We start from the raw sequence: 56,235 nt of genomic DNA, 5'->3' as shown, positions 1-56,235 counted from the left end.
GGCCGCTTGAAGTCGATATTCAGCAGGGCTTCTATCTTGCGCAGCCGCTGGTAGAGCGTATTGATGTGGATATGCAGCTCGTTTGCGGTCTCTTGCGCGGACTGGCTGCATTGGATGTAGACGAGCAAGGTTTTTTCCAACTCCGCGTATTTTGCCCGATTCTCCCAAAACGGACGAAACACATCTCTCACGAAGGCAGCCATGTCTTCTGCAGTCTGATTGATCATGAGCTGATTGACGCCCAGTTCTCCATATCGCACGACCCCGAAGCGGTTCCGGTTGTTAAGATACTGGACCGCTTTTTTTGCTTCCTCAAAGCTTTTGGCGATCTGCTCCAGCCCGCTGTAGGCACCCCCGACTCCGATGGCGATCTGGCAGTCCTCCTGTTGATTCCATTCGCGTGCGAAATCTCCCAGCTTCTCTGCGCAGGAACGCGGATGGGCATGGCTGGCTGCCTCGATCAACATCGTCAGCTGATTGTGAAATCCGTAGGTAATCACTTCCCATCCGTTGAAAAGCTGCTTCCATCGATGGACGATCCGGTGGATATGTGCCTCTTGCTTGGCGAGGTCGTAGCAGCGGAGCAGCATGGCATGGACACAGAGATACGTGGCACCGGGCATAAGACCGATGGATTGCGCTTGATGGGACAGTTCGGCTCCTTTTGCGGTGAGGAGGTGCTGGAAAAGATCGTGGGATCGTTTGTAGAAGACAGAGCTGAGCGATTGTTTCTTCACCAGATCGAGAGCCAATATCGCAATTCCCTGCTCGATCGTGATCCGCTCCAGATCGGATAGCGTGCACGAATCGGCGCGGATCAGCAGACAGCCGAGGAAGACGGAGCCGTTTGCCAGCGGGTAGATATATACGGAAAAGGGCTGTTCCGGCCATCCATCGGCAGTTTTGTCGGAGACGCTGATCCAGCGAGGGTGGAGGCGGCTGCTGACAAGCAGCGTGAGCTCGTCCCAGCTGAACAGCTCCCGCAGCTCGGAGTGAGGCGGGTAGTGGCGCTGTTCCAGCCAGTCGATCAAGAGGAGCGGCTTGCCCACCATGTTGCCCAGAGCAGATGCGATGGCTTCCGTCCCATTATTGCGGAGTGAGAGCCGTTTGAGCGTTTCATGGATCTGCGTCCGTTTCACCAGATCGTCGTGTTTGGCTTTGAGCTCCTCGGTCAATTTGGCGGTTTGCTCCAGCGCCGCTTTGGTATCGGCGTAGAGACGGGCATTTTCCAGGGCGACCGCAGTCAGATCGGCCACGTCCTGCAGGATGCGCAGATCGCTTTCCAAAAAGACGTTCTCCTGATGGAACTGGTGAATGACCAGTACGCCGATGCGCTGCACCCCGCGCGAAATCGGGACGCACATCAGTCCGTGCAGATGGCGCAGCTCTTTGGCGTCATCCAGATGCTGATAGTTTTCGATGGACAGGTCAGCCATCGCGGCCTGGATTTCTTTGTGCGTGTGAAAGATGCGCGGCTTGCCGTCCAGATAGACTTTGCCCGCGATGGATTCGCCCACCCGCAGGCGGAAGCGGTGAATCACACTCTCGCGGAAGCCGACAGCCGCTTTGGGCACGAGCCGCTCCAGCTCGGGATCGTACAGATGGAGCAGCCCGGCATCAGCTGCGGGGATGACCGTGAGAGTATTGCGGATGAGATCGTGGATGACGCTCTCGATATCCAGCGAGGAGGCGATGGAGCGCGTGCTTTCGATCAGCTTGGTCAACACCTTGTCCTTCGCCTCGATCGTCTCTTCCGCCTCCAAAAGGCAGAGGTACAAGCCGAGGGTATGCAGCGGGCCGTCCGTGAGCGCAAGCGGCTGATCAGGCTCGCTCGGCCGGAATCGCACCAGCGCGGAGCTGTCCGTCGACAGGACATACCGGATGTAGGTATCGGGCGGCTTTTCAAACACGTCATAGCGGGCGGCAGGGAGGCTGGACGATGACGACGGAGCGGACGGTAGTGACGGAAAAAAGGCAGGCATATAATCGTCCGGCCTGCCTGAAAGACCGTCATCCGCACTGATCAGCAGCCGCATGTGCCGGTCTCTCCTTGTTTTCACCCAGACGGCAAATTCCACACCGCACCATGTCTGTTGCAAGTAAGCTTGCAGCATCTGCAGCGTACGCATGGAATCCTCCTCTCGAGTGGGAAATTCTACATAGGTCTAGCCGTAACCTTGGATATTTACACATTGTACCAACTATTATGAATTTATACAATTGTCTCATAATACTTGGGAGGTGGAGCAAATGGCGCAAACTTATGCCAACTACATCAACGGAGAGTGGGTGCCCAGCCAGACGGGAGAAGTATTTCCCAGCATCAATCCTGCCCGGACACAGGAAGTGCTTGGCTATTTCCAGAAATCAAATGCAGCCGATACACGCCATGCCATCGAAGCGGCTGCGGAGTCATTTATCTCTTGGTCCCGCGTCGCGGCCCCGCTGCGCGGCGAATTTTTGTACAAGCTCATCACACTCCTGGAGGAGAAGCGGGAGGAATTAGCGGAGACGATCACTCGCGAGGTCGGCAAAACCCTGAAGGAAGCGAGAGGGGAAGTGAACAAGACGATCGCCTCCATGAAGCAGTTGACGGGAGAGGTTACGCGATTGAGCGGCCAGACGCTTCCGTCCTTTGATGAACAGGTCTTTGCCTATACGGTCCGGGAGCCGATTGGCGTTTTTGCCATCATCGCTCCGTGGAATTTTCCTTTGGGAATCGGACTGTGGAAAATCGTTCCGGCGATCCTTGCAGGGAATACGGTCGTCTTTAAGCCGGCCAGCAACACCTCGCTGATCAGCGTCAAGCTCGTCGAGTTGCTGGTGGAGGCGGGTGTGCCCGCAGGCGTCGTCAATCTGGTTACCGGTCCGGGAGCGGTCATCGGGGAAGAGCTGACCCGCAATCCGCTGATCAAAGGCATCTCGTTTACCGGCTCATCCGAAGTGGGACTTGCTTTGGGGAAAGCGGTCGGCGCCCGTGGCGGAAAAATCCAGGCGGAGATGGGCGGCAAAAACCCGGCGATCATCATGCCGGACGCAGATATCGATCTGGCGATTGACTGCATCGTCACGAGCGGATTTTTGGATAACGGCCAGCGCTGTACCGGAACCAGCCGCGTAATCGTCCTGCCGGAAGTGGCCGCAGAGGTGAAGGCAAAGCTGATCGCGCGGGCGGAGGCGATCCGCGTAGGCGACGGCTTCGATCCAAACAGCGTCAACGGTCCGCTGGCGGACGAGCATCAGCTGAGAACCTATCTGCACTACGTCCAAAAAGGGATTGAGGAAGGGGCGAAGCTGGAGTGCGGAGGCAAGCGGCTCCAAGGCGGAGGTCTGGAAGACGGATACTTCGTGGCTCCTACCGTCTTTACGGGCGTGACACCGCAGATGACGATCGCCCAAGAGGAAATTTTCGGACCCGTGATCGCCGTGATCGATGCGGGCAGCTTCGAAGAGGCGATGGAGGTGGCCAATCAGGTAGAATTTGGCCTGTCCTCGACGATCTTTACCAACGACCTGAAGAAAGCCTTCCAGTTCGTCAAGGGGATACAGTCCGGCGTCACGCATGTCAACATGCCATCCACACATTTTGAATCGCATTACCCGTTCGGCGGGAAGAAAATATCCGGCCTCGGGCCGCGTGAGCAGGGAGAATCCGCACTGGATTTCTACGTGGAGTTGAAGACGGTCTATATTCGCCCATAAGGGAGGTGCAGTTCATGAAGAATGTCGGTTTTATCGGGATCGGGGTCATGGGCAAAGGAATGATCGCCAATCTGCTGCAAAAAGGATACCGGGTCTATGCGCACGATGCGTTTCCGGGAGCGATGGAATGGGCGAGAGAGCGGGGAGCCGAGACGGTATCATCCCCGGCCGAGGTGGGTGAGAAGGCGCAAATCGTATTTACGTCTCTGCCTGGACCGGAAACCGTCCGGGAGGTCATGCTGGGGGATCGCGGTTTGTTTGCGACCCTGCAGCCAGGAAGCATGGTGTTTGACACCAGCACAATCGATCCGAATACAGCCCGCAAACTGTTCGAAGAGGCCAAAGCGCGCGGCTTTCAATTTTTTGACTGTCCCGTAAGCGGCGGACCGGCAGGAGCAGAGGCCGGCACGCTCACGATCATGGTCGGCGGGGAGTCCGAGCAGCTAGAAGCAGCGATGCCGTTTCTGAAAGCCATCGGCAAGGAGATCATCCACATCGGCGACGCGGGCGCGGGGCAGGTAGCCAAGCTGTGCCATAATTCGGTCGTCGCCAGCATCACCGCCGCATTGGGGGAGGCGCTCCTGGTCGCGCGCAAAGCGGGAGTCGATCCGCAAAAGGTAGCCTCCGTAATCGACAGAGGATCCGCCCACAATCGCGTCCTGGCCATCTTTGGCCCCAATATTTTGTACGGGACGTACAGCGAAACCATCTTTTCGCTTGATCATATGCACAAGGACTTGCAGCTGTACGAAAATACCGCCCGCAAACACCAGGTGCCGTCCATGGTTGGTTCTACGGTGTTGCAGCTGTACGAGGCTGCCAAGGCACAGGGGAAAGGGAGGTGGGATTCTTCGGCAGTATGCACGGTCATCGAACAACTGGGACAAGACAGCATCGCGCGTTAATCGGGTTCGTGTTTCCCCCGGGGAACACGCTTTTCCCGTTTCCAGGGATTTGCCAGTTCTACCACTAACAGTTCGAGGTGATCGCAATGAGAGAGAGTGTGCGCGATTGGAAGCTGCATGGCATCGTCCTGCTGCTGGTGATCGTCGGGGAGCTGATCGGGTCCCGGAAGATCGATTTGGGTTTTGGCGTTCTGGCCCTCTTCCCCATGCTGTACGTCTTGATACTCGGGGGTGTCATCAGCTGGCCGTCATTTCGCTGGCTGACCGAAGGCCAGATGAAAAAAGCGGCTACGATTTTGGGCATAGCGTTTATGCTGTTCGTCGCCAAGCTGGGGACGATGCTGGGTCCTTCTCTGCTGAAAATCTTTGACGCCGGCTGGTCGCTCGCCTTTCAAGAGGTCGGCCATTTTATCGGCACGATCATTCTGGGCTTGCCTATCGCTCTATGGCTGGGCATGGGCAGAGAATCGATCGGGGCGACGTTTTCGATCGACCGGGAGCCGAACCTGGCGATCATCTCCGAGAAATACGGCGCTGACTCACCCGAAGGCAGAGGAGCGCTGGGGGTCTATGTATGCGGAACGCTGTTCGGGGCGATATACCTGGCGCTCTTGGCCGGTTTTCTCGGGAGCATGGGCTTTTTGCATCCGATCTCCTTGGCGATGGGAGCAGGCGTCGGCTCAGGCAGCATGATGGCAGCCGCTTCCGGGGCGCTCGCCGTCGTTTTCCCCGACTACGAGAAGGATATCGCGGTCTTTGCCGGTGCGGCCAACCTGCTGACGACGATACTGGGCACGTACATCTGCATCTTTTTCTCCCTGCCTGTCACCGTCAAGCTGTATAAATGGCTCGCGCCGATCATCGGGAAAAATCCGCCTGCGGCAAAAGAGGAGGAGAGAAGCGCATGAAAGACAGACTGCTCATTATCTCGCTCATCGGATTGATCGCGGTCATCGGCAACTGGATCGGTTTCAAGGTTTCCCCTATCGAGGCACTTCCCGGCATCATCGTCATTATTGCCATTACGCTGGCCGGCTGGGGAATTGCGGCGATCCTGCCGTTTAAAAGTCCGGCGGTCGTCTGGATATCGCTGGTCGCCCTGATCGTGACGAGTCCGATTTTTCCCGGGAACGCCTGGCTCGCCGAGGTCACCGGCAAATTAAACTTCATGGCTTTGGCGACGCCGATTCTCGCCTATGCCGGTTTATCGCTGGGAAAAGACATCGAGAGCTTCAAGCGGCTCAGCTGGCGGATTGTGGTCGTCTCGCTTGTCGTCTACACCGGCACTTTTCTCTTTGCGGCTCTTTTTGCCGAGATGGTCTTCCGTATCCAAGGCAAGTTCTGATACGCTAGCGAGGTACGGATAGACGACTCGCAGAGAAACGGAGTATGACAGGTGGAAGAATTGAGCAGAACCTCGATCGCAAATATACTCGACCCCGCCAGCAGCGGCAAAGCAGCTGTCTTTATCTATACGCCCCTGTGCGGTACATGCAAGCTCGCGGCCAGGATGCTGGAGATCGTCGAACAGATGCTCCCCGGACTGCCTTTGTATCAGGTGAATATCAATGCCATGCCAGAGCTTGCTGAAAAATGGCAAGTGACCAGCGTACCCGGACTGTATCTCGTGGAGCGCGGCGTTATCGCCGAAAAACATTTCGCTCTTCATTCGGTCGACTTTCTCTACCAGCAACTGAAAAGCTTCTTCTAGACATACACCTATTTCCTTCGCGTTGAATACACCTGAGAGAGAGACAAAACGCGAAGGAGGAGAAGCATGCAAATCCACGTTGTAGAGCGAGGCCAGACCCTGAACGCCATCGCCGAGCGATACAATACCACGGCCATCGCCATCGCCCAGGCGAACCAGATCCCTGAGCCGGATCGCCTTGTCGTCGGACAGGCGCTCGTCATTCCCATTGTCGGGAGCTACTACTGGGTGAGGCCCGGGGATACACTTTACATGATCGGGCAGCGTTTTGGGATCAGCGCGGCAGAGCTGGCCCGGGTCAACCGCATATCCCTGTATCGGCCGATTCAGGTGGGGCTTCGTCTGTACATCCCGCCTCGCCCGCGCCGCGCTGCCGATTTTAACGCCTACGCGGAACCGCGGACGAGGGTGACGCCCGCCCTGGAAGAAGATGTGCGGAACGCGGCCCCCCGGCTTACCTATCTGGCGCCGTTCAGCTTTCGGATCAACCGGGACGGGACGCTTACTCCGCCGCCGCTGGGCGATCTGCCAGCCATCGCCGAGAGTAACAACGTCGTCCTGATGATGGTCATTACCAACCTGGAGGGGAATCAGTTCAGTACCGAGCTAGGCAGTCTGGTGCTGAATGACATGGCGGTGCAAAATCGGCTGCTGGACAACATTTTCAGCACGGCCCAGCGCCTGGGCTTTGGCGATATTCACTTTGACATGGAGGCGCTTCCGGCCACAGACCGCGACGCTTACGCCCGCTTCCTACGCCGTGCCCGCGAACGGGCCAGGGCGAACGGGCTGATGATGTCCGTGGCCGTCGCTCCGAAGACCAGAGCGGATCAGCCGGGAAAATGGTATCCGGCCCACGATTATCGAGCCATCGGGGAGATCGCCGACTTTGTCGTGATCATGACCTATGAGTGGGGGTACAGCGGCGGACCGCCGATGCCCGTATCACCGATCGGTCCTGTGCGGCGTGTGCTCCAGTATGCGCTGACGGAAATGCCGGCCAGCAAAATCATGATGGGGCAGAATCTGTACGGGTACGATTGGACGCTGCCTTATGAAGCAGGAACGACGGCCCGCGCGCTCAGTCCGCGGGCAGCGACAGCGCTGGCGCAGCAGAGGCAGGTGCCCATTCAGTATGACAGCGAGGCCCAGGCCCCGTTTTTTGAGTATACGGACGACCGGGGGAGGCGTCATCGCGTCTGGTTTGAAGACGCCCGATCGATCCAGGCCAAATTTAATCTGGTCAAAGAGTTGGGGCTGCGCGGCGTCAGCTACTGGAAGCTGGGATTGCCTTTTCCACAAAACTGGCTGCTGATCGAGGAGAACTTCCGTGTGAGGAAGCGCAGATGAAACACCGATATACGTAAGAAAAGCGTACATTCCGAGAGGGTTGTACGCTTTTTTTCCTGCGCCTGAACATGGTATGATGGTGGCAAAAGCAGGAGGTGGGAGATCATGGGAGAGTGCAGACTGAATCACAGTACGGAGGATGTCCTCGGCAAACTCGCGGAACAGACCCCTTATTTGCCAGCACAGCTTGGTGAGCGGCTGCGCAGCATGCTGGAGAAGCCGCAGTCGCAAGAGCGGCTGAACGAGCTGTTTCACCTGTTGAAAAAATACGACCTGGCATCGGCTGAAGAACGGAGCGCGCGCGAAGCCAAAATGGCCGAGCTCGTCGAGGCAGCAGGCTAGAAACGAGGGGCGGCTGGCCAGAACCGGAGACAGCGGGCTAGAAACGAGGGCGACTGGCCAGAACCGGAGGCAGCAGGCTAGAAACGAGGGCGGCTGGCCAGAACCGTAGGCAGCATGCCAGAACCGGAGGCGCAGGCCAGTACGGAGGCAGCAAGCGATAACCAGAGGGCGACAGCCGCTCCGGCCGGCCCCCCTACTCCAGCGGCTTGCGTCCGGAAAAGCCATCCGTCAGGCCGTGATAGTGCGTGATCCGGGGTTCTCCCGCCTTCCAGCAGAGGAGAACCTCTTCGCCGTCAATCAGCGCAGGGAAGTCGAACAGACCGATGTCGATATCTTTGACCTGAATCCCTTTATCCATGAGCTGGCGGATATGCATTTGTGCCTCCAGCTCCATAAACTCCAGCTGGCACTCCATGGTAAAAATAGCGTGCTCATCGGATGGCTGCTGCTTTTTTATCTGCTGCAATTCCTGGTACATGCGGGTAAAGCGGCGCTTGGTCTCCTGCAAAAAGGAGAGTTCTTCGCGTACATACGGGAGTAGGAGATCAGCTTCATCGATAGTAAAATATTTTTTGCTCATACCTAACACCTCCACTATCCATTATACAGGGAAGCATGGGAGGGAGGAAATGGAAGAATGGTGCGCCGGGTGCGGCGATGCTGAGGAAGGAGACACAATGAACGACAGATTATACTATCAGGACGCGTATCTGACTACCTTTGAAGCGGCCATACTGCGGTGCGGCACCGAAGAGGACGGCACCGCGTATGTCGTGCTGGACCATACCGCCTTTTACCCCACCGGAGGCGGGCAGCCCTGCGATACGGGTACGCTGGGAGATTGCCGCGTGATCGATGTGGAGGAAGTAGCAGGGGAGATTCGGCATCGCCTGGATCGTCCGCTCACCGGCGGAAGCGGAAAGGTCACGGGCCGCATCGATTGGCAGCGACGGTTTGATGCGATGCAGCAGCATGCGGGTCAACATATCCTGTCCGCTTCTTTTATCAAGATCGCGGACGCCCAGACGGTGGCCTTCCATCTGGGGCGGGAGCATGTCACGATCGATGTGCAGCTCGACTCCCTGTCGGCTGAGCTGGCGGAACAGGTAGAGCGGCAGGCCAATCAAATCGTGCTGGAAAATCGGCAGATTGAGGCGCGATTTGTCACAGAGGAAGAGCTGGCTTCGCTGCCGCTCACCAAACCGCCTGCTGTCACGGAGAATGTTCGGGTGGTAATCATCCCCGATTTTGACTACAACCCATGCGGCGGCACGCATCCGCGCTCGACGGGAGAAGTCGGGCCAATCAAGATCATCGGCTGGGAGCGTCATCGCGGCAATATCCGCGTCCAGTTCGTCTGCGGCTGGAGAGCGCTGGCCGATCACGCCCGCAAGCAAATGCTGCTGCAGAAAGTAACGGGATTGCTTGCAACGAGCGAGCAAGAGCTGGCCGATGTGCTGGAGCGTGTCCTCGCGGAGAAAGAATCGCTGAAGGAGAGCTTGCAGCAGAGAGAGGCGGAATTGCTCGCCGCCGAGGCTGAGCGCGCCCTCCAGTCTGCGGAGCGTTTGGCTGGCGGCGAATGGCTGATGCAGGCCTCGTTTGCCGGACGCAGTATGCAGGAGCTGCAGCAACTGGCGAGACAGATCGTTTCTCGCGAAGAGCAAGCCATCGTGCTGCTGGCGACGACAGGAGAAAAGCTGCAGCTGGTCTTTGCCAGAGGGACAGCCGTCCAAGCGGAGATGAATCAACTGCTGAAAGAGACGCTGCCGCTCATCGATGGCAAAGGCGGAGGAAGTGCGGCGATGGCTCAAGGCGGTGGGGCGCCGACATTGCCTGCGGAAGATTTGCTCGCCCACGCCCGCCAGCTGCTGGTAAGCAGAGCAAACGCCTGACGCAGCGTAGCTGCCCTGACGACGGATGAATACGACACTGGAGGGAAGAACAGATGATGACCTGGAACCCGGGAGATATCGTGCGGGTAAGTCACAAGACCGGCGAGTACCTGACAGAGGTCTTGGAGAACCACGGTGAAAAGCTGCTGGTAAAAGTCATGGCGGTCACCAAATATCCGACACAGGGAGATCTGCACAATCCGTTGGAAGTTGATGTCCCGCTCTTTCACCAGAGACCCGCGCTCTCGTACATGGAAAAAATCATGGTGCCGGCGCAAAGCGTCATCCGCTATAACGGAGCTTTGCCCGACTACAAGGAATCCGCGAAGGCTGCTCTGGAGCGGGAAATGGAGAAACTTCGCAAGACCGTCCGATGGGCGGAGCGCTGCCTGGTGGAGCTGGAGCAAATGTACAAGGAAACCTTTACAAACGGCCAATAGCATGATAGTGTAGGAAGCGAATTGAATAGTGTCACGCAATACCAAACGGGGGCCGGGCAAAATCGGCTGAGATTGTAACGAATGCGTTACTGACCGTTGAACCTGACCTGGGTCATGCCAGCGGAGGAAGAGGTATCAGCTATCAGCGATCACGTCGTTGTCGGCGCCTGTACATGGGCCCGGCGTTCGGCATAGGCAGATGAGCAACCAAAACCATCCGGGGCGGATGGTTTTTTTTATCCGCCTCGGGTGTACCGTATACACGGCTTCTTCCTTCTGTTTGCGTCATGGCGCAGGAGGAGAAGCCTTTTTTCGTCCCCGCATGACGGATTTGTGAAGAGAAGGAGGGGGATTATGCTTGTTCAACTGAACGGCAAGGGCGTGGAGCTGGCCGCGGCGATCACGAATATTCGCGAGCTCCTCGCTTCCTATCAATTGCAGGAAAAGATCGTGATCGTCGAGCGAAACGGAGAGATTATCGACCGTACCCGCTACGAGGAGACGCCTGTTGCGGCGGGCGACCGGATTGAGATTGTACATTTTGTCGGTGGAGGATGATCAGGATGGACACATGGAAAATCGGACCATATGAATTTCGCTCCCGCTTGCTGCTCGGGACGGGAAAATTCTCCGATCTGGAGATTCAAAGCAAAGCGGTGGAGGTCTCCGAAGCGGAGATTTTGACCTTTGCGATTCGCCGCTTGAATCTGGAAAATCCGCATGAACCGAATTTTCTGGAACAGCTGGACTTGAAAAAGTTCACATTGCTGCCCAATACCGCGGGCGCCTACACGGCCGAAGAGGCAGTGCGCATTGCCCGCCTGGCCAAAGCTTCCGGCCTGTGCGACATGATCAAGGTGGAGGTGATTGGCGATCCCAAGACCCTCTTGCCCGATCCGATCGGTACGCTGGAAGCCTCCCGCATATTGGTCGAAGAAGGCTTTATCGTGCTGACCTACACCAATGACGACCCGATTCTCGCCCGCCGTCTCCAAGAAGTCGGTGTTCATGCGGTCATGCCGGGTGCCTCGCCGATCGGTTCCGGTCAAGGGATTCTCAATGAAAACTATCTGCGCTTCATCATCGAGGAAGCCAAAGTGCCTGTCATTATCGACGCCGGCATCGGCTCTCCGGCAGATTGCGCCAAGGCGTTGGAGCTGGGCGCCGACGGGGTCTTGCTCAATACCGCCGTCGCACAGGCCGATGACCCGGTGCTGATGGCCGAAGCGATGAAGCTGGGAGTCGAGGCAGGGCGCAAGGGCTTTCTGGCCGGCCGCATCCCGAAAAAACGCTATGCCTCCGCGAGCAGTCCGCTGGAAGGCATGATTGAATAGCCTGCGGCAGGGACGTCTATTCAATTTTTAGCAAGTCCAAGGAAAAAGGAGTGTGTGAATTGTCAACATTTACGCAGCGTCTGTTGGAAAAAGTGGGGCCTCTCTGGGAACGCAAATACCAGCATCCATTTGTCAGGGGCCTGGGGGATGGCAGTCTGCCGATCGAGTCCTTCCGCTTTTACATGAAACAGGACTACGTCTACCTCATTGAATACGCGAAAATGTTCGCCATCGCCAGCACCAAAGCCCATGATCTGGCGACCAGCTCACGGTTCGCCGCACTTCAAGAAGCCACGCTCAACTTCGAGATGGATCTGCATCGCCAGTATGCGGCCCGCTTCGGTATTACCCGCGAAGAGCTGGAACAGACCAAGCCGAGCTTTGTCATGCTGGCCTACACTAGCTACATGCTGAAGGTGGCGCATCAGGGAACGCTGGCTGAGCTGGTGAGTGCGGTGCTGCCCTGCGCCTGGAGCTATTGGGAGATCGGAAAGAGACTGGCGAGAATCGAAGGGGCGGCGGAGCATGAGTGGTACGGCGATTGGGTGCGCACCTACAGCTCGGAAGAGTTCGGCCAGCTCGCACAGTGGCTGATCGATCTGATGGATCAGCTCGCGGAGGGCAAATCAGAAGCAGAGCTGGCGATCCTGGAGGAGCATTTTCTGAACACATCCCGCATGGAATATCTGTTCTGGGAGATGGCGTACACGGAGGAAATGTGGCCGTGCGAGATAAACTAGCGTTTTCCGGCGTCCGCTTTTCCTACGGAAACAAGCCGATCCTGGACGGCTTCGACCTGCGGATCGGCGCGGGAGAGCTGGTCAGTCTGATCGGCCCGAGCGGCATCGGCAAAAGCACGCTGTTTCAACTGGCTGCCGGGCTGTTGCAGCCGGAGCGCGGCGAAATACGCCTGGATGGCCAGGTGCAAAAAAATCGGTTGGGGCAGGTCGGCTATATGCCGCAGCGCGACCTATTGATGGCGTGGCGGACCGTCAGCGAAAATGCCGGCTTGCCGCTCGAGATACAAGGACTTCCCAAAAAAGAGGTTCGGGCCCGCATTGAAAAAGAATTGCCCCGCTATGGACTGGCCGAGTGGAGAGATGCCTATCCCGCGGAGCTGTCCGGGGGCATGCGGCAGCGCGTCTCCTTCCTGCGTGCGCTGATGACCGGCGCAGACCTTTTGCTGCTGGACGAACCCTTCAGCGCATTGGACGGAATCACCCGCATGGAGATGCAGGAGTGGCTGCTTTCCATGTGGCAGCAGACAGGCAGCACCATGCTCCTGATCACGCATGACCTGGACGAGGCGATCCTCCTGGCTGACCGCGTCATCGTGCTTGCCGGCAGCCCGATCCGGCGGCCAGTGGAGCTGATTGTAGATGTCCCGCGTCCCCGGTCCATGCAGAGCCGCAATCACCCGCGGTTTCACGCTCTGCGGGAAGAGATCTGGCAGCTGTTGCGCGATCAGACCGCCCACCACGGGGCAAGTGCAGGGGGGCGAGCATGATGGCATCGGTGCGAAATGGGCTGTGGTTCGTGATCTCCCTGTGCGCCTTGCTCCTCGCCTGGGAGGCAGGCTGCCGTCTGCTGGACGTGCCCGTCTTCATCCTGCCGCCGCCGAGCGCGGTCTTCCTCGCGCTGTGGAATTTGCGGGAGCAGCTGCTGGGGATTCATTTATGGGCCACGCTGAAAGAGGTGCTGCTCGGACTGAGCATCTCGGTGCTGTTCGGCATTGCGCTGGCCTTGGCGATGACGATGAGCAAAACGACAGAGCGCCTGGTCTATCCCTACATCGTCATCTCGCAGACCATCCCGATCATCGCGCTGTCCCCGGTCTTTATCCTGTGGTTCGGCTATGATCTGTCCGGAAAAATTGCCGTAACGATTCTGTTTACGTTTTTTCCCATTGTCGTCAGCACCTATGACGGGCTGCGCGCTTGCGACCGGGAAATGATGAATCTGCTCCGCACGATGGGCGCCAGCAAATGGCAGATATTCCGCAAGCTACAGCTGCCCGCCAGTCTGCCGCACTTCTTCAGCGGATTAAAGGTAGCGGCGACCTACAGCGTATCCGGTGCGACTATCGGGGAATGGCTGGGAGCCAGCGAGGGATTGGGCTATTTCGGCCGGCGGGCATCGGGCAATTTTCAGGCCCCTGCATTGTTCGCCTCCGTGCTGCTTCTCTCCGTCTTGGGGATGCTGCTCTTCTGGCTGGCGGGGCGTCTGGAGCTGTGGTCAAAGCCGCAAACGAAGAATAGAAAAAGAAAATCGAATGGATAGGTAGGAGAGCACCATGAAAAAATGGACGAAAACACTCATCATGATGAGTCTGGCTGCCGCACTTGCGGCATGCGGATCACAACCTGCAGCGCCGGGCAAAGAGGAGGGCAGCGCACAGCCGGAGAAGGCAGCTGCGGAACCGGTCGAATTGACCCTGGCGCTAGATTGGTACCCCAATGCGGTGCATTCTTTTCTCTATGCCGCGGAAGAGCAGGGATATTTTCGGGATGAAAATCTGAAGGTGAATCTGCAGATGCCGTCAGATGCCAATGATCCGCTGCGGATGGTGGGAGCGGGCAAGGTGGATATGGCGATCAGCTATCAGCCGCAGGTCGTGCAGGCACGCTCGGAGGACATCGGGGTGGTCTCGATCGCGGCACTGGTCCGCCATCCGCTGAATGTAATCATGACGCGCAAAGACAGCGGCCTGGACAGCCCGGAGAAATTAGCCGGCAAAAACATCGGCTATCCGTCGGTGCCGCTCGATGAATCGATCGTGCGCACAGTAGTGAAAGAAGCAGGGGGCGACGATTCCGGCCTGTCCTTTACCGACATCGGCTTTGACATTATCCCGGCGCTGACCGCGAAAAAAGTGGACGCAGTCGTCGGCGGCTATATCAACCACGAACAGGTGATCCTGGAGAAGCACGGCGTGCCTGTGCATGTGATCAAGCCGAGCGATTTCGGTGTGCCCGATTACTATGAGCTGGTCATCGCCACCAGCGACGACACGCTCGCCAAAAAGGAAGAGGCGCTCGCGGCATTTCTCCGGGCAGCAGCCAAAGGACAAGCCTATGTGCAGGAACACAAGGAAGAAGTGCTGACATCACTGCTCGCCAAACAGGCAAAGGAATTCCCGCTCGAAGAGGATGTGGAAACGAGGAGCCTAGACATTTTGCTTCCGCTGATGGATGCCGGCAGCGAGCCGTTTGGAAGCCAATCCGCCGAATCCTACCAGAAGCTGATCGATTGGATGCTGCAGGAAAAGCTGATTGCCAAAGAAGTAAAACCGGAAGATGTCATGCGAAATCTAACAAAATGATGGCAAACCGACAAAACTCTCCTCTGGGGAGTTTTGTTTTGTGAAGAAGCGTTTTATAGTATAAAGTGAGGGTAGCAGAAAGAAAGGCAACTTTTTACAAGGAGACGACAAATGAGCAATCCGAACAATAACCGAAACAGCAAGCTGGTGATCTGGGCCTTCATCGCGACCGTCGTGGTATCCGCACTGGCCATCGGCATTTTTATGTATCGGGAGATCCAGGCCTTGTATGGATGAAAAAAGTCACGGGAGCGATGCTTTCCGTGACGTTGATGCGACACACAGGCTGCTCGCCTGTCCCCGCTGCCTGTTCCGCGGGGAAAAGCGAGCGGCCTCTTCTCGTTTACCGGCGGTTCTGGTTGATTTTTCGCCGCAGCTCGGCGATCGTCAGTTGGTTCAACTCCGGGAAGCCTTGACCCTCCAGGGTGATCGTCTTGCCGTCATAGACGGGGTAGATGCCCTGCCAGAGCCCGACGGTACTGTACAGATCGCTGCGCCTTACCTTTTTCAAAAACAGGACATACTGCCCCTCTGCGAGCGGGCCGGGGTAGCTCAGGTTCAAGCGATGGGAACGATCGGGCAAGGGCCCCACACCTGTGCTGAGCAGACGGAGCGGACGCGGAGGAGTCCCCAAAAGGCCATGTTCAAGCTGTATCGTCTGGACGTAGTTGACGATCCTCTCATTTTTTGTATGCCGGGACATGCCCAGAAGAAGAAATGCGACTTCACGCATAGTATTGTGGTAATATTCCGAAAAGTTGGACAAAGTGATAGAATAAGGAAGTATGCTTCTAGAACTGCTGCAGGGACAACAAAATAGGACGAGGAGGGTACTATGAAAAGACTGCTTTCACGGACAGGCTGTTGGCTGCTGCTGGTGATGCTACTGTTTCAGCTAGCGGCAGTGCCGGCTTTTGCCCAGGACACGGCTGTCCGGGCCGAACCGCTAGCAGCCGGTATCGAACAACTGCTCGCCGAGCTGGACAAAAACCCCGAAAGCATCGGTCTGCATGCGGGGATTCAGGTGTACGACCTGACGGAGAAGAAAATCCTGTACAGCCATCTGGCGGACAGGACATACGTCCCCGCATCCAACATGAAGCTGTTTACCACGATCGCTGCACTCGACCGCCTGGGACCCGATTACCAGTGGAAAACAGAGGTGTACCTCACCGGAGAGGTGTCAAACGGCGGCGTCCTGAACGGGGATCTGGTGCTGAAGGGCTTGGGAGACCCAAGTCTGACCTCAGCCGATCTGCAAAGCATCGCCTCGGCTCTGAAGGAAAAGGGAATCGAGCAGGTAAACGGAAAACTGCTGGTCGATGACAGTTATTTTGACGGCATCCGCCTCGGCTTTGGCTGGATGTGGGATGATGAACCGTACGGATACAGTGCCCAGATCAGCGCGCTGGCTGTACATAAGAACGCAGTGAACATTACGGTTGAACCGGGAGCGGCAGCGGGAGACACGCCCGTTTTGACCATGGACCCCGGTACGGAATACCTGCAGGTCGACAATCAACTGCAGACTGTCGCTGGCAAGGGCAGCCAGATCGCTGTCGAGCGGCCGCGCGGAACAAACAGGCTGATCTTTACCGGGACGATCGGCGTGGACGCCCCTCCCTATGAAGAGGCGGTGACGATGGAGGACCCGGCGCTGTTTGCAGCCGATATCTGGATGCAGCGTCTCGGCGCAGCCGGAATCAAACTGCATCCGCAGGCAAAAGCGGAAAAGACAACCGTGACAAATGGCGTGCCTTTTTATACCCATCTCTCCCCGCCGCTCTCTGAGATTATTACGGAGCTGAACAAAGAGAGCGACAACTTCTATGCCGAGATGCTGCTCAAGACGCTGGGAGCCGTCGAAAAAGGGGAAGGCTCTGCCGAGGCGGGCAGCGAAGTCGTCGCGGAGGTGCTCAAACGGGCCGGCATCGAAGGCGGCTTTGTGCAAAAGGATGGATCGGGCCTTTCCCGCTTTAACTGGATCACGGCGAGTCAGATGGTTCGTCTGCTCAGCTTCGTGCAGGACCAGGAGTACCGGGATGTGTTTGAGCAATCTCTTCCTGTCGCCGGTGTCGACGGCACCTTGAAAAACCGGTTGAAAGGAACTGCAGCCGAAAAGCGGGTGGCGGCCAAGACCGGCTCGATGGGCGGGGTAAATACCCTCTCCGGCTATGCAACCGCGAAGAACGGTAACAAGCTCGCCTTTTCCATCCTGATCAACGGCATCTACAAATCGAAGTACGCGCGAGACCTCCAGGACCGGATCGCGATTCTGCTCGCCGAGTATCCCCAGAGCCAGGCTCCGGGCGGTGAGACTTCGGAGGAGACGACATACAAGCTCTCCGCCCTGTTGGATCCGATCGTGGCGGAAGCGGAAGGCGCAGGCATCACTGCCGGTGTCTTGGTCAAAAAAGCGGGCGGCGCGGAAGAAGCTGGTGAGCCAGCGGTCTGGTTCGAGCATGAAGCAGATACACTGCTGACGCCTGCATCCAATCTGAAGCTGCTCACGACAGCGGCAGCATTGGACCAGTTGGGCAGTGACTACCAGTACGCGACAGAGCTGTGGGGGTCGGCTGCACCGCCGTCCAATGGCATTTACCAGGGCGATCTCTATCTCAAAGGCTATGGCGATCCGACCCTGCATACCGAAGACAAGCTCAAGGTGCAGGAGGGCGTCTCCATCGAGTCGATCGTCGCCTGGCTGAAAGAACAGGGGATCAAGCGGGTGAATGGCGATTTGATCCTGGACGAGAGCTATTTTGATCAGCAGCGGCTCGGCCTGGGCTGGGCATGGGATGACGAGAGCTACTACTACAACCCGCTGCTCGGTGCCCTGGCCATGAACCGCGGCACCGTCATGATCGAATTTGAGCCGGGCAGCGGGGTGGGCGATCCGGTTCCGATCCAGCTCTTGCCGAAGACTGACTATGTCACAGTCATCAACGAGGCGAAAACGGTCAGCGCCGACCAGCCCAAAACCTTTGCCATCGAGCGCGATCGGGGAACCAACACGATTCACGTGACCGGCAATCTGCCATTGGGCACGGCACAGGATTACGAGCGCGTGCCGGTGGAAAATCCTGCATTGTACGTCGGAACCGTTCTCCGCGAGACGATGGAAAAGGATGGCATTTCCTTTGGCGGGAACAGCGATATCCGCATCGGCACCGTGCCGGCTCAGGCGGTGAAATGGACGTCGTTCCACTCCCGTCCGCTCTCGGAAATCATCACGTATCTCAACAAACGGAGCGACAATTTCTATGCGGAAATGCTGCTGAAGACATTGGGAGCCGTGAGGAAACAGGAGGGGAGCGCGTCCGCTGGCGTCGAGGTGGTCATGGAGACGCTAGACCGGCTTGGCGTCCCGAGCAATTTTGACATGGTCGACGGATCCGGTCTGACTCGCTACAATCTGATCTCGCCTCGCCATGTTGCCGCTCTCCTGGAGGGCATGGCGGCCCATGACGAATACCAGACCTATCTCGACTCGCTGCCCATCGCGGGGGTAGATGGCACGCTGGCGAACCGGATGAAAGGGACGGCGGCTGCCGACAATGCCCGGGCCAAAACGGGAACGCTCACCGGAGTGAGCAGCCTTTCCGGATACGTCCATACCCAAGACGGGCAGACGCTGATCTTTTCCATCATGTTGAACGGGTACACGCCCAAGAGCGGATTTTTGATAGGAATTCAGGACCGCATCGTGGAAGCATTGGCATCCTACGCAGACTGATGAATTGGCCTGAGCCTTTTCCCTATGCCTGTGCAGGCGACTTTGCTTGTAACCAGCCCCTTTTCCGGGCTGGTTTTTTTATGTTTCCGCCTCGTCGTTTTTCCTGCGGTTTAGGCCTCTGTCCGTGTCGGTGTTTTCTTTGCGTTCATATCTATATTCAGATTAGCAGAGAGCCGGGTAGGCAGATTTCCAGCAGAGAGGGCGTGGAAGAGGTGAGGCGAAAGCTGTATGAATGGAAACGGCTGGAGAGGTTTGCAGAAGAGATTTTTGCACGGGCGAAAGTATCTCCGGCGGATGCGGAGACTGTCGCCCGTTCGCTTGTCCATGCCGACCTGCGCGGCGTTCATTCCCATGGATTGGCACGATTGCCGGTGTATGTACAGAGAGTGCAGGCGGGCCTGATCGACCCCGGCACCAGGCCAGAGATCATCAGGCAGGAGGGTGCGACGGCCTTGCTCGACGGAAAGAATCAGCTCGGAGCGGTGGTAGGAGACGCTGCCTTGCATGCCGCGAGCGAACTGGCCAAACGCTACGGCACGGGAATCGTCGGTGTCCGCGCCTCCAACCATTTCGGCGCCTGTTCCTATTTTGCGTTGCAAGCGGTAGAAAAAGGGCAGATCTTGCTTGTCATGTCCAATGCGCCGGCGACGATGGCCCCGACAGGCGGGATCCGCCCGTTCTTTGGCTCCAATCCGATCGCAGTGGGAGTCCCGACGGGTGAGGAGCCCCCCTTCGTCCTGGATATGGCGACGACGGTCGCAGCCCGGGGCAAGATCGCTTTGGCCATGCAAAAAGGAGAAGCGATTCCGCCAGGGTGGGCCATCGACGAGCAGGGAGAAGCGACCACCGACCCGGCCAAGGCGCTGCGGGGTGCCTTGCTTCCAATCGGAGGTGCGAAAGGATATGGACTGGCCATGTTTGCGGACATATTCTGCGGCTTGCTGACAGGAGCGGGCCACGGCCCCGGGGTGCAGAGCCTCTACGACAACGCGGATCACCCGCAAAATGTCGGCCATTTCTTTTGGGTCATCGACATCGATAGATTTATGCCGCTTCCGGTGTTTCGGCAGCAGATGGACCACTATCTGAGACAGATCAAGGCCGAGCCGCATGCAACCGGTCATGAGAAAATATGGATCCCCGGCGAGAAGGAATGGTTCCTGGCTGAGCAGCACATGAAAGAAGGGATCCCTCTGCCCGAAAAAGTAGCCGCCGAGCTGGAAGCGCTCGGAGCCGTACTCGGGGTGGATCTGGAAGAGGCGCTCATCCGATGACATGGACAGACGTCCAGACATAAACTGCCCTGAAGAGGTGTTTGGAAAGGGGAAGAAATCACGAAATGCTGAGACATATGTGCAAGGGTAAGATTCATCGTGCTACCGTCACCCAGGCCGAGCTGGATTACGTAGGGAGTATCACGATTGACAGCAAATTGATGAAGGAAGCCAATATTTTGCCCTATGAGATGGTGCAAATCACCAGCCTGCGCAATGCGACACGCTGGAAAACCTACGCGCTCCCGGCACCGGAGGGCTCCGGGAAAATCTGTCTGAACGGGCCGCCCGCCCATCTGTTTCAGCCTGGTGATATCGTCATCATCCTAAGCATGGGAATGTTCACGGAGGAGGAAGCAAGCCAATTGGTTCCGCGAGTCGTGTTTGTCGACGGCGAGAACCGCATCACCGGAATCCAGGAGCATCATCTGATTACCAATGGGGGGGAAAGTCCATAAAGCCGCCAAATGTCGGAAAATGGAGCAAGCATCTGGTCTTGCTTCAGGACGAAAAGCTGCACCCCTATCTGCCGGATACGGTCCGCTTCAGTCCGGAGGCGCTGTGGTCGCATTTGGAGAAATACGGCGCGGTTATCCTGAAGCCATCCGGAGGCGGAGGTGGTGCCGGGATCATCAAACTGACACAGCTGGAGGACGAGAAATTTCTGGTCCATTCCGGCAGCGGAAAAAAAACGCTGGACGGCAGAACAGCGGCTGTGGCGTATATCCGATCCCTGTTTCGACCCAAGCCCTACCTGATTCAACCGTACCTGTCGCTCGGACAGATTCAGGGTCGGCCGTTTGATGTCAGGGTGATGATTCAGCGGAAGAAGGGGCAGCCGTGGGTCGTCACCGGTTGGCTGGCGAAGCTGGCCGGCCCGGGCTACATCGTCACCAATGTAGCGAGGAGCAGAGGAAAAGTGCTGCCGCTCGGGACGGCGCTGGCCCAATCAAACTGCCAGGTGGTCCCGGAGCTGCGGGAGACGCTCCAGGAACTCGCCCTGACCGTGGGGTATCGGCTGGGGAAAAAATATCCCACGCTGCGCATGGTCGGGCTCGATGTGGGGATTGATGTAAGCGGCCACCCCTGGATCATCGAAGCCAATTTCCGACCGGCCATCTCCCTGTTTCAAAAACTGCCGGATCGGCGGATGTACCGCCAGATCATCGGCCATCGCAGCAGCTAGAACGAAGCAGCCTGCTACGAATCGAGACCATAGTAAACGAAGGCTTCGCCAACGCCCTGGCGGAGCCTTTTTATTATAAATGGGCGCTGAATCGGTTGAAGACCGTTCAAACAGCGAACCGCCGGCAGATGAACAATTTGAAAATTCGGGATTGTAAAGGAATTAGAAATCGTTATAATGGGATTATAATTAACAGATTTGGAACAGTAGTTCCGATATTCGGAACGGAGGGAGTGCATTGTCCGAAACAAACCGCACCGTCATCAAAGCGATGGAATTGCTTCAGCTGTTCCTGACACATCCTCAGTTGACACTGCCGGAAGCCGTCCGTCTCTCGGGTCAACCGAAGACCTCCGTCTACCGCATGCTGCTGTCTCTGGAGGAGGGGGGATTCCTCCGGCGAACCGCTGAGGGAGCGTTTGAGCTGGGCCTCGGTTTATTACAATATGGTCAAGCCGTTTCCGAACGGTTGGATATCCGGCGAGTCGCACTGCCGGTGATGAAGCGGCTAAACGAGGAGATCGGCGAAGCCGTCAACCTGATCGTCCGCGACGGGGAGGAAGCCATCTATGTGGAAAAAGTAGATACCAAGGAACCGGTCCGAGTATATACGGCGATCGGGAGGCGGGCGCCGCTGTACGCCGGGGCTTGTCCGCGGGTGCTGCTCACATTTATTCCGCAGGCAGAACAGGAAGAGTACCTGTCGAAAGTACGGCTGGAGCCGATCGCAAGTGAGACGATCACCGACCTGGATACGCTGCGCGCCGTTCTCGAAGACTCGAAGCGGAAGGGCTACACCGTCAGCCACTCCGAGCTGTATAACTACACGTCGGCTGTCGGCGCCCCCATCTACGACCACAAGGACCGGCTCATCGCCGGAATCAGCATCGTCGGACCCTCCAATCGCTATGGGGAAGAACAGATTCCTTTGCTCGCCCGAAAAACCGTCGATGCCGCAGAGGAAATATCGCGACAGCTGGGCTGGCATGAACCAAGCAGCAGGAAAGGGGGAGACTCATGATGGACGTGTGCATGGAACCGCTGGGCGAACAGGCGATCATCATCCGATTTGGCACGGTCATCAGCCAGGAGACGCATGAGCAGGTACGCAGATTCGCCGCCTGGATGGATCAGCATCCCATCCCGGGTATGATCGAATACGTCCCCGCCTACACCACGGTTACGATCTTTTACGATCCATTCGAGATCGCAGAAACGGACGGCTACCGGTCGTCGCCCTATGAGCTGGTCAAGCAGCTTGTGAGCGATGCGCTGGCGCAGTCTGCCGACATACTGCCCGCCGCTGGAAAAACGGTGGAAATCCCGGTCTTGTACGGCGGCGAGCTGGGCCCCGATCTGGCGGAAGTAGCCGCTTACCACCAGATCAGCGAGGAGGAGGTCATCCGCATCCACGCAGAGGGGCGCTATCAAGTCTTTATGATCGGCTTCGCCCCCGGCTTCCCCTATATCGGCGGCATGTCCGAGAAGATCGCCACTCCGCGAAAGAAAAGTCCGCGTCTGCGCATTCCCAAAGGCTCTGTCGGGATCGCCGGCAAGCAGACGGGGATCTATCCGCTGGAGACACCAGGCGGATGGCAAATTATCGGGCGGACGCCCGTCAGCCTGTTTCGCCCCGACCGCAATCCTCCCAGTTTGCTGCAAGCGGGAGATTTCGTGCGATTCGTGCCGATCTCCAAAGAAGCCTACGACGCATATAAGGAGGAAGAGTCGTGAAGCTCAGAGTGATTCGTCCCGGTTTGCTCTCCAGCATCCAGGATGGGGGCAGGACCGGTTATCAGAAGCATGGTGTCATCGTCAGCGGCGTGATGGACCCGTTTGCCCATCGGATCGCCAATCTGCTGGTGGGAAATGAGGGGCATGAGGCCACTGTCGAAATGAGCCTGCGGGGCGATACTTGGGAGGTGCTGGAGGATTCGCTTTTGGCCATTTGCGGCGCCGATATGAGACCGCTCGTCGAGGATCGGCCGCTCCCCTTGTGGAAGCCGGTCTGGGTTCGCAAAGGCGCCTGTATCCAGTTTGGAGGCAGCAGGGAGGGAGCCCGTGCGTACCTCGCGATCGCGGGCGGGTTTCGCGTAACGCCTGTGATGGAGAGCCGTTCCACATACCTCCGGGCAGGAATCGGGGGGTACCAGGGACGTGCCCTGCAAAAGGGGGACGAGCTCGCGGCGGACAACCCTCCGGCACAAGCGCAGCGATTATTTGCTTCCCTGCAAAAACAGGCAGGGGGAGAGCCGTTCTTTGCACCCGAGTGGAGCATCGCCTCGGAGCTATTTCCCCGCTATGACGCCAGGCCGACGATTCGCGTGCTGAGAGGCAACCAGTTTGACTGGTTTACAGAGGAAAGCAGAGCAAACTTTTTTGCCAAACCATTCCGCGTCAGCTCCCAGTCCGACCGGATGGGCTACCGGTTGGAAGGGAATACGCTGGAGCGGACCCATCCCAACCAGGAGCTGATCTCCGAGGCTGTCACCTTCGGCACCGTACAGGTGCCGGCGGAAGGAAATCCCATCGTCCTGCTCGCAGACCGGCAGACGACAGGAGGCTATCCCAAGATCGCGCAAATCATCAGCGTCGATTTGCCTATCATCGCCCAGACCAAGCCCGGGGACCTGATTCATTTCCGGGAGGTCACTCACGCGGAGGCGGAAAGACTTCTTTTCGAAAGAGAGCAGCTGATCTGGCAAGCCAAACTGGGCATTCAACTCAAATACATGTAGGAGGTACGTACGATCATGTTGTATCAAGTGGACTTGAACTGTGACATGGGGGAGAGCTTCGGTGCCTACCGCATCGGAAATGATGAAGCCATCCTGCCGTATATCACCTCTGTCAACATCGCTTGCGGCTTTCATGCGGGCGATCCGGCTACCATGAAAAAAACAGTAAGACGAGCCTTGGACCATGAAGTAGCCATCGGCGCCCATCCCGGCCTGCCGGATTTGCAAGGCTTTGGCCGGCGCAATATGGCCATCTCGCCACAAGAAGCCTATGAATACGTGGTCTACCAGATCGGTGCGCTGCACGCCTTCGTCCGAGCCGAAGGAGGCGTCATGCAGCATGTGAAGCCGCATGGGGCCCTGTACAATATGGCTGCAGTGGATGGAAAGCTGGCGGAGGGCATTGCAGAAGCGGTCTATCGCGTAAATCCGGAGCTCATTTTGGTAGGGTTGGCAGGCAGCCAATTGATCGAAATGGGGAAAAAGGCTGGCTTGCGGGTAAAGAGCGAGGTGTTCGCAGACCGGACATATCAGCAAGACGGAACACTCACCTCCCGCTCGCAGCCGGATGCGCTGATCACGGACGAGGAGGTGGCCGCGAGCCAGGTCATCCGCATGGTCAAAGAAGGAAAGGTGATGACCCGGCAAGCGAAGGATATCGACATTGCGGCCGAGACGATTTGCATTCACGGCGATGGTCCCCACGCACTGGCTTTTGCACGGCGCATTCGCGCGTCGCTGGAGGCAGCTGGCATCGTCGTTCAGCCTATGGGGGGGTAAGGAAGCGCCCGTTCTCGTGCAAGGATCAACACCTGGAATGAAAGTAACAGAATGAGGGGAGAAATCAATTGTGAAGGCTACGAAATGGAGCCTCCTGTTGGGGGCAGCCTTTTTAATGGCGACATCGGCAATTGGCCCTGGCTTTCTGACGCAGACTACATTTTTTACGGAGAAATTGGCGGCCAGTTTTGGCTTTGTAATCTTGATGTCGATTGTGCTGGATATTGGAGCGCAGATGAACGTGTGGCGAATCATCGCCGTCTCGGAGAGAAGAGCACAGGATATTGCGAATCTGGTCGTCCCGGGTATGGGGTATCTCGTCGCTGTACTGGTCGTGATGGGGGGACTCGCCTTTAATATCGGGAACGTCGCGGGTGCAGGCCTGGGGCTGAATGTCCTGTTTGGCACCACCCCGGAGACCGGTGCTTTGGTCAGTGCCCTTATCGCCATCGGCATCTTTCTGGTCCGTGAAGCGGGCAAGATGATGGACCGCTTTGCCCAATTGATGGGCTTTGTCATGATCCTGTTAACCTTGTATGTAGCAGTAACCTCTGCACCGCCTGTCGGGGAGGCCGTCATCAAGTCGTTCGTCCCTGATACGATCGATGTGCTGGCCATCGTGACGCTGGTCGGCGGTACAGTCGGAGGATACATTACCTTTGCCGGCGGGCATCGCCTGCTGGATGCCGGTGTCAAAGGGATCGGCGCGCTGCCGGAAGTGACCAGAAGCTCGGTCTCCGGGATCGCGATCGCTTCGATTATGCGGATCTTCCTGTTCCTGGCTGCCCTGGGCGTAGTTGCGCAGGGGTTGAAGCTGGATCCGGCAAATCCCCCGGCATCTGTCTTTCAGCTATCGGCTGGTGAAATCGGTTACAAAATTTTTGGCATCGTCATGTGGGCAGCAGCCATCACTTCGGTGATCGGTTGTGCGTATACCTCGGTTTCCTTTATCCGTACTTTCCACCACAAGATTGAAAAGAATTACAGATATGTGATCGTCGGATTTATTGCGCTATCTACGCTTGTCTTTCTGCTCGTCGGCCGTCCGGTGAAAATCCTCGTGCTGGTGGGAGCGCTGAACGGACTGATTCTGCCCTTGACGCTCGGCGTGATTCTGGTGGCCGCCTACCGGAAAAACATCGTCGGAGATTACAAGCACCCGCTCTGGATGACGATTTTCGGCGGGGTGGTCGTCGTCTCGATGGCGATCATGGGAGTCTATACGCTGTTTAAAGAACTGCCAAAGCTCTTCACTTGACGGGCTAAACGGTCCGTACTGTACCGCAGAATCGATTTTTTCTGCGGTCTCTTTTCTTTTTCTTTTCCGTTTGATACAGAGATGGTAGGGGGTAGGGAAATGCGTGTCTTCTTCTCAGCCGTTCAGTGGACCATGTTCATTCTCGCCGGTTCGGTTGTCGCGCCCTTGGCGATTGGACAGGCGTATGGGATGACGCCCGCTGAGACCGCTGATTTCGTCCAGAGAACCCTGTTTGTGCTTGGATTGGTCTCGCTGTTCCAGGTGACCTGGGGGCATCGGATGCCGATCATGGAGGGGCCGGCAGTCTTGTGGTGGGGGGTATTTCTCCTTTTCGCGTCACTCGGCCCCGCGATGGGGATCGGGCAAGCGGAAGTGCTGCCGGCATTGGGGATGGGTCTTTTCGCGAGCGGTCTGATCTTTGTAGCGGCGGGAGCTTTTGGGTGGATGAATGCGATACGCCGCTGGTTTTCGCCGACCGTGATCGGGATGTATTTCATTTTGCTCGTAGTTCAGATGAGCGGTCCTTTTCTGAACGGGATTCTGATGACGGGAGAGGAGAGCGGCTCGGGCATCGGGACGCTGATCTCGCTGGCGACATTGCTCGTCGCGCTGCTTTTCGCCCGCACATCCGTCGCGCTGCTCCGCAGTTACTCTGTGCTGATTGCGATCCTGTTTGGATGGATTCTCTTCGCCGTGGCAGGTCTCTACAAGCCTGCGGAGGGCGCAAGCGGCAGCCTCCTTTCCTTTCCCGAACTGCTCGCCTGGGGATGGCCCCAGTGGAACAGCGGGATTATCCTGACGTCGATGATCGTCACGCTCCTGCTGTTCAGCAATTTGATTGCCAGTCTGGAAGCGGTCGAACAGGTGGTGCAGCCAAAAGAGAAGGCCAATGCCAACCGCTCCGGACTTTGGATGGGGGTAAGCCAGCTGTTGTCCACCCTCTTTTCCACAGTCGGCTTCGTCCCGCTCTCCTATACGGCCGGATTTATCCTCACCACCCGGATCAAGGAAAGGCTGCCCTTTATCCTGGGGAGTCTGGCGGTGATGCTCATGAGCCTGTTCCCGTCCGTCACCGCTCTGTTTGCTTCGATACCGGTATCGGTCGGATATGCCGCTGTCTTTTTGTCATTTGCCAATATGCTGGGCATGGGAGTGCGGGAAGTTGTAAAAGGCGGCTTGGATGAAAGGCAGATGTTTATCGTCGGAGTGGCGTTGATGTTTGGGACGGGTACGATGTTTCTCCCGGCGTCGTTCTTCTCACTGCTGCCGCCGTATCTGACCCCGCTCGTGAGCAATGGCCTGCTGATGGGGGTGCTGATCAGCATGTTGATGGAAAAAGCATTGCGGTCGAGGCGATCGAACCTGTCACAAGAGCTGGAATCATGAGGCTCGCAGCGGATGATGGGTCGCCTCGTTCTTGTCGTTCGCACACCGCTGTGGTAGACTGGTGGCAATATTTGCCGAATGGTTATTCTCGGCGACGAACCCTGACCCGAGCGACCTCGTTTTCTCCCGCCTCTGGGAAGCGGGGTGTTCGTGCGTCAGATACGGATACGCTCCTCCCTATGGAAATACATGTTACTTTTGCCAGCGAGAACCGTAATAGGTGAGAAGGCAAAAATAGAAAAGCGGTTGACAGAAAGGATGAAATCCATGCATGCCAGTCCCACCCCGCCTGCGGAGAGAATACGCGAACTGGATGTGATCAGGGGGGTTGCTTTGTTCGGAATCTTTTTGGTTAACATATCCGGCTTCCTGCTGCCGGAGCTGTTGATGGCCAATGCACAGCGTCTGCCGGAGAATGCCGGCGCCGTCGATGTCGGGCTGCGCATGGTACTGGATATGTTCGTCCAGACCAAGTTTTACACGATCTTCTCCTTTTTGTTTGGGGCTGGTTTTTTCCTGTTCATAAGCCGCCTGGAACAAAAGGGGGAAGCGGTGGTCGGCAAGTATCTGCGGCGGCTGTTTGTTTTGCTCGTGTTTGGATTGATACACCTCGTGTTTTGGTTTGGTGACATCCTGCACAGCTATGCGCTGGCCGGTGTTTTTCTTCTTTTGTTTTACCGCAGGTCTCCTGCTGTCATCCGGCGCTGGGCGATTGTGCTCCTGGCTTTGCTCCAGATTCCGATGGGACTTGCCTTGCTGGTCCCCGATGACGGTCAGATGAGTCGGGCGGCTTACGATGACCAGTTGGCCCGCCAGGCCATCGAGGTCTATCAAAATGGGGGCTGGCAGGAATGGCTGTCGTTTCGCATCCAATACGAACTGCCGATTCTCGCAAGCAACGAATGGCTGGTAGTGCTCAGCGTGCTGCCGCTGTTTTTGCTGGGACTGTACGCGGCAAAGATCGGGCTGTTTCACCGACCGGAACAGCATCTCCCCGCTGTTCGACGCTACTGGCGCGTCTCCTTTCTCATCGGCATGCCGCTTTCGGCGATGATACCGCTGGTTCATTTTGACATCATCAGCCTGCCTGCTTCGAGCGAGATGGCCCGTCTCGTCTTTGTCCAGTGGAGCGGACTTGCGCTCTTCGTCTTTTATATCACGTCGATCCTGCTCTTGATGAGAAAGGAAAAGGGGAGAGAAAGACTCGCTTTTCTGGAGCCTGTCGGGCGAATGGCGCTGACCAATTACGCAGCTCAAACCCTGCTCTGCGTGACCATCATCGACCTGTTTCATCTGTACGGACGAACACCGCTGTGGGCCGGATTGCTGTTTTGCCTGGTGATCCTGCCGCTTCAAGCCTTGGGGAGCCGCTGGTGGCTGGCCCGCTATCGGTTCGGACCCGTCGAATGGCTGTGGCGCTGCCTGACCTATGGCGCATGGCAGCCCTTGAAGCGGTGAAGGGATGGGCAATATTTCCCCTTGCGATTGATTTGGATGGGCAGGTAGGATGAAAAAGGACTGGGAGTTGCCTTTAATTATAGAAGAGAAAGGTTTGAATGTCGTACATGGCCCGTAAAGAGCGTATTGTTGAGCTGGATTACGTGCGGTCGTTCGCGTTTTTGGCGGTCGTCTACCAGCATGTTATCGGCGTCTATATCCGCAAGCCCGGAGTCAGCGAGGAAACCTCCTTTCTCTTTGGGATGCTGTTTCAATTGCTGAAATTTGCCGTGCCCGCCTTCGTTTTCGTCACGGGGCTGGTGCTCGTCTACAATTACTATGAGCGCTTGCACTATCCGCGCTTTATTCAGAAGCGGTTTACCGAAATCATCGTCCCTTATGGTTTCTGGTCGCTGGTCTACATGGTGCTGCATCATGACATCACCCGAATCAATCTGGACACTTTCCTTGTGATCGGGAAAAAACTGCTCACCGGATCGGCTTCCTATCATTTGTGGTTTGTGGTCATGATTTTTCAATTTTATTTGCTCTATCCGGTCATTCTGCGGCTGTTTCGCTCGGCGAGACAAGCCCTCCGGACAAGTCGGCTGGGCATGTGGGCGGCAGTGGGCCTCGCCGCTGTTGCTTACGGCGGCCTGATGTGGTTTTCCTCGCGGTATTTGCCGGCGCATCCCTTCCGTTTGGATGGGGCATGGCTCGATGCCTATCTGATTAAATACCGCGACCGCAACTTCCTGTACTATTCTTTCTATTTTTTGATGGGGGGCATGGTCGCATTGGCGCTCCCGCAGTTTCGCGCCTTTTTGCAGCGCCGGTGGCTTTTGCTCGTGGCAGCCTTTGCAGGCACGTTTGCCTACATCAGCTATGAGCTGATCAAATATTCGGGCGGTCTGCGCGTGAACCTGAATGTCGCCACCTCGCTGAAGCCCTCGATGTTTCTCTACACCGTCGCCCAACTGCTCATCATCTACCTGCTCGCCGTTTGGCTCAGCCATACGAAGTCCGTGTGGAAAAAATGGCTGACGAAGCTGGGGCATTACTCGTACGGGGCCTACCTGATTCATGCGGTGGCCTTGACCTATGTGATGAAGCTGCTGAACCGATGGGAGTGGACTGCCAGCGGCCTTGGAGGAAGCGTCGTCGCCTTTCTGCTTTGCTCCGCGGTATCGTTCGGCGCGACTTACCTTTTGGCCAAACTGCCTTTTGGCGCATGGCTCGTCGGGGCAACAGAGAAAGGGAAGAGCGTCGCTGCGCCCGCCGTGCAGAGGGAAGCGAAAAGAGAAGCTGTTTGAGCCGAAGGCCCTGCGCAACGAGTGGAAAACTTCCTGGGGCTGGCAAGAGGGGAAAACCTTGTTCTGGCAGGCTTTTTTCGGGGTGTTCCTGTTCAGCATATGCATGCTGTACGGGGTCCAATGGACGAGCGCCGCGTCAGCGGGGATTATCACGAGCACCGTGCCCGCCTGTTTTGCGCTGCTCTCCTATTTCCCTTTTGCGCGAACGGATTCGTTCGCATCAGTGGCTGTCGATTCTGCTGTCTGTCGCCGGTATCGGGCTCATCACCTTTGCCGGAGGGATGGGGCAGATCGAGGCAGGTGCCATGTTCGGGAATTTCCTCGTATTTTTGGCAGTGATATCGGAGGCCCTCTTTACGATCTTTGCCAAGCAACTGTCCGGGCGGATTACGCCTTTTCAAATGACGGCGGCGATCAATGTGATCAGCCTCTTCCTGTTTTTACCTTTTGCCATCTCCGATTTCATGAAAACCAACCTGTCAGCCGTGCCGCTCCAGGTCTGGGTGTTGATGATCTATTACGCCCTCACGGCCAGCGTATTTTCCTTCCTTCTCTGGTATCTGGGTGTCGCCAAGGTGACGGCCTCCACAGCCGGCTTGTTTACCGGATTTATGCCGCTTAGCGCTGCGCTGGTCTCTGTCTTATTTCTGGGCGAAGATTTTACCTGGGCACATGCAGTCGGCATGCTGTTCGTCTTGGGAGCGATCGTGGCCGGGACACGGGGCACGGCCGAGCAGCCCCGGGCAAACGATACGGAACAGAGCAGTGCGTAGAGGAAGCTTGCAGACGGAGCGGATATAAAAAAGCGTCGTGGCATCGGCCATGACGCTTTTTTTCGTGGAGCGCTTATGCTTGAAGATCGAGCGCACCCTGGTGAATCAGGGAGAACAGTTCTTCGATATTTTCCTCTTCGATGCAGGAGAAGGCGATGCGCAAATCGGTCTGGCCGAGCGCGATCGTGCCGACGCCGTACTTTTCCAGAAGATGCGTCCGCAGGGCTTCCGCGTCCACATGCTTCAGCTTGAGACACATGAAATAGCCGGAGTTGAACGGATAGTAGGTCCAGACGTCGTCAAATTTGCCGCTGTCCAGGATCTCCTTCACGCGATTGGCGCGCCGTTTCATAATCTCAAACTTTTCTTGCTTTTCCTGGTGGAAGCTCGGCGAGTTGAGCGCGTGCAGGATAAACGTCTGGGAAGGATGCGGACCGCTGGAAATCGTGGCGCGGATAATGCCCATCGTTTTCTGTTCCAGCGCAGCCAGTGCGGCATCGCTCGGGCCGCCGTAGGTGATGAATCCGACGCGGAAGCCCCAGACGTATTCTTCCTTGGTCGCGCCGTCTACTTTTACCGGCAGGATGCGGGGATGCAGATTGCACAGTTCGCCGAACAAAGATTCCGTGAGCGAATCTTCAAAGAACAGGCTGAAGTAGGCATCATCCGTTACCGCGACGATATTGATGCCAGCTTCTGCGCCGGCACGCAAGGCTGCGATGATTTCCTGGGCTTCCTTCGCCCCTGGCGTGTAGCCGGTGGGATTGTTCGGGAAGTTGAGCACGACGATCGCTTTGCCTTTTTCCTTTTGGGCCAGAATCGCGTCGCGCAGCCCCGCCGCGTTAAATTTCATCTCTTCATTGTAAAGCGGGTAGTACACCATCTCGGCCCCGCGGCGAATGGAGAAGGTGAGTTCGTAGTTTTCCCAGTTTTTGTCCGGGATGATGACCGCATCGCCAGGGCCCGCAAACAGGTCGGCGACCACGCTGAGTCCATGCGTCAGCGCATTGGTAACGATCGGATTGCCAAAGGTTTTGTTTTGCAGCGAGGCGTGTTCCTCCAGCATTTTTTTCCGCCAGGCTGCGCGCAATTCCGGTTTGCCCGCAGGAGGAGCGTATTCGTACAAATCCTTGGGGGCGTATGCCGAGAGAGTGTCCTGAATGGACTTCAAATGCATGGGTTGTCCATTTTCCAGGGCAATGCCGATGGTGGCGTTGTACTTGCCGGCCTTCGCCTTGGCCTCAGCGGATTGGCTGAGGATGCCTTCTTTGGGGAAGTAAATCAGTCGGCCCAATTCCGACAGCATGTCATAGTAATGCCGATTTTCGCGTTGGAGCGTGTCGTTAAGCTGAGATGCCAGTGGATGCATGGTTTCCTCCCTCTCTGTTTCCATCAGGTTCATCTTTACCATTTAAGATAGCGTATATGAGTGGTTTTGTCGATGAAAAAACAGCTCTCCAGAAAAGCGTTTGACGAATAAAGAGCGCTTTGTTACGTTGAGATTAACAGGTTGCTTGAGAGGGAGGGAAAGAGGATGGCAGAGCGGTTCATCGTACAGCTTGGAGATCCGATCTTGCGGGAAAAATCAAAGCCGGTAAAAATCATCAACCAGCATGTGTACAAACTCCTCGATGATATGGTGGATACCATCTATGCAGCCCCGGGGCGTGCCGGTCTCTCTGCCATTCAGGTCGGGATCCCGAAGCAGCTCGTCGTCATGGATTGCGGCAGCGGTCTGATCGAACTGATCAATCCCGTCATTCTCGAAAAGGAGGGTGAGGAAGAGGGCACGGAAGCATGCCTTTCTATACCGGGCGTCGTCGGATTGGTGAAGCGGGCGCAGTATGTAAAGGTAGGGACGCTCGACCGTGCGGGAGAAGAGAAGATCATCGAAGCCGAAGGTTTTTTGGCCCGCTGCATTCAGCATGAAGTGGATCATCTCCACGGCATCCTTTATATCGATTATGTAAACGAGCTGTACTCAAATCGCAGCGGGAAAAAACTGAAGCCGGCCGATGCGGCCCCGATTCTCGCACAGCGTATCCCGATCATTCGCTGACGCAAGAGACGTATTGAAGAATGTCCAGGTTTACCAAAGGGAGGAACACACTGTGAAAAGATGGGATGTCATCATCTCCGGTTATGGTACCGTCGGCAGGCAAGCAGGCAGGTTGCTGTTGGAGCGGCAGGAGCGGTATCGGAAGAGGTATGGAGCGGACGTGCGGATCGTCGGGGCATTGCGCTCGGCAGCCGGTTCGTATGACGCCGACGGTTTGACTTTGGATCAGCTGCGTGCGTTTTCCGCCGATGCGGGAGCGGGAAGACCGGAGTGGACTGGAGCCGATTTTCTAGAGTCGTGCGCGTATCACGTGCTCATCGAAGCGGGCCCCTCCGATATCCAGACAGGGGGGCATGCCCTCGAAGCGATGCGGGCAGCCCTGGGGGGAGGGAAGCATGTGATCGCGATCTCCAAGGGAGCGCTGGTCGCGGATTATCCCGGACTGTCCGCGCTCGCCCGCGAAAACGGCGTCCAGCTCAAGGTGAGCGGAGCGACAGCGGCTGCCCTCCCCACCGTTGATTTGCTGGCGTACAATTTGGCCGGTTGCGAGATATCCTTGATGGAAGGGATATTTACCGGAACGGCCAACTATGTGCTCACAGCCATGATGGACGAGCGACTGTCGCTGACGCAAGCGATCGAGCGGGCCCAGCAAATGGGGATCGCGGAGCCTGATCCCCGCTTTGACCTGGAGGGATGGGACACGGCCTGCAAACTGACCATCCTCGCCAATGCGGCATTCGGTGCCCCGCTCCGACTGTCGGACGTAAAGAGGGAAGGGATCGAGCAGCTGACTCACGAGCAGCTCGCCGCGTGGAGAGCTGCCGGACTTGTTCCCAAGCTGGTCGGCCGCCTGCAATCCGCGCAGGGAAGAGTGGAGGCGGCGGTTGAGCTGAGACTGTTGGAGCCGACGCATCCATTTGTCCACGTGCGGGGCACGACCAAGGCGGTCCGGGTGGAAACGGACACGATGGGAGAGCTGCTCGTCATCGGAGGTAAATCCGATCCGGTCGCGGCCGCAGCCGCTGCGCTGAAGGACTTGGAGCATCTCCTGCAGCAGTCCGGATAAATCGGCGCATACCATCCTCGCGGGTGCAAATACTACTTGCAGGTCGGACTCTCGAGGAGGCATCCCATGGACAAACAGCGAAACAAAGACAAAGACGTCAGCGTTGAGTTGCAACAGGTGGGAGCATACGCGACCAAACAGGAGATGCACGACACGAAGATTCCCTTGTTCGAGGACAAGGCGGACAACAACTGCGCTCCATGTCAGGAGTAGGTTCGTGCAGCAGGGAAAAGCCGGAAGCCTGTCCGGCTTTTTCTCTTTATGCGGTGAAAAGAATTTCCCTGCCCATACAAAAAAACCGAGCTGCGATTCCGCCGACTCGGTTTTTCCTCATTCTGTTTCATTATCCCGTGAATTCTTGGACCCAGTAGCCATTCTGATAGCCTACACCGATCTTGGTGAAGTTCGGGTTCAGAATGTTTTTGCGGTGTCCGTCACTGTTCATCCATTGCTGCATGACTTCTTGCGGACTGCGCTGACCCATGGCGATATTTTCACCGGCGGTCATGTACTGGACGCCAAAACTCTTCATCATGTCGAAAGGAGAGCCGTAGGTCGGGCTGTTATGGTCAAAATAATGGTTTTGATCCATGTCAGCCGCTTTTGCCAGCGCTACTTTTTCCAGAGCCGCATCATAGGCAAGCGGCGCCAATCCTGCTTTGGCACGCTCCTGGTTTACCAGATTGGCAACCTCACGGGCAAACTGGGAGGAAGCTTCAGCAGATTTGCCTGCTTGCGCTGGTGCAGGTTGTTGGACCGGTGCTTTGGCAGGTTGCTGAACCGGTTGTTGAACAGGCTGTTGCACCGGTTTTTGAACCGGCTTTTGAAACGGTTTTTGTACCGGTTGCTGAACCGGCTGTTGTACCGGATATCCCGTCCATTGGAAGTAAGTCGGATAGGACCAGTTCCAGTTGGATCCTTGGTTCGATGTTTGGAACTGTTTCAAAGATTGGGAATTCAGTACATATGGAAGCCACTGTCCTTGACTTGGATCCATTTTCACAGGGCAGGTGGCAGCAAATGCTGATGTCGATACAGAGGTAACTGCCAATCCCAAAGCAATCGCGATGATAGATCTGCCAAATGGTTTCATGTTCTCATCGTCTCCTTTTCTTCGCCTACGAGGTTAGTTGTCGGGTTTGGGCTGAGGATACAACCCATCACATTCGGTGATTCACCCCAATGCAGAGACAAGTCATCTCGGCAAAATAGATGTCCCCCGCACTTCCCGCTTTTGGGAAGTTTCGGCTTGTTTGTTTGGCCCTACTAGGATAACAAGAGTCGATAGAGAAAGAAACCTGTAAATCTTGCCAAGGTGACTCCTCGATTTGCATTCTGTTGCCAAATCAAGTAAGATGAAGAGACTTGAATAACAACTGTGGAAACTCTGATTCACACTGGCGCGGTCTTCGGAGCCGCAAGGATGGAAGAGAGGTAGGGCTTTCGTCGTTTTGGATACAGCATAGACGAAACCTTGTGCAATAGATAAAAATGAAGGCACCTGTTAGAGGGAAGCTATTCTTCATTTTCCTTGCTGACATGTGTTTTTTTCTTTTTACATGAAGCTTTTCAGGTTTGCACATAATACTGTTGGAAAACTGTTGGAGGTAGGTTACCGATATGGAAACAATTGGCACAGTAAAATGGTTTAATGCAGAAAAAGGTTTCGGGTTTATTCAAGTGGAAGGCGGGGAAGACGTATTCGTGCACTACAGCGCGATCCAAGGGGAAGGTTTCAAAACCCTTGACGAAGGGCAGCGCGTGCAGTTTACCATTGTCCAAGGCAACCGTGGTCCGCAAGCGGAGAACGTGGTAAGGCTGTAAAGAATCCCCGTGTCAAAAAGCAACTGTCACCCAGACAGTTGCTTTTTTGATCGATCCAAACCATCCTGAGCGTTTTATGGTACAATGTTCTTCCATAAGCTGGATGGGAAGGGGGGTTCCTGTGGAGGAGAAGATCAGCGCATGGCGTGAATGGATCCCGTCTCTCGCCGATGCGACGCAAATTACACCGATTCGGGATGGCTTTTCGTTTGACCGCAAATACCTGGTGATACACCGGGACGGTCGAAAGCTGCTGCTGCGAACAGCGGAACTTCGGCATTATGATGGTAAACGAGCTGAATATGAAGTCATGCAAGCGATCCGAAAGTACGACGCAAAAAGTCCCATTCCGCTGGAAATGGGGAAAATCATGCCGCTGGGTCTCTGCTATTACATCCTCAGCTACATCGAAGGCGAGGATGCGCGCCGCGTATTGCCGCAATTGACCCCATCGGAACAGTATCAAATCGGCTGGGAAGCCGGTCAGACGTTGGCAAGGCTTCATCGACATCCCGCACCTGCAACCACTGGTCCATGGTATGAGCGGATTGTGAACAAAACGAAGGGCTATGTCGATGCCTACCGAACCTGTGGCATCAAAATCAGACATGATGAAAAGATCATAACCTTCCTGGAAGACAACAAGCATTATCTGCAGGATCGCCCCAATCAATTCCAACATGATGATTATCACGTAGGCAATCTGATCGTATCAGGCAGAGCATTCGCAGGCGTGATCGATTTTAACCGCTTCGACTGGGGCGACCCGCTCCATGATTTTTGCAAATTGGCTTTGTTCAGCCGAGAATGCAGCGTCCCGTTTTCGGCAGGGCAGATTGCCGGCTACTTCGGGCGGGAGAGAATCCCGGAGCTTTTTTGGAAGCTTTACGCGATGTATGCCGCGATCAGTGTCTTTTCGTCGATCGTCTGGTCCGTCCGCGTGACGCCGGATAAAGTGGAGGAGATGCGACATCGTCTGCTCGCTCTATGTGAAGACCACGATGATTTTGACAGTTGCATCCCCGCTTGGTACCGAAACTGGGGAATGAGCGAATGACTTGAACAAGTTTCTCGGTTTGTGCCAAAAATTTACCGTAACTGTGATATAGTAAAATAGGGGGAAGGACAGAACGCCTTTTCCGTAACAAAAGAGGACTGATGGTGTGGAGACAAAAGTGCAAGCAGATCTAAGCAGTTATGTCGGACGGGTGCTTCGCGATCACTTTGGGAAAGGGCCAGAATCCGTCTTTGTTTCCATAGGGCATACTTTTATCACGTTCTAACTGCGGAACTTCCTTTCTCCGATGGAAAGGATCTTGCTCCAGCAGGACGAAATCTTCACAATCGGAAAGACCAGAGACCTGCTGATGAAGAATCTGATGCCGGAGCTTGTCGCGTATATGAAGATCGCGACCGGCGTCGAGATACGCGAGGTCTACTATGACTGGAGCTTGCATAATAAGTCAGGAGTCATCGTAGCGATTTGCAGCGAGCCGATCCCCTTCTCTCCCGAGATCATCGAAGAGTATCACGGAAAAGAACGAATCCATGAAGAAATCAACAGCATCAGCATGCAAGTGCAGAAATATCCCGAGGAGATCTTCTCCTACCAAACCAAGAATCGCCGCACAATCATCGTGGTTCGCAGCGGCATTCTGGTCGCCATCGAGAAAGAACTGATCCGTCTTGGCTTTAGGGAGACGCTCAAGATTGCCAAGAGGGAATTTTGATATTTTCGCCGATTGGGATTTTGACCTCGACAAAAGTGTCATTGTATTTATTGTCAACCCGACTACATAAACTGGTGGAAGTGTACGAGACATCCTCGTCCTGAGGGTGAGCTGGTCATGAGCCGGAATAGCAGCTTTTCCAAAGCTGACTGTTCCGGCTTTTTTACTTCCACCTAAAAAGGAATGAAAAGATGGAAAGTGTTGTACAGCAGACAGAAATCAGCAGCTATATTGGGAAAATCCTTCGTGAGCATTTTGGCAAGGGGCCGGAATCCATTTTTGTTTCCGGGCCGGACACACGTATCTCACCGTCTACATCCGCAACTTTTTATCACCGATCGAACAGGTTTTGTTGGAACAGGGACAGGAGAGAACCGTACAGACCATCAGGGATGCGCTGATGAAAAAACTATTGCCGGAAATCAAAGCATACATAAAAAAAATCACGGAGAGGGATCTCGTCGAGTTTTACTACGACTGGAACTTCCAGCAGATGTCCGGTCTGCTGCTCGGGATCAGCTCCACGCCTTTTTTCATGGGCCCTGCTTTCTCTGAGGAGTACGAAGGGAAGGAAACCTTGCACAGGGAGATGTACCTGCATCATGAACACGTACACCGCAAGCCGACAAAAGCTTGTTGGTGTTCTGCTTGGGCCATGAACAGGGCGGCGCGCGAAAAGCATAACGCTTGTCACTCATTCGTGGAGAGGTGCGATTGGCATGAAAAATGGAGTGGATACGCAAAGTGATATCCTTTTTCTTCAGACATTTGCCTATGCGTCGATCGGTACGGCGATTGTTGGCCTGGACGGTCGGCTGGTAAAAGTAAACCAATCCTTTTGCAACATGATCGGATACGCCGAAGAGGAGTTGCTCGCCTGCACCTATCAGGAGCTGGCCCATCCCGATGATCTCGCGGTCGATCAAGAATTACCGGAAACAATTGTTGAGCGGAAGGATCGACTCCTACCAGATGCGAAAGCGTTTGGTATCAAAGGAAGGGGAGCTTTTTTGGGTCTTGCTGCACAACAACCTGATTCGCGACGAGCAAGGGGATCCGCAGTATTTTCTCTCCCAATTTCAAGGCCGGCTGACGGAGAAGGAGCAGGAGTGCATCCTCTTGGAAATAGAGCGGAAAATGGCGCAGGAGCTGCTTCGCAACTCGGAGAAGCTCACCATCGCCGGACAGCTGGCTGCCGGAATCGCCCATGAAATACGCAATCCGTTGACCTCGCTCAAAGGCTTTCTCCAGCTGATGAAAGCAGGGGCGGAGTACAGAGAAGACTACCTGAACATCATGGAGAGCGAACTGAGCTGGCGGCAGGCTGACCATTGAAGCGAGGGCCAAGGGGGATTCGGCGATGATTCGCTTCTCCGATGAGGGCTGCGGCATCCCGGTGGACAAGCTCAAAAAATTGGGTGTCCCCTTTTATACCACAAAAGAAAACGGCACCGGCCTGGGTCTGATGGTCAGCTACAACATCGTGGAAAACCACAAAGGAAATATCCATGTCATCAGCAAAGTGGGAAAAGGGACGACTTTCACCATCTCCTTGCCACTCAGCGTATCCTCGAAATGCTTGCAGCCTGCGCTGCAGTGAATCGCGAGCGCAAAATTTTACGCGGGGAAATGCAATTTTTGCGTGATCTTTCCTCTGCCTTTCCCTTATCCTGAACCTATGGAAGCAGAGAGGATGGGCTTCGGTGGTTGTGCCAATCAGAGGGAAGGAGCGCGAATACATGAACGAACATCGTGATCAGATCGATCGTGAGAAGCGGCAAACGGCAGATGCGCCGGACGACCGCTACAAGATCATCGCGGAAAACACCTTGGACACGATTGTGCTGGTTGACAACCAGGCGCGGGTGCTGTTTGTATCCCCCTCGTTCCAACGCTTTTCCGGCTATCGCACCGAATTGTATGAAGGACAGGATGCCTTCGAGATGATCCATCCCGATGATCGGGAACGCGTCCGCTTCGCGCATAAAGATTCGATTCGCACCAAAAGAGAAGTGGACATCGCCTATCGGATCTTCCATGCCGAGGGTCATCTCCTCCACGTAGAGGCCCGCGTCAAGCCTGTTCTCGATGAGACGGGAAGCGTCCATTTTGTCGTAGCGGTGGACAGGGACGTCACCGAACGGAAAAAGACCGAGGAGCTGTTGGAAAACATCCTGGATAACGTCAACGCTGCTGTCTGGTCGACAGACAAGGATTTTAGCAGGTATACGTTTTGCTCGGAGAATATCGAAAAGATTTCAGGCATCCCCCGCGAGGAGATCCTGCATCAGCCCATCCGGCTGCACGACCATATCCATCCGGAAGACAATGCCAAACTCCTGGGGGAAGTAAAAGCCCAACTCGATCGGGGCATCCCGGTCACCCAAGAGTTCCGGTTTATCCATATTGAAGGGGAGACGAGGTGGGGGCGGCTGATTGTCCATCCCTGTGCCGGACCATTCGGAGCGATTGAGAGGCTGGACGGCATTATTCTGGATATTACGGAGAAGGAACGCTCCGAGCTGGCGCTGGAGGAAAGCGAGCTTTGCAGCGACGGAAAGCTGTATGAAGTCATCGGCATCTAAACGTTTAAGAGAATGTTGCTGCAAGTGGCCAAGAGGAGAAGGGATCAGTATCCATTTCCCCGATATTTCCCAACCACTGCACAAGCTAAGCGTAAATCGTAAACGAGCATAGGGCAAGAAACCGCCCAAGAAGTTTTTCTTTTTGCACGGGGGATGCTATGATCTGTATACCATGAACAAAAATGGACAAACCATCATACAATACTGTGAGGACGTTTAAAAATACACACGAAAACAGGAGATGCCATGACAGAGACAAAAACTCGAACAGAAACAGGATGGGACTTTGACAACAGCTATGCGCGCCTCCCTGAGTTCTTTTTTTCCAAACAGGACCCCACCCCTGTCCGTTCACCAAAGCTGGTCATTCTAAATGAAACGCTCGCCGCAGATCTCGGCTTGAATGCCCAGGCGCTGCAAAGCGATGAGGGGACGGCGGTATTCGCGGGCAACCAGATACCCGCAGGCGCTTCGCCGCTGGCGCAAGCCTACGCCGGGCATCAATTCGGCCATTTTACCATGTTGGGCGATGGCCGTGCGATCCTGCTCGGCGAACAGATCACACCCGCAGGTGACCGATTCGATATTCAATTGAAGGGCTCAGGGGTTACCCCTTATTCGCGCAGGGGGGACGGGCGAGCCGCCCTCGGACCGATGCTGCGCGAGTACATCATCAGCGAAGCGATGCATGCCCTTACCATCCCGACTACCCGCAGCCTGGCGGTGGTGACCACCGGTGAAGTCGTATACCGTGAGACGATGCTCCCTGGCGCCATCCTGACCCGCGTCGCGGCCAGCCATCTGCGCGTCGGCACTTTCCAATACGCCGCCAAATGGGGCACGCAGGAGGATCTGCGGGCATTGGCAGATTACACGATCCAAAGGCATTACCCCGAGGTTGCGGAAAGCGACAACCGCTATCTCTCGCTTCTGCAGGAAGTGATCAAGCGCCAAGCCGAACTTATCGCCAAATGGCAGCTGGTCGGCTTCATCCACGGGGTCATGAACACAGACAATATGGCCATAAGCGGCGAAACCATCGACTATGGACCTTGCGCGTTCATGGATACCTACGATCCCGCTACCGTATTCAGTTCGATTGACACCCAAGGCCGCTATGCCTACGGCAATCAGCCGTATATTGCGGCATGGAATCTCGCCCGATTTGCCGAGACGCTGCTGCCGCTGATAGACGAAGATGTCGACCGGGCAATCGAACGCGCGGAAGAGGCGATTAACGATTTTCCCAGTCAGTTTCATCGACATTGGCTCGAGGGGATGAGAGCAAAGCTGGGACTTTTCCACGAAGAGCCGGAGGACGAGGCGCTCGTCAAAGAGCTCCTCACGATGATGCAGGAGCATCGGGCGGATTACACCAATACATTCCTCGGACTGACGTTTGACAAGCCAGAGGATACGGCTTTGTTTGGCGCCGATAATTTTAAAGAGTGGCAGGAGAAGTGGCAGGCGCGAAGAAGCAGGCAGCCGGAGTCGTTGGACGATTCCCGCCAACTGATGCGAAACAGCAATCCTGGGGTCATCCCGCGCAACCATCGCGTAGAAGAAGCCCTGGAGGCGGCAGTACACAGGGGCGACAACAGCGTCATGGAGCGTCTGCTTGACGTGCTGTCCAAGCCTTATGCGCACTCTCCGGAACAGGCAGCGTACGCAACCCTGCCAGCGGACACGTCTTGTCCGTATCGAACCTTTTGCGGTACCTGATCGAAAGAGGACAGAGCCGTTGAAGCATGGCCGGCTTACAGAAAAAAGGCGTTATTTTCCTTCTCTCGGGAATAACGCCTTTCTTTTTTGGGATCTCTTGCTTCCCGGAATCGAAGTGATGAAACCAAAGGCAGTATCCAAACAGCGGAGAAGAAATAACGACTCCGCTTTCAGTTTGTTTCCAGTTTTAGATGAGGAACATGGCGAAAATCGTCGTCACCAACAGGCCGATGATGACGGGATACAGGTTTCGGCGCGCCAGCTCGAAGGGATCGACGCGGCAGATCGCCGCAGCGGGGATCAGGGCCCACGGGATAATCGTACCGCCCCCTACCCAGATCGCGGATATCTGCCCCAGAGCGGTCAAAGTGTCCGCCCCCGTCCCGATGGCAGTGGCGAACAACTGAGCCAAGGAGCCTGCCAGCGTAATGCCGGAAAAACCGGAGCCGTCCAATCCCGTAATGACGCCGATGCCGGTCAAGGCGAGCGCGGCCACTTCTTTGCTGAGCGGAATCGTATGAGCCAGCGCGACGCCCAGGTCGTTTACGATGCCATGCGAGCCTTGGGGGAGAGTTTCGCCAAATACTTTGCCAAATCCGCTGTCTCCCATGTAAAAGAAGGCAGCAATGGGGATGACGGGACCAAATACTTTGAAGCCGAATTGGAAGCCTTCGATCAGATGGGCGGTTACCTTTTCCAGGCCGGCACCTTTGTGTGCAAAAAGCGTGATGCCTACCAGGATCAGGAGCGCGGTGCCGCCAACGAGCGCGGTTGCGTCGCCTCCCTTCAGATCGAGGACGAACATGGCGATGACGTCCAGCAGAAATAGCAGGACGACAGCCGCTGCCAGCCACTTCTGTGTGGGTGTTGACAGGGGCTTCACAGAGATACCGCCGGACGATTTGCCTGTCGCCGCATCCTTTGCTGCTGTATCCCCGGTCATGGGGATCAGACCGCTTTTCATATCTTTTCGCAAATACCAGTAAGCGGCAATCGTCGTGACCGCGCCCATGACGATCACCAGCGGGACACTGGCGGATATGACATCCGTTACGGGCAGACCAGCCGCTTTGGCGGTCAAAGTCGGTGCGCCCTGGATGATAAAATCGCCGGACAGCGCGATTCCGTGCCCAAACAGGTTCATCGCGACCGCCACGCCGATTGCGGGAAGCCCGACGCAGATGGCCGCCGGCAAGAGAACCGCTCCGATCAGCGCCACGGCCGGCGAGGGCCAGAAGAACCAGGAGATGACCATCATGGCGATCCCGATGCCCCAAAAGGCGAGGGCCGGTGTTTTGATCAGGGAAGAGACCGGTTTGACCATCGCTTCATTAATGCCGGTTTCGGTCAACACCTGGCTCATCGCGACAATCATCGAAATGACCAGAATCGTCGGCAAGAGCTCCGTGATCGCGTAGATGAAGCTGCCAAACAATCCGCCGACTGCTGTGAAAACGCTCCCTGTGGCGGTCCATCCCAAAAGGCCGATCCCGATCATGCACAACAGACTGGTGTCTCGCCTCATCATCATCGTCACAATGATGAGGATCACGAACAGGACATAGACACCGTGAAGCCAGGTCAACTCTACACCCATGCCGATTCCCTCCTCGCATCAGGAGAATCCTACTGGATATCAGATTATGCAGGCAAACAGGCATGGGTGAGCGTGTAACCCTTGATTATAAACGGTTGTAATGGAGCGTTCTCCAGACCTCCCACATCCAGTGATGGGTCACATGATCCAGTTCTTCCGTTCTGTTTAGGATCTGGTAGATTCGTTCCATCAGTTTGTCGTATTCTTCTTCCGTCAGCTGTACCTGGGGCACGCGGATCTTCCTTCCCTACGGTTATTGATATCCAGTTTATCCCAGCAGGGTTATCGGTCATACGCCCTGGTCGAGGTCTGTATGGAGACCTTGATTTCCAGACGATTCAAAACTGGAAAAGAACAGGCGTTTATGCGAGGATAGGGAGGTACGGCATCTACTGCAAAAAGACCGACAAGTAGCGACAAAAGAGGGGGGAGCGGCGCCAACGCAGCGCCATTGCCATGCTGAAAGTGATCCAGCTGCAACAAAAAATGGACCAAGCCATCGAAATACTGGAGCGTCGTTTTCTTGAGCGAAGCGAATTGATCCGTCTGCTCATGCTCGGCATTATGAGCGGAGAAAATGCCCTGTTGATCGGACCGCCGGGCACCGCCAAATCACAGCTCGCCCGCTCCATTTCCAAACTCTTCGGATCGGAACACTGGTTTGAATACTTGCTGACCCGTTTTACCACACCGGACGAGATCTTCGGTCCGGTATCTTTGCAGCAGTTAAAAGCGGATCAATACGTGCGAAAGACGGCCGGGTATCTGCCCTCCGCCCAATTCGCCTTTCTCGATGAAATTTTCAAGGCAAACAGCGCCATTCTCAATTCTCTGCTCTCCATTTTGCACGAGCGCATCTACTTTAATGGCAAAGAGAAAGAAAGCGTCCCGCTGCTTTTTCTCGTCGCCGCCTCCAATGAACTGCCGGATGAGGACGAGCAGTTGACGGCCTTGTACGACCGTTTTCTCATCCGCTATGAAGTAGGCTACCTGCAGCACGCATCCAGCTATGAGAAGATGTTCCATCTCCCGGCTGCGGAAATACCGGTGGTCTTTTCTCTCTACGATGTAAGAGACGTGCAAGCCGCCGCCCGAGACGTCACCATCTCCGAAGGCTTGATCTACTTCCTGTACAGCCTGAAAAAAGACCTGGAGGAAAAAGAGCATCTTATCTCGGACAGAAGATGGAACAAAATCGTCCATGTCTGGAAGACATCCGCCGTGCTCAATGGCCGCGATCATGTCTCGATCTGGGATACCGTCTATACGCCGCACATGCTCTGGGATGTGCCGGAGGATTTGCCTGTTCTGCGGGAACTGTTTGAAAAGCGGTTTACCGAACAGGTAAAAGCGGAGCTGGAGTCGGATTTGCCGCTCCGCAAATACCAGCAAATCGCGCAGCGCTGGCTGGAGAAAGAATCGGAGCTGCACGCCTTTCAGTTCAAAAAGGAGATCGGCCACAAACTGGGCAAGGAAAAGGCGGAGCAGTATGTCGCCTTGCTGGAGCAATGCCGCATGGAACTGGAAGAAACGGCTCGCGAGCTGCGAAATCGCTTGCTGGACGCGCAGCAGCGCGAGCAAAACATGAACAGCTTTGTCCGCGAGAAAAACCGTTTGATTATTGAACAGGAAAAATACGCATTGAAATACGTCCATTTGCGCGTGGAGGGCGAGAGGATCCTGCAAATGCTGCAAGGGGTGTATCGGACGGTGTTTGACAGAGAGATTGCGGGCGCCGACTATGATTACACCCTCTAAGAAGGTGGGGGGATTCGCATGATCATCCGTGCAAGCAGGGTAGATCGCTATGTATTTGACGGACTCTGCTACTCGTCGCAAGCAGCGAAGGAGTGGATGGAGGAAGCGCGGAAACAGGCTGCCTGGTTTTCTCGCGAGCTGTTGGCCGACTTTTTCATGTGCTTTTTCTTGCCTGCGCCTGAGGTGGATCATACGCAGGAAGCGGCGCCGTTTCACCGCTGGATGGTGCAGACGCTGCGCAAACAGTATTTTTACCAGACGATTCACCCACGGACGATCGGGCAGGAGAGCGCATCGTTTAAGACGGCGATCAAGGCGTTGATGTGGCTGACCCAGAGCTTTGCCGAGGAGGTAAAGCGGCGGGAGCGGGAGCAGCAGCTGTCGCCGTTGGTAGCGGGCCTGGGAAAAGAGCAGGGAGCCGAGGGAAGCGAGCAGGCCCGGTTCTCCGAATTTCTCTCCGAAAAACAGATCAGCCAGCTACAGCTGATGGGCTATACGCTGCAACAGGGGAAGCGGTTGGTCGAGGACAAGCAGGAGGCTGCCGATTCGAAGCCGTTGGTCGAAGCGGAAATTCAGTCGCTCAAGCAGCGCATCCAGGACATGCGCGAGGAGATGCGCGTTCAGTTTACCAAGCGCTCCAAGCTGTTGCAGAAGGTGAAAAAGCTGGAGGAGGAGCTCGCTCAGCGCGAGAAGCAATACGAGCGCTTATCCCGGCAGGAGCGGGAAGCGATCGAGCAGTTTGAGCAGGAGCTGGGCCAGTGGCTGGAGCGCTCGCTCAAGGAAACGCTGGCGGATGAGGAAGTGGATACATCTTTCGTGCAGGAACTGCTCACTGCCAGCCAGCGGTTCGCCAATCGCCGGTGGGGCAGCGACCTTGGCAAACTGCGCAGGCAGACGCTGGAACAATATCTGAAATGGATAGAAAAGCTGAAACGGCATCCCGACTTGCTCGCCTTTTTGGAAGAAGTAGGGCGGAATGTCCACCATTTTCGCATGAAGCGCAAGGAATTGCGGACGCGCCGCCTGCCGGACGAATACGACGACTTGCGGCAATCCGGCGATATCGCCCACATGCTGCCAAGCGAAGCCGCACTCTTGGCCGACCCGGATTACGAGAATTACTTTTACCTAAAGTGGCTGGAACAGAAGCTGATGACCTACGATACGGCCGGCTGGCAGGAAGAAGAGCCAAAAGGTCCTGTCATCTGCATGCTGGATACCTCCCACTCGATGAAAGGCAGCAAGCTGCGGCTGGCACAAATTTTTGTCATGACCTTTGCCGCAATCAGCCTGCTGGAGAAGCGAGATTTCCTGCTGATCCTGTTCGGCGCCAAAGGTGAGCTGAACGAACAGGCCCTGTATTATCGGCGGCCGGATTGGCCGGCCTTTTATTCGCTCGCGCAGATGGCTTTTGGCGGAGGCACTCATTTTGACGCACCGATGAAGCGCGCGATCCGGGTGATTGACGAGCAGCGGCAATTTCAGCGGGCAGACCTGGTGATGGTGACGGATGGCATCGGAGGAATATCGCCCTACGTACGCGACATGCTCGCCGAGTCGGGCCGAAAAAAGCATCTCAGGCTCCACACCCTGATCGTCGGTTCAGCCCGTCAGCATTTGGCACAGACCTACGATATCCTGGGCGTATCACATCAAGTGAGGTTTGCCGCCACCTGGGATATGACCGGCGAGGAGCAAACCGGGCTTCTGTTGGATGTATTTGCCTCGCGTCAGGCACAGGCCGCCACATGATCATGAAAAAAGACCAGACTGGATGTTGTCTTTCCCCCAGTCTGGTCTTTGTCTGTCTGCTCGCCTTCACGTCCACCTGATCGTTAGCTCTTCACCCAGGGATTTTTCAAACCGAGCTGCAGCCGTTCCAATGTTTTTTGGATGCGGCTGTTTCGCGTTTCTTCCCTTTTGGCTTCGGTCACCCAGCGGACGTACTCCTTGCGGTTGGTGTAGGACAGCTGCTCAAAAAAAGCGAGTGCCTCCGGCCGTTGGGCGAGAGCTGCCTGCATATCCTCGGGCACGGTCACGACGCGTTCCTCAGGCGCTTTGGCTTCTGCGGCAGCGGCTGTAGACCTGCTCTTCGATGCACGCGTGGAGCGGGTGGACTTGACCAGCTCGACGGGTCGAAACCGGACGGCCGACCACGTCGCATCGATCGAGATCATCGCGACGCCCTCGTACCCGGCGCGGGTGATCGGCTCCCAGCCTTTGTCGCGGTTGAGATCGGTCTTGATTTTGGAGCTTTGTTTCGGATAGGCGATCCACAAGAGCCCTTCCGGAGTAATTGCCGATAAGGCAACCGGAGCCCAGCTCTCCAGCTCTTCGATGCCATGGACGAAGAGGAGCAGGGCGTCCGCACCTTCCTTTACACGCTCCCGCACATTTGTCTCAGGTGCGGTCAGGACCTCCAGGCGGGCATCTTCCGGCAGGAGGAGCAGCTCCGCGCCATATCCGCTGGGCGGGTTTAGCAAAAGCACCTGGTGTCCTTCTTTGATCCGCAGTTTTTTTGCCAGTTCTGACATTTCACGATCCTCCCCGACATGCCGGCTAGATGCGGCTCAGCAATGTGCGGCCGAACTCGAGCTCTTCCAATTTTTCGCGGACGCGCCCGTCTTCATATTCCCAGCGCGCTTCATCATGGTCGTATGAAATCGGTACATCACGGATAATCGTTGCCAATTTTTGGCTCAGGTAGACCTGATCGCGGTTCTGCTCCAGCTTTTCCCGCAGCTTCGGCGTGCAGGCATCCAGCCGGCTGTACAAATTGTCCAGATTTTGATGCTCACTGATCAGCTTGTGAGCGGTTTTTTCCCCGATCCCCGGACAGCCGGGGATGCAGTCCGAAGCGTCGCCCATCAATGCTTTGATGTCAACCACCTGCTCCGGCTTGATCCCTTTTGTGGCGAGCAGGCTTTCCGGGGTGTAATGCTCATGCTTGCCGCCGTTTTTCAAGACCTTGACGCTCACCTGGCCTGAGATCAATTGCAGGCTGTCGTAGTCACCGGTCGCGATGACGACCTGATGTCCTTCTTCTGCCAGCATGGTGCTCAGCGTTCCTAGTACATCATCTCCCTCATATCCGGGGCAACCTAAGTTGGGAACGGAAAAAGCGTCCGTCACCTCTTTGACCAGGTCAAATTGCGGGATCAGTTCCTCCGGCGGCGCGGCCCGGTTGGACTTGTAGCCATCGTACCACTGGCTGCGGACGAGCGTCTCTCTCGCGGCCACATCCCAGCCGACGGCTACATGCGAGGGGCGGGTCAGATCGATATAGTCGAGCATCATTTTGGTAAATCCGTAGACAGCATTGGTATAGACGCCCTGTGAGGTTTGGCGGTAGCCTCCGGTCCAGGCGGAAGCGTAAAAGGCGCGAAACAAAAAGCTCATCCCATCGATAAGCAGTATTTTATGACGATCACTCACTGCGATAGCTCCTTCCATCAACCTTGCGTGGGTTCGCTTCATTATAGCATAAGTGGGACAGGCACCTGCTTCCCTTTGTCAGATTTTACATCGGGAAAAGAGGAATGCAGGCAAGGCAAGCGAGGGATGATACTATCACAAGAGTTCACCAGGACTCTCTTCTCACCGACTCTCGGTCTCATATGGAGAGAAGCAAGAGCTGGCGGTTCGATTCCGTCCCGAGAGAAAAAAGCGACAGGAGGAATCACACATGGCGAACAACAACTCTGGAAACACCAACAATCTGTTAGTTCCTCAAGCAAACGCAGCCCTGGATCAACTGAAGTATGAGATCGCTGCTGAATTCGGCGTAAATCTGGGCGCTGACACCACCTCTCGTCAAAACGGTTCTGTAGGTGGAGAAATTACGAAACGTCTGGTTAGCTTTGCTGAACAACAACTGGCTGGCCGCGCTTAATCGCTGCAGCTACAAGTAAATATCTGAATGTGAGGGACCCCAAGCTCGGGGTCCTTCTTTGCGCTATGTAACAGATGCGCCCATTCTCGCGGAAGGTGTGCGAACACACAATCCACATCTGCGGACATTCATATGGTGTACTGTACCGGATTTCTCAACTCGGCGACGGAGAGGAGTGACAGCTGGCTGTGAAGAAAAAGGAATTGAAACGCTTGTTCAAAGCCAACCCCGATTTTGAAGCATGGCTCAAGCAGGACCCATCGCGCGTGGCTTCGATCCGGTCCAACCCCGCAGCCGCCGGCGATCTGTTCAAGCGGTGGAGCGATCGCAAAAAAGGAAAAATCGATTTTGAAAACATCTCGCAAAAGACAAAAAGGGCCAGCGAAATGCTGTCAAACATGCAATCGATTATGGATATGATGTCGGATTATAGCAAAAAACAGGCAGGGCTGTAGAAGGCTGAATGATTTTAGCCTTCTTTTTCTTTTTCCATTCCCGCTATGTTTTGTTATACTGGAAAACGGGAGGGAATGCGCGATGATTCAGCAGCTTTCCGGTCTGATGCTGGTAGCTACCGTTCTATTTTCTACGGGGACAAGCCAAGTGGGAAAAGAGATAACAGAACAGGCCCAATCGGCGACCCGGCAGTCCCAGCTTGCGGTAGTCCCTTCAACTTCCAGTCCTGGCGACGTTCTGCTCGCAAAAAGCAGGCAGCCCGCCACGGTCACCTTCTTCCAGAAATCGTACCGGCTCCAGCCTTCTAAAGGAGAATATGTACGGTTTATTCCGGTTCCATTTGACGCAAAGCCTGGAACCCACACGATACAAACTCAGGATCGCATATACGAATCAACGATTACGATCATTCCGAAACAATTTCAGGTGGATCGGCTCACGGTCTCGCAAAAGCTGAACCAGATGAGACAAGACACAGCGAGAATCAACGCCGACCAGCAGAAGATCAACGCCGCCCGCTCCAAGTCGGCGGATAGTGCGTACTTTACGGACAAGTTCTTGTGGCCTGCGGAAGGCCGCATTACAACCCCTTATGGATATCAACGAGTGGTGAACGGCGTGCCGGCCAATCGACATGCAGCCATAGACATCGCCAACAAAACGGGAACGCCGATCATCGCGGCCAATCACGGCCGAGTAGTCCTCGCAGATTCTTTGTATTTGACTGGCAATACGGTGATTATCGACCATGGCCTCCAGGTATTTTCCATCTACGCACACATGTCCAAAATCGAGGTAAAGACAGGCGATGAAGTCAAAGCCGGACAGCAAATCGGACAGATTGGAAGTACAGGCTTTTCGACGGGACCTCATCTGCATTTTGGCATGCTGATCGGAAATACCTACGTCAATCCGCAGCCATTCCTGGAAGCATCGCCGTTCCTCTGGGAGTGACATGGAGGTAGAGAAAGATGAAGACGACACAAGTACCCAACCGGGTATTGAACAGCCTAGTTCATTTTTTGGCACCATATGAACAGGCTGTCGATGAATTGAAACTGAAGCTAAAAGGGATCAAATACGGTTTTTTAAAGCGGGGAGGGTATTCCCCGATCGAGTTTGTCGTGGGTCGCGTCAAAAAAGTGGACAGCCTTTTGAAAAAGGCACAGGAAAAGGGTTTGGATTTTACCAGCACGAATTGGCAGGAAGAGATTGCTAGAGAAATTACGGATATTGCGGGCTTGCGGGTGGTTTGCCGCTATGTCGACGATGTGCTGGAAGTCAAGCAGCTCTTGCAGGAGCGGGAAGACATAGTCATCCACGACATCAAGGACTACATCGCATCGCCAAAAGAGTCCGGGTATCGCAGCATTCACATGATTGCTTCTTATACGGTTTATCATGGCAGCGAAAAGATCACGCTGCTTTGTGAAATACAGATTCGGACTCTGGGAATGAATTTCTGGGCGACCAATGAGCACGAACTGCGCTACAAATACGCCGGAAACATCCCGCAAAACGTGCTGGACCAACTGTACGAAGCTTCTTTGATCACACACCAGCTGGACGTGTTGATGAACAATCTGCGCCAAGAAATCTTGGCTCCGCAGGCGGTTGATTTGACGCTGGAAGAAAAGTTGGAAGAGATTTTCTCTTTGTATGTGAAGCAAGATTATGAATCCGCTGCTGCTTTATACCGCGAACACGTCAGCGGATTTGAACAAGCGTTTCAGGAGAATCCTAAGTTCAAAATGATTTACGATTTGCTGGGAAAACGTCTCCGCTAATACACGGTGCGAACATAGATTCGCAAGACGACGAGTCGAATCGCAAGGGAAAGGAACAGACAAGCATGCGCAATATACTCATGTACCTGCTCGCCGTGGCGTGTCTCTTTTCCGGTTCCGTTGTCAAGCCGGCAATGGCCCAGGCGGGGAGTGCTGTCTTGACACCGGAAGAGATCAACGGAGAGTCCGCCATCTTGATCGATGCGAAAAGCGGTCAGATTTTATTCGAAAAGAACGCGCACGCGAGGCTTTTTCCGGCAAGCATCACCAAGATCGCGACGGGCATCTACGCCATAGAGAACGGAAAGCCGGATGATATTGTTACCGTTTCCAAACGGGCCCGCTGGGAAGAGGGGACGCGCGTCTACCTTGCCGAAGGAGAGCAGGTAACGCTGGAAAAGCTGGAGTACGGCTTGCTGATGAACTCGGGAAATGATGCAGCGACCGCGATAGCCGAACATCTGGGTGGCACCGTGGAGCATTTTGCCGATCTGATGAATGCCTACCTCAAAGAAAAGGTAGGCGTTGAAGAGACGCATTTTACGAATGCCTCCGGTCTGCATGATCCGGATCATTACACCACGGCGGCGGATATGGCCAAAATTGCCCAGTACGCCATGAAAAACGAAAAGTTCCGCGAGATTGTCGCTACTCAGCGTTTGCCCTGGGACGGACTCGAGTGGAAAACCGTGGTGATCAACCACAATAAGCTGCTGCGCAATTACGAGGGTGCGACCGGCATCAAGAACGGCTTCACCGATCAGGCGCGTAACACGCTGGTCGGCTCAGCCAAGCGGGGAGACTCCGAATTTATTGCGGTAACGATGAAAGCCGGTTCTAGCAACTATACTTATAAAGATGTCACGGCGATGCTCGATTACGCATTCGCCCATTACGAAACCAAACAGATCGCCAGCATGGGTCAAACCTTTACGCGCCCGGTTTCCAGCGGTCAGCCGGACCAAACGGGGGATACCGTCAGCTTCACGGCTGAATCCGACTTGTATGCGACGGTTCCAATAGGTGTGGAGCCGGAAACGGAAGTCACCGCGGGTGGTCAGCTGATCGTGCGGGCGGGGGAACTTTCCCGTACCTATGCCCTGAAGAAAAAAGAAGAGCCACGCGTGGCCGCAGCCGCCAGCGGAGGGGAGACCCAGCCATCATCATCACCATCAGGATGGCGATACGGGATCCTGTTCACCTGGCTGGGGCTCAATCTCTTTTTGGTCATGTACGTCATCGCACGGGCGCGGAAGCGTCGGCGTGAGCGCATCCGTCACATTCCCCGGCGGGCAAACTGGTCCTAGCCATAGCTGATGTGCGCGTATCACTTTTTTGCACAGCCGTCCTCATGAGAGGGCGGCATTTTTTGCATGTTCGCGCATGAAACAGCGCCGAGGAACAAACAATGGGACAAGAGGAATCGTAGAAGTCAACAGGGCGGAGGGATAACAGCCGTGTCCATGTACGCGCGACCGACGTATGGTAAAAAGAAATGATTTTTACCAGAAAGGGGGAGACGCGATGGACGACGAGACAGCTGCAATTCCAGAGGTTTCTGTTGTCATTCCAGCGCGTAATGAAGGAAAGCGTATCGTCCGCGTCATCGAGGAAGCAAGAAAAGTATCCCCCTCGATTGAGATCATTGTCGTATCCAACGGCATCCAGGATGAGACGACAAAACTGGCTCTGGAAGCGGGCGTCCGGGTGATCGAAGGATACCAGTCCCTGGGGTATGATGTAGGGCGAGCCGTCGGCGCCTACTTCGCGAAAGGGAACGTTTTGTTATTCCTGGACGCCGACTTCGTCGTGCCGGCGAAAAAGCTGATGCCCTACGTCCAGGCAGTCCAAAGCGGCTGGGACATCGCGCTAAACGCGTATTCCGGATTTGCGACCAAACACCGGATACACCCCACCTCCATGGCCAAACGGCTGCTCAATCACATTGTCGGCAGACCGGATCTGAGGGGCAGCTCCATGACGACCGTGCCCCATGCCATGAGCCGCAAAGCCTTGCAGACGATCGGCTGGAAGGAACTCGCGGTCCCCCCCAAGGCGCATGTGAAAGCAATCCTCGTAGGTTTGTCGATCACGCGGGTCAGCCTCATCAATACCGCAAAGGTAAACCGGAGGCGGATTGGACGGACCGAAAATGTAAGGGAATTGGTGCTCGGCGACCATGCCGAAGCCATCGGATATGTATTGAAGCAAAAGGGGAATCGCGCGGGTTATACGGATATGGAGCGAAAACGCCAGTTATTACACATTCCCGGGCATTTTCATCTGCGGTCGGTATTGCGAGAAGAGCCGATGCAAGGAGAAAGGGGAGATTGGCGTGGTTACCCGGATCGTTAAGAACCGTGCACAGGCAAAAAAGCGTGCATCACGCAAGAATGCCCTCAACCGCAGCAAAAGGCCGATTCTCCACAAGCAAGCACGGCAAGCGAACAAGCGGCATCTCTCTGTGATCATCCCGGTGCAAAACGAGGAAAAGACAATCGAAAAAGTTCTGCAGCAGGCGGAACGGCTGCACCCAAAAGAGATTCTGGTCATCGCAAACGGGTGTCAGGACCAGACGCCACAGCTCGTGGCAAGGCATCGGGTCATTCGTTATTCGTACCCTTTCCGATTGGGACATGATGTCGGAAGAGCGATTGGGGCCAGAGAAGCGACGGGCGATGTTTTGCTGTTTATCGACGGTGATATGGTGATCCCAGCAGAATACCTTCAGCTTTTTGTGTCAGCTTGTTACCGGGGAACCGATATTTCCCTAAATAATGTGAATCCATTTCTCAATCAAACCGCAAAAATAGATGCGATCAGTATGGCCAAATCGTATTTAAACCGCATGCTGCTTCGTCCAGACCTGGGTTTTTCTTCCTTGACCGCTGTACCGCACGCGATGAAACGTTCGGCTGTTTCTTTGTTGGGCTACGATAGTCTGATGGTTCCGCCGCTCGCCCAAACCATCGCGATCCTGCAAGGGCTGCGCGTCGAGCATCCAGCCAGCGTGAATGTGATCCGGCTCAATCGGAAACGAAGCAACAATCGTCTCGCAAACAATCAGGTGAGAGATATGATCTTGGGGGATCATTTGGAGGCGTTTCAGTACCTGCAAGAGATGAAGTCTGAGCGGGCGTTTTTCCCCGACCAGTTGCGCCGTCGACACCTCTTTCAACAGATGGAGCGCACGGAGGAGCTGACCCCCCAGCATCTGCTCCTGCCTGCGGATATATAAGGTGAATAAAAAACCGTTGTCACGCAATCGCGACAACGGTTTTTGATATTTACAATTCCGTATCGGGGGTGAGGATATCATCTCCACTCGATTGCGTCGGATCCAATACTTCAGCTCGGGCATAAGCCAGACTGGTCGTAAAAGCGGGATCGGGAATCTGATAATTCTCGGGCAGTTCCCCGACGACGAGGGACCATAGTCCGGGATCGATAGTAGGGTCGGTGTTCTGCGAAAAAATGTGATCAAGGTGCGGGATCTCCGTGTTGTTTGCGTGGATTTCCTCGATTAAGGGGGCAGGGGCATTGATATCGCCGGGATCCCACATCGGTACGGCAGTTGCAGCAACCGCTTGATAGTTCCGTTGGGGAGCCTGAGAGGCATACGCACCAGGGCCGGTTCGTTTTCTCTTTTTCTGAACGGGAGCCAGGCGCTTCCACTGTCTTCTCCTGCTCGTGTGCGCAAGTCTCCGCTTGCCTTTTGTCCATGGCTTAGTCAAGAGTTTAGGTTTTGGTACCAGTCTTGGTCTCGCTGCCTTCTTGGCTTTTGCACGGTTGAGCGTATTCATGACGAGTCGAAAGGGAAGCCGTCTGGCCGCATCCAGGGTCATGCTGAAGCCCCTTCTCCGCATCAGCTGACAGTAGGCAAGGTAGATTTTATTTCTTCTCTTGATGGTGAGCTGTCGATTTTGCGTCACCTTTGCTTTTAGTTTCGGGGCTTTTCGAAGGTTCACAGACGTCTGACGAATCCGCGCTTTGGCGTGCAGGAGGACTTTATTCCTTTTAAGCGGGGCATGGCCGATCGCTTTTTTGATTGCCATGGTCTTGTCTACTCCTTCCCTAATGCTGCGAGGTACATTTTCATGGTTTTATCCAACAGCGTGGATGGTGCCCAGCGGATCATCCCCCATTTCCGGCCCTGTTCGGCCGCTTGCTTGCGGATGAACGGATTGGAGAGAACCGTGTTCAATTTGGCTGCAAGATCTTCACTATTGCGTGAGGAAAAGATGAAGCCGGTCTTATTGTGGGAGACCATCTCCGGGATACCGCCGGCGTCAGATGCGACTACGAGTTTGCCGGCTACTTGGGCTTCCATGATCGAGAATGGGTGGTTGTCCTGAACAGAAGGAAGGACGAGAATATCGCTTTTTTTCATGAGCTGTGGGACGTCATTGCGATCGCCCAAAAAGTGGACGACATCCATAATCCCCAGTGAATGAGCCATGGCTACCAGTTCATCATACAGGATGCCATTCCCGATCAGCCAACAGACAAAGTCATTCCTGCGCTGTTTCAGCATGTGCAAAGCCTTGAGGAGATAGCGATGTCCCTTGACCGGAACGAGTCTTGCTGGGCAGATCAAGACAGTTTTTCCCGCAGGAACAGGAGGGACATAGGAGTAGGTAGGAGCGTTGTATTTTTGCAAGAATTCACCAATGTCCATGCCGTACGGAATAGTGTGGAGGATACGGGCGGGCACGCCGTAGTTAGGTCCGCTCAGCTTTCGTTTCAGCCATGCGGTGGGCACGATCGTTTTCGTCGCAGAAGTGGCACCGTAGTATTCCTCTTTGCAGACGTATTTCCAGGGAATGGATCGTCTGCTGGTGACGTCGCCGGCGATGACATGCTCGGTAGCGAGCAGA

60 protein-coding genes, 2 pseudogenes and 2 riboswitches (2 of these 64 only partly in view) are annotated in these 56,235 nt (G+C 55.5%); of the genes and pseudogenes, 51 read left to right on the top strand and 11 right to left on the bottom strand.

Annotation, left to right across the window (positions count from 1 at the left end; translation table 11 throughout):
• Positions 1-2,129, bottom strand: partial view of a helix-turn-helix domain-containing protein gene (locus tag JD108_RS12170; RefSeq protein ID WP_198826345.1) — the 5' portion only. It extends 64 nt beyond the left edge of the window; only the first 2,129 of its 2,193 coding nucleotides appear in the window; its start codon is at positions 2,127-2,129; the stop codon falls past the left edge of the window.
• A 121-nt stretch (positions 2,130-2,250) separates the two neighbouring features.
• On the opposite strand from JD108_RS12170, the gene JD108_RS12165 reads away from it, so the two are divergent.
• From JD108_RS12165 to JD108_RS12135, 7 genes are all read left to right on the top strand, one after another.
• Positions 2,251-3,702, top strand: a complete 1,452-nt coding sequence (locus JD108_RS12165) for an aldehyde dehydrogenase family protein (RefSeq protein WP_198826344.1) — start codon at positions 2,251-2,253, stop codon at positions 3,700-3,702.
• Positions 3,703-3,716: 14 nt separating this feature from the next.
• Positions 3,717-4,607, top strand: a complete 891-nt coding sequence (locus JD108_RS12160) for an NAD(P)-dependent oxidoreductase (protein ID WP_198826343.1) — start codon at positions 3,717-3,719, stop codon at positions 4,605-4,607.
• 86 nt (positions 4,608-4,693) lie between these two features.
• Entirely contained in the window at positions 4,694-5,515 is an 822-nt protein-coding gene (locus tag JD108_RS12155; protein WP_198826342.1) for a DUF3100 domain-containing protein, read from the top strand.
• A complete protein-coding gene (locus JD108_RS12150) occupies positions 5,512-5,952 on the top strand; it encodes a hypothetical protein (RefSeq protein ID WP_198826341.1) in 441 nt (146 codons plus the stop codon). Before JD108_RS12155 ends, JD108_RS12150 begins: the two co-directional genes overlap by 4 nt.
• A 51-nt stretch (positions 5,953-6,003) precedes the next feature.
• Positions 6,004-6,318: a thioredoxin family protein gene (locus JD108_RS12145; RefSeq protein WP_198826340.1), complete on the top strand. Its 315-nt coding sequence runs from the start codon at positions 6,004-6,006 to the stop codon at positions 6,316-6,318.
• Positions 6,319-6,384: 66 nt separating this feature from the next.
• Positions 6,385-7,668, top strand: a complete 1,284-nt coding sequence (locus JD108_RS12140; protein ID WP_198826339.1) for a glycoside hydrolase family 18 protein — start codon at positions 6,385-6,387, stop codon at positions 7,666-7,668.
• Positions 7,669-7,773: 105 nt separating this feature from the next.
• Entirely contained in the window at positions 7,774-8,010 is a 237-nt protein-coding gene (locus tag JD108_RS12135) for a hypothetical protein (RefSeq protein ID WP_198826338.1), read from the top strand.
• Positions 8,011-8,203: 193 nt separating this feature from the next.
• Here the strand turns inward: JD108_RS12135 and JD108_RS12130 are convergent, their stop codons facing one another.
• Complete coding sequence (locus JD108_RS12130) at positions 8,204-8,590, bottom strand: DUF2203 domain-containing protein (protein WP_198826337.1); 387 nt, start codon at positions 8,588-8,590, stop codon at positions 8,204-8,206.
• 97 nt (positions 8,591-8,687) lie between these two features.
• On the opposite strand from JD108_RS12130, the gene JD108_RS12125 reads away from it, so the two are divergent.
• From JD108_RS12125 to JD108_RS22595, 9 genes are all read left to right on the top strand, one after another.
• Entirely contained in the window at positions 8,688-9,902 is a 1,215-nt protein-coding gene (locus tag JD108_RS12125; protein ID WP_198826336.1) for an alanyl-tRNA editing protein, read from the top strand.
• 56 nt (positions 9,903-9,958) lie between these two features.
• Entirely contained in the window at positions 9,959-10,342 is a 384-nt protein-coding gene (gene kapB, locus JD108_RS12120; protein ID WP_198830097.1) for a kinase-associated lipoprotein KapB, read from the top strand.
• A 35-nt stretch (positions 10,343-10,377) separates the two neighbouring features.
• Positions 10,378-10,488: riboswitch (TPP riboswitch) on the top strand.
• A 208-nt stretch (positions 10,489-10,696) separates the two neighbouring features.
• Positions 10,697-10,900, top strand: coding sequence for a sulfur carrier protein ThiS (thiS, locus tag JD108_RS12115; protein ID WP_198826335.1), 204 nt, complete (start codon positions 10,697-10,699; stop codon positions 10,898-10,900).
• Positions 10,901-10,905: 5 nt separating this feature from the next.
• Positions 10,906-11,676 (top strand): thiazole synthase, encoded by a 771-nt coding sequence (locus JD108_RS12110; protein ID WP_198826334.1) that lies wholly within the window; start codon positions 10,906-10,908, stop codon positions 11,674-11,676.
• Positions 11,677-11,735: 59 nt separating this feature from the next.
• Positions 11,736-12,416 carry a thiaminase II gene (tenA, locus tag JD108_RS12105; RefSeq protein WP_198826333.1) on the top strand — a complete coding sequence of 227 codons (681 nt, stop codon included), beginning with the start codon at positions 11,736-11,738 and terminating at the stop codon, positions 12,414-12,416.
• Positions 12,401-13,183 carry an ABC transporter ATP-binding protein gene (locus JD108_RS12100; RefSeq protein WP_198826332.1) on the top strand — a complete coding sequence of 261 codons (783 nt, stop codon included), beginning with the start codon at positions 12,401-12,403 and terminating at the stop codon, positions 13,181-13,183. The genes tenA and JD108_RS12100 overlap by 16 nt, the downstream gene beginning before the upstream one ends.
• A complete protein-coding gene (locus tag JD108_RS12095; RefSeq protein ID WP_407649319.1) occupies positions 13,180-13,956 on the top strand; it encodes an ABC transporter permease in 777 nt (258 codons plus the stop codon). Before JD108_RS12100 ends, JD108_RS12095 begins: the two co-directional genes overlap by 4 nt.
• Before the next feature lie 13 nt (positions 13,957-13,969).
• Complete coding sequence (locus JD108_RS12090; protein ID WP_198826331.1) at positions 13,970-14,998, top strand: ABC transporter substrate-binding protein; 1,029 nt, start codon at positions 13,970-13,972, stop codon at positions 14,996-14,998.
• Between the two features lie 111 nt (positions 14,999-15,109).
• Entirely contained in the window at positions 15,110-15,235 is a 126-nt protein-coding gene (locus tag JD108_RS22595; RefSeq protein WP_267459273.1) for a hypothetical protein, read from the top strand.
• A gap of 106 nt (positions 15,236-15,341) precedes the next feature.
• Here the strand turns inward: JD108_RS22595 and JD108_RS12085 are convergent, their stop codons facing one another.
• Positions 15,342-15,581 (bottom strand): hypothetical protein, encoded by a 240-nt coding sequence (locus JD108_RS12085; RefSeq protein ID WP_198826330.1) that lies wholly within the window; start codon positions 15,579-15,581, stop codon positions 15,342-15,344.
• 252 nt (positions 15,582-15,833) lie between these two features.
• Between JD108_RS12085 and dacB the strand changes: the two genes are divergently transcribed.
• The 14 genes and pseudogenes from dacB to JD108_RS12020 all read left to right on the top strand — a co-directional run bounded on the left by dacB (position 15,834) and on the right by JD108_RS12020 (position 30,879).
• Complete coding sequence (gene dacB, locus JD108_RS12080) at positions 15,834-18,734, top strand: D-alanyl-D-alanine carboxypeptidase/D-alanyl-D-alanine endopeptidase (RefSeq protein WP_198826329.1); 2,901 nt, start codon at positions 15,834-15,836, stop codon at positions 18,732-18,734.
• A gap of 212 nt (positions 18,735-18,946) precedes the next feature.
• Positions 18,947-20,008 (top strand): Ldh family oxidoreductase, encoded by a 1,062-nt coding sequence (locus tag JD108_RS12075; protein ID WP_228728131.1) that lies wholly within the window; start codon positions 18,947-18,949, stop codon positions 20,006-20,008.
• Positions 20,009-20,073: 65 nt separating this feature from the next.
• On the top strand, positions 20,074-20,466 hold the full coding sequence (gene panD / locus JD108_RS12070; RefSeq protein ID WP_198826327.1) for an aspartate 1-decarboxylase: 393 nt from the start codon (positions 20,074-20,076) through the stop codon (positions 20,464-20,466).
• Positions 20,373-21,194: a YheC/YheD family protein gene (locus tag JD108_RS12065; protein WP_323958422.1), complete on the top strand. Its 822-nt coding sequence runs from the start codon at positions 20,373-20,375 to the stop codon at positions 21,192-21,194. The genes panD and JD108_RS12065 overlap by 94 nt, the downstream gene beginning before the upstream one ends.
• 238 nt (positions 21,195-21,432) lie before the next feature.
• Positions 21,433-22,215 (top strand): IclR family transcriptional regulator, encoded by a 783-nt coding sequence (locus tag JD108_RS12060; protein ID WP_198826326.1) that lies wholly within the window; start codon positions 21,433-21,435, stop codon positions 22,213-22,215.
• Positions 22,212-22,928: a 5-oxoprolinase subunit PxpB gene (gene pxpB, locus JD108_RS12055; protein ID WP_228728130.1), complete on the top strand. Its 717-nt coding sequence runs from the start codon at positions 22,212-22,214 to the stop codon at positions 22,926-22,928. The genes JD108_RS12060 and pxpB overlap by 4 nt, the downstream gene beginning before the upstream one ends.
• Complete coding sequence (locus JD108_RS12050; protein WP_198826325.1) at positions 22,925-23,932, top strand: 5-oxoprolinase subunit C family protein; 1,008 nt, start codon at positions 22,925-22,927, stop codon at positions 23,930-23,932. Before pxpB ends, JD108_RS12050 begins: the two co-directional genes overlap by 4 nt.
• Before the next feature lie 18 nt (positions 23,933-23,950).
• Positions 23,951-24,712, top strand: a complete 762-nt coding sequence (locus tag JD108_RS12045; protein ID WP_198830093.1) for a LamB/YcsF family protein — start codon at positions 23,951-23,953, stop codon at positions 24,710-24,712.
• 115 nt (positions 24,713-24,827) lie between these two features.
• Positions 24,828-25,970 (top strand): NRAMP family divalent metal transporter, encoded by a 1,143-nt coding sequence (locus JD108_RS12040; protein WP_198830092.1) that lies wholly within the window; start codon positions 24,828-24,830, stop codon positions 25,968-25,970.
• Between the two features lie 99 nt (positions 25,971-26,069).
• Entirely contained in the window at positions 26,070-27,356 is a 1,287-nt protein-coding gene (locus JD108_RS12035; RefSeq protein WP_198826324.1) for a purine/pyrimidine permease, read from the top strand.
• A 267-nt stretch (positions 27,357-27,623) separates the two neighbouring features.
• The gene (locus tag JD108_RS12030; protein ID WP_198826323.1) at positions 27,624-28,814 is read left to right on the top strand and encodes a DUF418 domain-containing protein; all 1,191 of its coding nucleotides are present in this window, start codon (positions 27,624-27,626) and stop codon (positions 28,812-28,814) included.
• Between the two features lie 98 nt (positions 28,815-28,912).
• Complete coding sequence (locus JD108_RS12025) at positions 28,913-30,106, top strand: acyltransferase (RefSeq protein ID WP_228728129.1); 1,194 nt, start codon at positions 28,913-28,915, stop codon at positions 30,104-30,106.
• A pseudogene (locus tag JD108_RS22690) lies at positions 30,018-30,239 on the top strand (hypothetical protein); the annotation flags it as partial. The gene JD108_RS12025 and the pseudogene JD108_RS22690, both read left to right, overlap by 89 nt.
• Before the next feature lie 40 nt (positions 30,240-30,279).
• Complete coding sequence (locus JD108_RS12020) at positions 30,280-30,879, top strand: DMT family transporter (protein WP_228728128.1); 600 nt, start codon at positions 30,280-30,282, stop codon at positions 30,877-30,879.
• A 73-nt stretch (positions 30,880-30,952) separates the two neighbouring features.
• Here JD108_RS12020 and JD108_RS12015 read toward each other — a convergent pair whose 3' ends face one another.
• Positions 30,953-32,248, bottom strand: a complete 1,296-nt coding sequence (locus JD108_RS12015) for an aminotransferase class I/II-fold pyridoxal phosphate-dependent enzyme (RefSeq protein ID WP_198826322.1) — start codon at positions 32,246-32,248, stop codon at positions 30,953-30,955.
• Between the two features lie 165 nt (positions 32,249-32,413).
• Here JD108_RS12015 and def point away from each other — a divergent pair, with 165 nt between their 5' ends.
• From def to JD108_RS12000, 3 genes are all read left to right on the top strand, one after another.
• Complete coding sequence (def, locus tag JD108_RS12010; RefSeq protein WP_198826321.1) at positions 32,414-32,938, top strand: peptide deformylase; 525 nt, start codon at positions 32,414-32,416, stop codon at positions 32,936-32,938.
• A gap of 52 nt (positions 32,939-32,990) precedes the next feature.
• Positions 32,991-34,007, top strand: coding sequence for a homoserine dehydrogenase (locus tag JD108_RS12005; protein ID WP_198826320.1), 1,017 nt, complete (start codon positions 32,991-32,993; stop codon positions 34,005-34,007).
• 66 nt (positions 34,008-34,073) lie between these two features.
• Entirely contained in the window at positions 34,074-34,220 is a 147-nt protein-coding gene (locus tag JD108_RS12000) for a hypothetical protein (protein WP_198826319.1), read from the top strand.
• A 130-nt stretch (positions 34,221-34,350) separates the two neighbouring features.
• Here JD108_RS12000 and JD108_RS11995 read toward each other — a convergent pair whose 3' ends face one another.
• Positions 34,351-35,100, bottom strand: coding sequence for a CAP domain-containing protein (locus tag JD108_RS11995; protein ID WP_198826318.1), 750 nt, complete (start codon positions 35,098-35,100; stop codon positions 34,351-34,353).
• Positions 35,101-35,107: 7 nt separating this feature from the next.
• A riboswitch (cyclic di-AMP (ydaO/yuaA leader) is annotated at positions 35,108-35,267 on the bottom strand.
• A gap of 360 nt (positions 35,268-35,627) precedes the next feature.
• Here JD108_RS11995 and JD108_RS11990 point away from each other — a divergent pair.
• The 9 genes and pseudogenes from JD108_RS11990 (at position 35,628) to JD108_RS11960 (ending at position 41,868) form a co-directional block, all read left to right on the top strand.
• Positions 35,628-35,831, top strand: coding sequence for a cold-shock protein (locus tag JD108_RS11990; protein WP_198826317.1), 204 nt, complete (start codon positions 35,628-35,630; stop codon positions 35,829-35,831).
• 121 nt (positions 35,832-35,952) lie between these two features.
• Complete coding sequence (locus JD108_RS11985; protein ID WP_198826316.1) at positions 35,953-36,888, top strand: phosphotransferase family protein; 936 nt, start codon at positions 35,953-35,955, stop codon at positions 36,886-36,888.
• A 247-nt stretch (positions 36,889-37,135) separates the two neighbouring features.
• The gene (locus JD108_RS11980; RefSeq protein WP_267459272.1) at positions 37,136-37,561 is read left to right on the top strand and encodes a Na-translocating system protein MpsC family protein; all 426 of its coding nucleotides are present in this window, start codon (positions 37,136-37,138) and stop codon (positions 37,559-37,561) included.
• A 271-nt stretch (positions 37,562-37,832) separates the two neighbouring features.
• On the top strand, positions 37,833-38,309 hold the full coding sequence (locus JD108_RS11975) for a Na-translocating system protein MpsC family protein (protein WP_198830090.1): 477 nt from the start codon (positions 37,833-37,835) through the stop codon (positions 38,307-38,309).
• A pseudogene (locus JD108_RS22585) lies at positions 38,281-38,451 on the top strand (PAS domain S-box protein); the annotation flags it as partial. The gene JD108_RS11975 and the pseudogene JD108_RS22585, both read left to right, overlap by 29 nt.
• Before the next feature lie 16 nt (positions 38,452-38,467).
• Complete coding sequence (locus tag JD108_RS22580; protein WP_267459271.1) at positions 38,468-38,896, top strand: histidine kinase dimerization/phospho-acceptor domain-containing protein; 429 nt, start codon at positions 38,468-38,470, stop codon at positions 38,894-38,896.
• A gap of 25 nt (positions 38,897-38,921) precedes the next feature.
• Complete coding sequence (locus tag JD108_RS22325) at positions 38,922-39,161, top strand: ATP-binding protein (protein ID WP_267459270.1); 240 nt, start codon at positions 38,922-38,924, stop codon at positions 39,159-39,161.
• 139 nt (positions 39,162-39,300) lie between these two features.
• Positions 39,301-40,146, top strand: a complete 846-nt coding sequence (locus JD108_RS11965) for a PAS domain-containing protein (RefSeq protein WP_198826315.1) — start codon at positions 39,301-39,303, stop codon at positions 40,144-40,146.
• Between the two features lie 246 nt (positions 40,147-40,392).
• The gene (locus tag JD108_RS11960; protein ID WP_198826314.1) at positions 40,393-41,868 is read left to right on the top strand and encodes a protein adenylyltransferase SelO; all 1,476 of its coding nucleotides are present in this window, start codon (positions 40,393-40,395) and stop codon (positions 41,866-41,868) included.
• Positions 41,869-42,055: 187 nt separating this feature from the next.
• Here the strand turns inward: JD108_RS11960 and JD108_RS11955 are convergent, their stop codons facing one another.
• Positions 42,056-43,465: a hypothetical protein gene (locus JD108_RS11955; RefSeq protein ID WP_198826313.1), complete on the bottom strand. Its 1,410-nt coding sequence runs from the start codon at positions 43,463-43,465 to the stop codon at positions 42,056-42,058.
• 85 nt (positions 43,466-43,550) lie between these two features.
• The gene (locus JD108_RS11950; RefSeq protein ID WP_198826312.1) at positions 43,551-43,697 is read right to left on the bottom strand and encodes a hypothetical protein; all 147 of its coding nucleotides are present in this window, start codon (positions 43,695-43,697) and stop codon (positions 43,551-43,553) included.
• 224 nt (positions 43,698-43,921) lie between these two features.
• Between JD108_RS11950 and JD108_RS11945 the strand changes: the two genes are divergently transcribed.
• On the top strand, positions 43,922-45,223 hold the full coding sequence (locus JD108_RS11945) for an AAA family ATPase (RefSeq protein WP_228728127.1): 1,302 nt from the start codon (positions 43,922-43,924) through the stop codon (positions 45,221-45,223).
• A gap of 18 nt (positions 45,224-45,241) precedes the next feature.
• Positions 45,242-46,975 (top strand): vWA domain-containing protein, encoded by a 1,734-nt coding sequence (locus JD108_RS11940; protein WP_198826311.1) that lies wholly within the window; start codon positions 45,242-45,244, stop codon positions 46,973-46,975.
• An 83-nt stretch (positions 46,976-47,058) separates the two neighbouring features.
• Here the strand turns inward: JD108_RS11940 and JD108_RS11935 are convergent, their stop codons facing one another.
• Together JD108_RS11935 and JD108_RS11930 are read right to left on the bottom strand one after the other, a co-directional pair.
• On the bottom strand, positions 47,059-47,757 hold the full coding sequence (locus tag JD108_RS11935; RefSeq protein ID WP_198826310.1) for a YdeI/OmpD-associated family protein: 699 nt from the start codon (positions 47,755-47,757) through the stop codon (positions 47,059-47,061).
• A gap of 25 nt (positions 47,758-47,782) precedes the next feature.
• Positions 47,783-48,658 (bottom strand): 5'-3' exonuclease, encoded by an 876-nt coding sequence (locus JD108_RS11930; RefSeq protein WP_198826309.1) that lies wholly within the window; start codon positions 48,656-48,658, stop codon positions 47,783-47,785.
• A 250-nt stretch (positions 48,659-48,908) separates the two neighbouring features.
• Between JD108_RS11930 and JD108_RS11925 the strand changes: the two genes are divergently transcribed.
• The 7 genes from JD108_RS11925 (at position 48,909) to JD108_RS11895 (ending at position 54,596) form a co-directional block, all read left to right on the top strand.
• The gene (locus tag JD108_RS11925; protein WP_198826308.1) at positions 48,909-49,115 is read left to right on the top strand and encodes an alpha/beta-type small acid-soluble spore protein; all 207 of its coding nucleotides are present in this window, start codon (positions 48,909-48,911) and stop codon (positions 49,113-49,115) included.
• Positions 49,116-49,303: 188 nt separating this feature from the next.
• Positions 49,304-49,570: a hypothetical protein gene (locus JD108_RS11920; protein WP_198826307.1), complete on the top strand. Its 267-nt coding sequence runs from the start codon at positions 49,304-49,306 to the stop codon at positions 49,568-49,570.
• An 82-nt stretch (positions 49,571-49,652) separates the two neighbouring features.
• Positions 49,653-50,525 carry a M23 family metallopeptidase gene (locus JD108_RS11915; RefSeq protein WP_198826306.1) on the top strand — a complete coding sequence of 291 codons (873 nt, stop codon included), beginning with the start codon at positions 49,653-49,655 and terminating at the stop codon, positions 50,523-50,525.
• Positions 50,526-50,542: 17 nt separating this feature from the next.
• Entirely contained in the window at positions 50,543-51,358 is an 816-nt protein-coding gene (locus tag JD108_RS11910; protein WP_198826305.1) for a GTP pyrophosphokinase, read from the top strand.
• Positions 51,359-51,423: 65 nt separating this feature from the next.
• On the top strand, positions 51,424-52,665 hold the full coding sequence (locus JD108_RS11905; protein WP_198826304.1) for a D-alanyl-D-alanine carboxypeptidase family protein: 1,242 nt from the start codon (positions 51,424-51,426) through the stop codon (positions 52,663-52,665).
• Positions 52,666-52,882: 217 nt separating this feature from the next.
• Positions 52,883-53,713 (top strand): glycosyltransferase family 2 protein, encoded by an 831-nt coding sequence (locus tag JD108_RS11900; RefSeq protein WP_198826303.1) that lies wholly within the window; start codon positions 52,883-52,885, stop codon positions 53,711-53,713.
• The gene (locus JD108_RS11895) at positions 53,694-54,596 is read left to right on the top strand and encodes a glycosyltransferase family 2 protein (RefSeq protein ID WP_198826302.1); all 903 of its coding nucleotides are present in this window, start codon (positions 53,694-53,696) and stop codon (positions 54,594-54,596) included. Before JD108_RS11900 ends, JD108_RS11895 begins: the two co-directional genes overlap by 20 nt.
• A 49-nt stretch (positions 54,597-54,645) precedes the next feature.
• Here JD108_RS11895 and JD108_RS11890 read toward each other — a convergent pair whose 3' ends face one another.
• Positions 54,646-55,413 carry a hypothetical protein gene (locus tag JD108_RS11890; RefSeq protein ID WP_198826301.1) on the bottom strand — a complete coding sequence of 256 codons (768 nt, stop codon included), beginning with the start codon at positions 55,411-55,413 and terminating at the stop codon, positions 54,646-54,648.
• 8 nt (positions 55,414-55,421) lie between these two features.
• Positions 55,422-56,235: the 3' portion of a glycosyltransferase family 4 protein gene (locus tag JD108_RS11885; RefSeq protein WP_198826300.1), read on the bottom strand. It continues 407 nt past the right edge of the window; only the last 814 of its 1,221 coding nucleotides appear in the window; the start codon falls outside the window, past its right edge; the stop codon is at positions 55,422-55,424.

Source organism: Brevibacillus composti, assembly GCF_016406105.1.
GTDB classification, from domain to species: domain Bacteria; phylum Bacillota; class Bacilli; order Brevibacillales; family Brevibacillaceae; genus Brevibacillus; species Brevibacillus composti.
This window is presented reverse-complemented; position numbering and strand designations above follow the sequence as displayed.

Excerpts from the sequence above, each read along its gene's own strand:
- JD108_RS11935 (WP_198826310.1), bottom strand. The coding sequence starts at position 47,757 with ATGTCAGAACTGGCAAAAAAACTGCGGATCAAAGAAGGACACCAGGTG.
- thiS (WP_198826335.1), top strand. The coding sequence starts at position 10,697 with ATGCTTGTTCAACTGAACGGCAAGGGCGTGGAGCTGGCCGCGGCGATC.
- JD108_RS11990 (WP_198826317.1), top strand. The coding sequence starts at position 35,628 with ATGGAAACAATTGGCACAGTAAAATGGTTTAATGCAGAAAAAGGTTTC.
- JD108_RS11910 (WP_198826305.1), top strand. The coding sequence starts at position 50,543 with ATGAAGACGACACAAGTACCCAACCGGGTATTGAACAGCCTAGTTCAT.
- JD108_RS11905 (WP_198826304.1), top strand. The coding sequence starts at position 51,424 with ATGCGCAATATACTCATGTACCTGCTCGCCGTGGCGTGTCTCTTTTCC.
- JD108_RS12025 (WP_228728129.1), top strand. The coding sequence starts at position 28,913 with ATGTCGTACATGGCCCGTAAAGAGCGTATTGTTGAGCTGGATTACGTG.
- JD108_RS12090 (WP_198826331.1), top strand. The coding sequence starts at position 13,970 with ATGAAAAAATGGACGAAAACACTCATCATGATGAGTCTGGCTGCCGCA.
- JD108_RS12000 (WP_198826319.1), top strand. The coding sequence starts at position 34,074 with ATGGACAAACAGCGAAACAAAGACAAAGACGTCAGCGTTGAGTTGCAA.
- def (WP_198826321.1), top strand. The coding sequence starts at position 32,414 with ATGGCAGAGCGGTTCATCGTACAGCTTGGAGATCCGATCTTGCGGGAA.
- JD108_RS12155 (WP_198826342.1), top strand. The coding sequence starts at position 4,694 with ATGAGAGAGAGTGTGCGCGATTGGAAGCTGCATGGCATCGTCCTGCTG.
- JD108_RS12110 (WP_198826334.1), top strand. The coding sequence starts at position 10,906 with ATGGACACATGGAAAATCGGACCATATGAATTTCGCTCCCGCTTGCTG.
- JD108_RS12135 (WP_198826338.1), top strand. The coding sequence starts at position 7,774 with ATGGGAGAGTGCAGACTGAATCACAGTACGGAGGATGTCCTCGGCAAA.
- JD108_RS11925 (WP_198826308.1), top strand. The coding sequence starts at position 48,909 with ATGGCGAACAACAACTCTGGAAACACCAACAATCTGTTAGTTCCTCAA.
- kapB (WP_198830097.1), top strand. The coding sequence starts at position 9,959 with ATGACCTGGAACCCGGGAGATATCGTGCGGGTAAGTCACAAGACCGGC.
- JD108_RS11940 (WP_198826311.1), top strand. The coding sequence starts at position 45,242 with ATGATCATCCGTGCAAGCAGGGTAGATCGCTATGTATTTGACGGACTC.
- JD108_RS12015 (WP_198826322.1), bottom strand. The coding sequence starts at position 32,248 with ATGCATCCACTGGCATCTCAGCTTAACGACACGCTCCAACGCGAAAAT.
- JD108_RS11960 (WP_198826314.1), top strand. The coding sequence starts at position 40,393 with ATGACAGAGACAAAAACTCGAACAGAAACAGGATGGGACTTTGACAAC.
- JD108_RS22325 (WP_267459270.1), top strand. The coding sequence starts at position 38,922 with ATGATTCGCTTCTCCGATGAGGGCTGCGGCATCCCGGTGGACAAGCTC.
- JD108_RS12160 (WP_198826343.1), top strand. The coding sequence starts at position 3,717 with ATGAAGAATGTCGGTTTTATCGGGATCGGGGTCATGGGCAAAGGAATG.
- JD108_RS11915 (WP_198826306.1), top strand. The coding sequence starts at position 49,653 with ATGATTCAGCAGCTTTCCGGTCTGATGCTGGTAGCTACCGTTCTATTT.
- JD108_RS12125 (WP_198826336.1), top strand. The coding sequence starts at position 8,688 with ATGAACGACAGATTATACTATCAGGACGCGTATCTGACTACCTTTGAA.
- JD108_RS11995 (WP_198826318.1), bottom strand. The coding sequence starts at position 35,100 with ATGAAACCATTTGGCAGATCTATCATCGCGATTGCTTTGGGATTGGCA.
- JD108_RS12095 (WP_407649319.1), top strand. The coding sequence starts at position 13,180 with ATGATGGCATCGGTGCGAAATGGGCTGTGGTTCGTGATCTCCCTGTGC.
- JD108_RS11890 (WP_198826301.1), bottom strand. The coding sequence starts at position 55,413 with ATGGCAATCAAAAAAGCGATCGGCCATGCCCCGCTTAAAAGGAATAAA.
- JD108_RS12130 (WP_198826337.1), bottom strand. The coding sequence starts at position 8,590 with ATGAGCAAAAAATATTTTACTATCGATGAAGCTGATCTCCTACTCCCG.
- JD108_RS11980 (WP_267459272.1), top strand. The coding sequence starts at position 37,136 with ATGGAAAGGATCTTGCTCCAGCAGGACGAAATCTTCACAATCGGAAAG.
- JD108_RS12035 (WP_198826324.1), top strand. The coding sequence starts at position 26,070 with ATGCGTGTCTTCTTCTCAGCCGTTCAGTGGACCATGTTCATTCTCGCC.
- JD108_RS12040 (WP_198830092.1), top strand. The coding sequence starts at position 24,828 with ATGGCGACATCGGCAATTGGCCCTGGCTTTCTGACGCAGACTACATTT.
- JD108_RS12150 (WP_198826341.1), top strand. The coding sequence starts at position 5,512 with ATGAAAGACAGACTGCTCATTATCTCGCTCATCGGATTGATCGCGGTC.
- JD108_RS12030 (WP_198826323.1), top strand. The coding sequence starts at position 27,624 with ATGCATGCCAGTCCCACCCCGCCTGCGGAGAGAATACGCGAACTGGAT.
- JD108_RS22595 (WP_267459273.1), top strand. The coding sequence starts at position 15,110 with ATGAGCAATCCGAACAATAACCGAAACAGCAAGCTGGTGATCTGGGCC.
- JD108_RS11965 (WP_198826315.1), top strand. The coding sequence starts at position 39,301 with ATGAACGAACATCGTGATCAGATCGATCGTGAGAAGCGGCAAACGGCA.
- JD108_RS11900 (WP_198826303.1), top strand. The coding sequence starts at position 52,883 with ATGGACGACGAGACAGCTGCAATTCCAGAGGTTTCTGTTGTCATTCCA.
- dacB (WP_198826329.1), top strand. The coding sequence starts at position 15,834 with ATGAAAAGACTGCTTTCACGGACAGGCTGTTGGCTGCTGCTGGTGATG.
- JD108_RS22580 (WP_267459271.1), top strand. The coding sequence starts at position 38,468 with ATGATCTCGCGGTCGATCAAGAATTACCGGAAACAATTGTTGAGCGGA.
- panD (WP_198826327.1), top strand. The coding sequence starts at position 20,074 with ATGCTGAGACATATGTGCAAGGGTAAGATTCATCGTGCTACCGTCACC.
- JD108_RS12165 (WP_198826344.1), top strand. The coding sequence starts at position 2,251 with ATGGCGCAAACTTATGCCAACTACATCAACGGAGAGTGGGTGCCCAGC.
- JD108_RS12140 (WP_198826339.1), top strand. The coding sequence starts at position 6,385 with ATGCAAATCCACGTTGTAGAGCGAGGCCAGACCCTGAACGCCATCGCC.
- pxpB (WP_228728130.1), top strand. The coding sequence starts at position 22,212 with ATGATGGACGTGTGCATGGAACCGCTGGGCGAACAGGCGATCATCATC.
- JD108_RS11955 (WP_198826313.1), bottom strand. The coding sequence starts at position 43,465 with ATGGGTGTAGAGTTGACCTGGCTTCACGGTGTCTATGTCCTGTTCGTG.
- JD108_RS11945 (WP_228728127.1), top strand. The coding sequence starts at position 43,922 with ATGCTGAAAGTGATCCAGCTGCAACAAAAAATGGACCAAGCCATCGAA.